The sequence below is a fragment of the Syntrophorhabdaceae bacterium genome (genome assembly GCA_035541755.1).
Lineage (GTDB): Bacteria > Desulfobacterota > Syntrophorhabdia > Syntrophorhabdales > Syntrophorhabdaceae > PNOF01.
In genome coordinates, this window is sequence record DATKMQ010000093.1 from 1 (window position 1) to 56,385 (window position 56,385).

63 protein-coding genes and 1 other RNA gene (1 of these 64 only partly in view) are annotated in these 56,385 nt (G+C 51.3%); 7 read left to right on the forward strand and 57 right to left on the reverse strand.

Translation table 11 applies throughout. The features are described from left to right. Window positions 1–53 precede the first annotated feature (53 nt). The 15 genes from VMT62_08770 to selA all read right to left on the reverse strand — a co-directional run bounded on the left by VMT62_08770 (window position 54) and on the right by selA (window position 11,633). Window positions 54–359: an LPD28 domain-containing protein gene (locus VMT62_08770; GenBank protein HVN96507.1), complete on the reverse strand. Its 306-nt coding sequence runs from the start codon at window positions 357–359 to the stop codon at window positions 54–56. A gap of 10 nt (window positions 360–369) precedes the next feature. Then, entirely contained in the window at window positions 370–531 is a 162-nt protein-coding gene (locus tag VMT62_08775) for a hypothetical protein (protein HVN96508.1), read from the reverse strand. 810 nt (window positions 532–1,341) lie between these two features. Beyond that, window positions 1,342–1,629: a hypothetical protein gene (locus VMT62_08780; protein ID HVN96509.1), complete on the reverse strand. Its 288-nt coding sequence runs from the start codon at window positions 1,627–1,629 to the stop codon at window positions 1,342–1,344. Between the two features lie 11 nt (window positions 1,630–1,640). Further along, window positions 1,641–2,597 carry a hypothetical protein gene (locus VMT62_08785; GenBank protein HVN96510.1) on the reverse strand — a complete coding sequence of 319 codons (957 nt, stop codon included), beginning with the start codon at window positions 2,595–2,597 and terminating at the stop codon, window positions 1,641–1,643. Further along, on the reverse strand, window positions 2,594–2,722 hold the full coding sequence (locus VMT62_08790; protein ID HVN96511.1) for a hypothetical protein: 129 nt from the start codon (window positions 2,720–2,722) through the stop codon (window positions 2,594–2,596). The genes VMT62_08785 and VMT62_08790 overlap by 4 nt, the downstream gene beginning before the upstream one ends. Before the next feature lie 105 nt (window positions 2,723–2,827). Continuing rightward, window positions 2,828–3,040 carry an AlpA family phage regulatory protein gene (locus VMT62_08795; protein HVN96512.1) on the reverse strand — a complete coding sequence of 71 codons (213 nt, stop codon included), beginning with the start codon at window positions 3,038–3,040 and terminating at the stop codon, window positions 2,828–2,830. 55 nt (window positions 3,041–3,095) lie between these two features. Continuing rightward, entirely contained in the window at window positions 3,096–3,251 is a 156-nt protein-coding gene (locus tag VMT62_08800; protein ID HVN96513.1) for a hypothetical protein, read from the reverse strand. A gap of 66 nt (window positions 3,252–3,317) precedes the next feature. Continuing rightward, window positions 3,318–3,881 carry a hypothetical protein gene (locus VMT62_08805; GenBank protein HVN96514.1) on the reverse strand — a complete coding sequence of 188 codons (564 nt, stop codon included), beginning with the start codon at window positions 3,879–3,881 and terminating at the stop codon, window positions 3,318–3,320. A gap of 190 nt (window positions 3,882–4,071) precedes the next feature. Further along, on the reverse strand, window positions 4,072–5,298 hold the full coding sequence (locus VMT62_08810) for an integrase arm-type DNA-binding domain-containing protein (protein HVN96515.1): 1,227 nt from the start codon (window positions 5,296–5,298) through the stop codon (window positions 4,072–4,074). Between the two features lie 176 nt (window positions 5,299–5,474). Next, window positions 5,475–5,828: a transfer-messenger RNA gene (gene ssrA / locus VMT62_08815) on the reverse strand. A 1-nt stretch (window position 5,829) separates the two neighbouring features. Continuing rightward, the gene (gene smpB / locus VMT62_08820; GenBank protein HVN96516.1) at window positions 5,830–6,276 is read right to left on the reverse strand and encodes an SsrA-binding protein SmpB; all 447 of its coding nucleotides are present in this window, start codon (window positions 6,274–6,276) and stop codon (window positions 5,830–5,832) included. 61 nt (window positions 6,277–6,337) lie between these two features. Further along, window positions 6,338–8,464 (reverse strand): ATP-binding protein, encoded by a 2,127-nt coding sequence (locus tag VMT62_08825; protein HVN96517.1) that lies wholly within the window; start codon window positions 8,462–8,464, stop codon window positions 6,338–6,340. A 35-nt stretch (window positions 8,465–8,499) separates the two neighbouring features. After that, window positions 8,500–9,207, reverse strand: coding sequence for a peptidoglycan editing factor PgeF (pgeF, locus tag VMT62_08830; protein HVN96518.1), 708 nt, complete (start codon window positions 9,205–9,207; stop codon window positions 8,500–8,502). Between the two features lies 1 nt (window position 9,208). Beyond that, window positions 9,209–10,246, reverse strand: coding sequence for an RluA family pseudouridine synthase (locus VMT62_08835; GenBank protein ID HVN96519.1), 1,038 nt, complete (start codon window positions 10,244–10,246; stop codon window positions 9,209–9,211). Next, window positions 10,236–11,633 carry an L-seryl-tRNA(Sec) selenium transferase gene (gene selA, locus VMT62_08840; GenBank protein HVN96520.1) on the reverse strand — a complete coding sequence of 466 codons (1,398 nt, stop codon included), beginning with the start codon at window positions 11,631–11,633 and terminating at the stop codon, window positions 10,236–10,238. Before selA ends, VMT62_08835 begins: the two co-directional genes overlap by 11 nt. 138 nt (window positions 11,634–11,771) lie before the next feature. Here selA and VMT62_08845 point away from each other — a divergent pair, with 138 nt between their 5' ends. Continuing rightward, complete coding sequence (locus VMT62_08845; GenBank protein ID HVN96521.1) at window positions 11,772–12,206, forward strand: C-GCAxxG-C-C family protein; 435 nt, start codon at window positions 11,772–11,774, stop codon at window positions 12,204–12,206. A gap of 10 nt (window positions 12,207–12,216) precedes the next feature. Continuing rightward, on the forward strand, window positions 12,217–12,666 hold the full coding sequence (locus tag VMT62_08850) for a DUF3795 domain-containing protein (protein HVN96522.1): 450 nt from the start codon (window positions 12,217–12,219) through the stop codon (window positions 12,664–12,666). A gap of 19 nt (window positions 12,667–12,685) precedes the next feature. On the opposite strand, the gene VMT62_08855 is transcribed toward VMT62_08850, so the two are convergent. The 21 genes from VMT62_08855 to mtaB form a co-directional block, all read right to left on the reverse strand. Continuing rightward, a complete protein-coding gene (locus VMT62_08855) occupies window positions 12,686–13,201 on the reverse strand; it encodes an NYN domain-containing protein (protein ID HVN96523.1) in 516 nt (171 codons plus the stop codon). Between the two features lie 143 nt (window positions 13,202–13,344). Then, complete coding sequence (gene nusB / locus VMT62_08860; GenBank protein ID HVN96524.1) at window positions 13,345–13,779, reverse strand: transcription antitermination factor NusB; 435 nt, start codon at window positions 13,777–13,779, stop codon at window positions 13,345–13,347. Beyond that, the gene (gene ribE, locus VMT62_08865; GenBank protein ID HVN96525.1) at window positions 13,752–14,240 is read right to left on the reverse strand and encodes a 6,7-dimethyl-8-ribityllumazine synthase; all 489 of its coding nucleotides are present in this window, start codon (window positions 14,238–14,240) and stop codon (window positions 13,752–13,754) included. Before ribE ends, nusB begins: the two co-directional genes overlap by 28 nt. A gap of 9 nt (window positions 14,241–14,249) precedes the next feature. Then, on the reverse strand, window positions 14,250–15,455 hold the full coding sequence (locus VMT62_08870) for a bifunctional 3,4-dihydroxy-2-butanone-4-phosphate synthase/GTP cyclohydrolase II (protein ID HVN96526.1): 1,206 nt from the start codon (window positions 15,453–15,455) through the stop codon (window positions 14,250–14,252). A 4-nt stretch (window positions 15,456–15,459) separates the two neighbouring features. Then, window positions 15,460–16,107: a riboflavin synthase gene (locus tag VMT62_08875; GenBank protein ID HVN96527.1), complete on the reverse strand. Its 648-nt coding sequence runs from the start codon at window positions 16,105–16,107 to the stop codon at window positions 15,460–15,462. After that, window positions 16,088–17,191 carry a bifunctional diaminohydroxyphosphoribosylaminopyrimidine deaminase/5-amino-6-(5-phosphoribosylamino)uracil reductase RibD gene (gene ribD, locus VMT62_08880; protein HVN96528.1) on the reverse strand — a complete coding sequence of 368 codons (1,104 nt, stop codon included), beginning with the start codon at window positions 17,189–17,191 and terminating at the stop codon, window positions 16,088–16,090. Before ribD ends, VMT62_08875 begins: the two co-directional genes overlap by 20 nt. Before the next feature lie 87 nt (window positions 17,192–17,278). Beyond that, window positions 17,279–17,746: a transcriptional regulator NrdR gene (gene nrdR / locus VMT62_08885; protein HVN96529.1), complete on the reverse strand. Its 468-nt coding sequence runs from the start codon at window positions 17,744–17,746 to the stop codon at window positions 17,279–17,281. 6 nt (window positions 17,747–17,752) lie between these two features. Then, window positions 17,753–18,301, reverse strand: a complete 549-nt coding sequence (locus VMT62_08890; protein HVN96530.1) for a cytidine/deoxycytidylate deaminase family protein — start codon at window positions 18,299–18,301, stop codon at window positions 17,753–17,755. Continuing rightward, on the reverse strand, window positions 18,298–19,545 hold the full coding sequence (gene glyA / locus VMT62_08895; protein ID HVN96531.1) for a serine hydroxymethyltransferase: 1,248 nt from the start codon (window positions 19,543–19,545) through the stop codon (window positions 18,298–18,300). The genes VMT62_08890 and glyA overlap by 4 nt, the downstream gene beginning before the upstream one ends. Further along, window positions 19,542–19,997 carry a ribose 5-phosphate isomerase B gene (rpiB, locus tag VMT62_08900; protein ID HVN96532.1) on the reverse strand — a complete coding sequence of 152 codons (456 nt, stop codon included), beginning with the start codon at window positions 19,995–19,997 and terminating at the stop codon, window positions 19,542–19,544. Before rpiB ends, glyA begins: the two co-directional genes overlap by 4 nt. Further along, the gene (gene fabF / locus VMT62_08905; protein ID HVN96533.1) at window positions 19,994–21,235 is read right to left on the reverse strand and encodes a beta-ketoacyl-ACP synthase II; all 1,242 of its coding nucleotides are present in this window, start codon (window positions 21,233–21,235) and stop codon (window positions 19,994–19,996) included. Before fabF ends, rpiB begins: the two co-directional genes overlap by 4 nt. 18 nt (window positions 21,236–21,253) lie before the next feature. Beyond that, window positions 21,254–21,496, reverse strand: coding sequence for an acyl carrier protein (locus VMT62_08910; protein HVN96534.1), 243 nt, complete (start codon window positions 21,494–21,496; stop codon window positions 21,254–21,256). Window positions 21,497–21,557: 61 nt separating this feature from the next. Beyond that, on the reverse strand, window positions 21,558–22,283 hold the full coding sequence (gene fabG / locus VMT62_08915; GenBank protein HVN96535.1) for a 3-oxoacyl-[acyl-carrier-protein] reductase: 726 nt from the start codon (window positions 22,281–22,283) through the stop codon (window positions 21,558–21,560). Then, entirely contained in the window at window positions 22,280–23,215 is a 936-nt protein-coding gene (gene fabD / locus VMT62_08920; protein HVN96536.1) for an ACP S-malonyltransferase, read from the reverse strand. Before fabD ends, fabG begins: the two co-directional genes overlap by 4 nt. A gap of 93 nt (window positions 23,216–23,308) precedes the next feature. Then, on the reverse strand, window positions 23,309–24,469 hold the full coding sequence (locus VMT62_08925; protein ID HVN96537.1) for an acyl-CoA dehydrogenase family protein: 1,161 nt from the start codon (window positions 24,467–24,469) through the stop codon (window positions 23,309–23,311). Window positions 24,470–24,472: 3 nt separating this feature from the next. After that, the gene (plsX, locus tag VMT62_08930) at window positions 24,473–25,486 is read right to left on the reverse strand and encodes a phosphate acyltransferase PlsX (GenBank protein ID HVN96538.1); all 1,014 of its coding nucleotides are present in this window, start codon (window positions 25,484–25,486) and stop codon (window positions 24,473–24,475) included. A 4-nt stretch (window positions 25,487–25,490) separates the two neighbouring features. Beyond that, a complete protein-coding gene (rpmF, locus tag VMT62_08935; GenBank protein ID HVN96539.1) occupies window positions 25,491–25,673 on the reverse strand; it encodes a 50S ribosomal protein L32 in 183 nt (60 codons plus the stop codon). A 13-nt stretch (window positions 25,674–25,686) separates the two neighbouring features. Then, on the reverse strand, window positions 25,687–26,202 hold the full coding sequence (locus VMT62_08940) for a DUF177 domain-containing protein (GenBank protein ID HVN96540.1): 516 nt from the start codon (window positions 26,200–26,202) through the stop codon (window positions 25,687–25,689). A gap of 59 nt (window positions 26,203–26,261) precedes the next feature. After that, window positions 26,262–26,534 carry a DUF167 domain-containing protein gene (locus tag VMT62_08945; protein ID HVN96541.1) on the reverse strand — a complete coding sequence of 91 codons (273 nt, stop codon included), beginning with the start codon at window positions 26,532–26,534 and terminating at the stop codon, window positions 26,262–26,264. 19 nt (window positions 26,535–26,553) lie between these two features. Continuing rightward, window positions 26,554–26,853 carry a YggT family protein gene (locus VMT62_08950; protein ID HVN96542.1) on the reverse strand — a complete coding sequence of 100 codons (300 nt, stop codon included), beginning with the start codon at window positions 26,851–26,853 and terminating at the stop codon, window positions 26,554–26,556. 67 nt (window positions 26,854–26,920) lie between these two features. Next, complete coding sequence (mtaB, locus tag VMT62_08955) at window positions 26,921–28,195, reverse strand: tRNA (N(6)-L-threonylcarbamoyladenosine(37)-C(2))-methylthiotransferase MtaB (GenBank protein HVN96543.1); 1,275 nt, start codon at window positions 28,193–28,195, stop codon at window positions 26,921–26,923. A 281-nt stretch (window positions 28,196–28,476) separates the two neighbouring features. Between mtaB and VMT62_08960 the strand changes: the two genes are divergently transcribed. Continuing rightward, complete coding sequence (locus tag VMT62_08960; GenBank protein ID HVN96544.1) at window positions 28,477–30,327, forward strand: PAS domain-containing sensor histidine kinase; 1,851 nt, start codon at window positions 28,477–28,479, stop codon at window positions 30,325–30,327. 80 nt (window positions 30,328–30,407) lie between these two features. On the opposite strand, the gene VMT62_08965 is transcribed toward VMT62_08960, so the two are convergent. The 3 genes from VMT62_08965 to VMT62_08975 form a co-directional block, all read right to left on the reverse strand. Further along, a complete protein-coding gene (locus VMT62_08965) occupies window positions 30,408–30,887 on the reverse strand; it encodes a response regulator (protein ID HVN96545.1) in 480 nt (159 codons plus the stop codon). Window positions 30,888–31,380: 493 nt separating this feature from the next. After that, window positions 31,381–32,829, reverse strand: coding sequence for an ATP-binding protein (locus VMT62_08970; protein HVN96546.1), 1,449 nt, complete (start codon window positions 32,827–32,829; stop codon window positions 31,381–31,383). Continuing rightward, window positions 32,787–34,262, reverse strand: coding sequence for a cache domain-containing protein (locus VMT62_08975; GenBank protein HVN96547.1), 1,476 nt, complete (start codon window positions 34,260–34,262; stop codon window positions 32,787–32,789). The genes VMT62_08970 and VMT62_08975 overlap by 43 nt, the downstream gene beginning before the upstream one ends. A gap of 318 nt (window positions 34,263–34,580) precedes the next feature. On the opposite strand from VMT62_08975, the gene VMT62_08980 reads away from it, so the two are divergent. Beyond that, entirely contained in the window at window positions 34,581–34,913 is a 333-nt protein-coding gene (locus VMT62_08980; protein HVN96548.1) for a cupin domain-containing protein, read from the forward strand. Window positions 34,914–34,932: 19 nt separating this feature from the next. Next, window positions 34,933–35,109: a hypothetical protein gene (locus VMT62_08985; GenBank protein HVN96549.1), complete on the forward strand. Its 177-nt coding sequence runs from the start codon at window positions 34,933–34,935 to the stop codon at window positions 35,107–35,109. Window positions 35,110–35,153: 44 nt separating this feature from the next. Here the strand turns inward: VMT62_08985 and VMT62_08990 are convergent, their stop codons facing one another. The 3 genes from VMT62_08990 to VMT62_09000 all read right to left on the reverse strand — a co-directional run bounded on the left by VMT62_08990 (window position 35,154) and on the right by VMT62_09000 (window position 38,641). Next, complete coding sequence (locus VMT62_08990; GenBank protein ID HVN96550.1) at window positions 35,154–35,576, reverse strand: NIL domain-containing protein; 423 nt, start codon at window positions 35,574–35,576, stop codon at window positions 35,154–35,156. Beyond that, window positions 35,573–36,343, reverse strand: a complete 771-nt coding sequence (locus VMT62_08995; protein ID HVN96551.1) for a UPF0280 family protein — start codon at window positions 36,341–36,343, stop codon at window positions 35,573–35,575. The genes VMT62_08990 and VMT62_08995 overlap by 4 nt, the downstream gene beginning before the upstream one ends. 216 nt (window positions 36,344–36,559) lie before the next feature. Then, entirely contained in the window at window positions 36,560–38,641 is a 2,082-nt protein-coding gene (locus tag VMT62_09000) for a diguanylate cyclase (GenBank protein HVN96552.1), read from the reverse strand. 411 nt (window positions 38,642–39,052) lie between these two features. On the opposite strand from VMT62_09000, the gene VMT62_09005 reads away from it, so the two are divergent. Further along, entirely contained in the window at window positions 39,053–40,696 is a 1,644-nt protein-coding gene (locus VMT62_09005) for a HAMP domain-containing methyl-accepting chemotaxis protein (protein HVN96553.1), read from the forward strand. Here the strand turns inward: VMT62_09005 and VMT62_09010 are convergent. From VMT62_09010 to VMT62_09035, 6 genes are all read right to left on the reverse strand, one after another. Continuing rightward, entirely contained in the window at window positions 40,693–41,382 is a 690-nt protein-coding gene (locus tag VMT62_09010) for an ABC transporter ATP-binding protein (GenBank protein ID HVN96554.1), read from the reverse strand. The genes VMT62_09005 and VMT62_09010 overlap by 4 nt on opposite strands. Further along, window positions 41,370–42,119, reverse strand: coding sequence for an ABC transporter ATP-binding protein (locus VMT62_09015; GenBank protein HVN96555.1), 750 nt, complete (start codon window positions 42,117–42,119; stop codon window positions 41,370–41,372). Before VMT62_09015 ends, VMT62_09010 begins: the two co-directional genes overlap by 13 nt. A 4-nt stretch (window positions 42,120–42,123) precedes the next feature. Then, window positions 42,124–43,080, reverse strand: coding sequence for a branched-chain amino acid ABC transporter permease (locus tag VMT62_09020; GenBank protein ID HVN96556.1), 957 nt, complete (start codon window positions 43,078–43,080; stop codon window positions 42,124–42,126). A 14-nt stretch (window positions 43,081–43,094) separates the two neighbouring features. Beyond that, window positions 43,095–43,994 (reverse strand): branched-chain amino acid ABC transporter permease, encoded by a 900-nt coding sequence (locus tag VMT62_09025; GenBank protein HVN96557.1) that lies wholly within the window; start codon window positions 43,992–43,994, stop codon window positions 43,095–43,097. A 24-nt stretch (window positions 43,995–44,018) separates the two neighbouring features. After that, window positions 44,019–45,251, reverse strand: coding sequence for an ABC transporter substrate-binding protein (locus tag VMT62_09030; GenBank protein ID HVN96558.1), 1,233 nt, complete (start codon window positions 45,249–45,251; stop codon window positions 44,019–44,021). A 98-nt stretch (window positions 45,252–45,349) separates the two neighbouring features. Continuing rightward, window positions 45,350–46,030 carry a GntR family transcriptional regulator gene (locus VMT62_09035; GenBank protein ID HVN96559.1) on the reverse strand — a complete coding sequence of 227 codons (681 nt, stop codon included), beginning with the start codon at window positions 46,028–46,030 and terminating at the stop codon, window positions 45,350–45,352. Between the two features lie 118 nt (window positions 46,031–46,148). Here VMT62_09035 and VMT62_09040 point away from each other — a divergent pair, with 118 nt between their 5' ends. After that, a complete protein-coding gene (locus tag VMT62_09040) occupies window positions 46,149–46,649 on the forward strand; it encodes a MaoC/PaaZ C-terminal domain-containing protein (GenBank protein ID HVN96560.1) in 501 nt (166 codons plus the stop codon). A gap of 110 nt (window positions 46,650–46,759) precedes the next feature. Here VMT62_09040 and VMT62_09045 read toward each other — a convergent pair whose 3' ends face one another. The 9 genes from VMT62_09045 to VMT62_09085 form a co-directional block, all read right to left on the reverse strand. Then, window positions 46,760–47,209 (reverse strand): SRPBCC domain-containing protein, encoded by a 450-nt coding sequence (locus VMT62_09045; protein ID HVN96561.1) that lies wholly within the window; start codon window positions 47,207–47,209, stop codon window positions 46,760–46,762. Between the two features lie 100 nt (window positions 47,210–47,309). After that, entirely contained in the window at window positions 47,310–47,525 is a 216-nt protein-coding gene (locus VMT62_09050; protein HVN96562.1) for a hypothetical protein, read from the reverse strand. A 14-nt stretch (window positions 47,526–47,539) separates the two neighbouring features. After that, the gene (locus VMT62_09055) at window positions 47,540–49,912 is read right to left on the reverse strand and encodes a xanthine dehydrogenase family protein molybdopterin-binding subunit (GenBank protein ID HVN96563.1); all 2,373 of its coding nucleotides are present in this window, start codon (window positions 49,910–49,912) and stop codon (window positions 47,540–47,542) included. Beyond that, on the reverse strand, window positions 49,909–50,394 hold the full coding sequence (locus VMT62_09060) for a (2Fe-2S)-binding protein (protein HVN96564.1): 486 nt from the start codon (window positions 50,392–50,394) through the stop codon (window positions 49,909–49,911). Before VMT62_09060 ends, VMT62_09055 begins: the two co-directional genes overlap by 4 nt. Before the next feature lie 20 nt (window positions 50,395–50,414). Beyond that, a complete protein-coding gene (locus VMT62_09065; GenBank protein ID HVN96565.1) occupies window positions 50,415–51,284 on the reverse strand; it encodes a xanthine dehydrogenase family protein subunit M in 870 nt (289 codons plus the stop codon). A gap of 81 nt (window positions 51,285–51,365) precedes the next feature. Beyond that, window positions 51,366–51,638 carry a hypothetical protein gene (locus VMT62_09070; GenBank protein ID HVN96566.1) on the reverse strand — a complete coding sequence of 91 codons (273 nt, stop codon included), beginning with the start codon at window positions 51,636–51,638 and terminating at the stop codon, window positions 51,366–51,368. Between the two features lie 339 nt (window positions 51,639–51,977). Continuing rightward, the gene (locus VMT62_09075; protein HVN96567.1) at window positions 51,978–53,591 is read right to left on the reverse strand and encodes an FAD-binding oxidoreductase; all 1,614 of its coding nucleotides are present in this window, start codon (window positions 53,589–53,591) and stop codon (window positions 51,978–51,980) included. A gap of 11 nt (window positions 53,592–53,602) precedes the next feature. Next, window positions 53,603–54,922, reverse strand: a complete 1,320-nt coding sequence (locus VMT62_09080; protein ID HVN96568.1) for a (Fe-S)-binding protein — start codon at window positions 54,920–54,922, stop codon at window positions 53,603–53,605. 10 nt (window positions 54,923–54,932) lie between these two features. Beyond that, window positions 54,933–56,385, reverse strand: partial view of an FAD-binding oxidoreductase gene (locus VMT62_09085; GenBank protein HVN96569.1) — the 3' portion only. The gene runs 5 nt beyond the window's last position; the window shows 1,453 of its 1,458 coding nt (coding positions 6–1,458); its start codon lies off the right edge, out of view; the stop codon is at window positions 54,933–54,935.

Consider the following 56,385-nt stretch of genomic DNA (forward strand, 5'->3'; position numbering starts at 1 on the left):
TGATCTCAACGGTCTCACCTTTGGGAAGATCGTAAGCCATGCTGCGAAACGCCTTAAGAACTGCGCCGTTCATCGCTCACCTCCTCATAGACGCTGGCGTCGTCCGGATACCAGAACTCCTTGATGTCAAGGCAGAGGCCAGGGGGGAAGGTGAGCGGTTCCTTAAGGTAGACATAGCCGAAGAAGTTCACGAACACATAGGGCTCCACCGTTGCCGGCTCGCCGTCATCACCGTGCCTGATAGCATAGCGGTGAGGGTAGCCGGGCAAGGCCTCGGGCGCGTGTTCTCGCACATCAGTAAATTTCCCGATAACATCCCGATTGAAAAATGAAACTGTCATTCCGATTGTTTCGTACATTCGATCCTCCTTAGAAAGAAACTTCGATGGTGATTTCTCTTGGCGGCTCCTTGCCAGCAAACAGCTCCTTACGGATGTAGATCGGCCCGAAAGAGGAGTTCTTTCTCGTGTCCGCGTATCTCACCGCGCCCTTCGTTTCCTTGTCGAGCTTATACGTCGTCTTTGCGTTCATGCGATTCACCTCCTTTTCGATTGAGTTTCGGCCTTGAAAGCGGCCTTAGAGATTACGGGAATTAAACCCGCTCTTCCCTTAGTTGGTTGCGTATAATCGTTAATGATATCCATATGTTATAGAATATTATCTTTCAGATGAGATGGTTTGTCAAGTGAAAAATACAATAAAATCATGCACTTATGAGTTATTTTGTCGCCCAGATGGCACGATGTTTGATGCGGCGGTCGTGCCTTATTTATGCTCTATATCGTTATCAGAAGTTTAGTATAGCGTTATGTTGTTTTTGTCATTCGTGACTCGTTGATAATAGATCGTTTCTGCATGACTCAAGGACAGCATTGTTATTTTTCATGAGGGTAAGTGTAAGGGTCATGTCGTAAAAGTGCGTGAGACAGCATTTGTGAGCTCGCTGGCGGCATATTCTCCGGCCGGCGTGGATTTAAGAAGTCCGGCTTTCCGGTGATTGTACAGCGATGATTTTTTTATCCGGTATCCCTGCGAATGCAGGTATTCGAGAGCTTTGAGCAGATTAGGAAAGACGGGTTCAGCCTGCGGGTTGGCGGATAATTCGGCTTCGGCTTGCAGGTCGCGCAGAAGTCTCCAATCGGAGGGACTGCTTGATCCATTCCCTATGCGAACAAGTACGTCGGCTAATATTTTCTTTCGGGCCTGCTTCGCAAGTTCGAGCAGTTGAGTGGGGTCGTTGTCGGGCAACGCTATTGTTTTTTCACAAGCTCCCTCAACACTCCTTCAATCTCCTTTTTTTTCACAAGCATGCAGGTCTTCTCTTTTTATCATCATTTTTTTTCAAAAAGGTCTCGTTTTTTGAGGTTTAACGCCTCGTAAGCATTTCAGCCTGCCGGAAGGACCCACGCTTCCGCTTAACGGATCAGGTTCATTGGCTACTTGGAACTCTAACTCGAACTGAAGATTTTTAAACATCTCACTGTCATATGCGAGGCACACCTGAGCGCCAAGCCTGCACATGAGGAAGATTCTGTGTTCCTGTTTTGCGGGAACGCCTTCGTCGAGAAGAGACGTACAAAGAGCAACGTCATCGAGCCTGACCTTGACATCAACTTGAACGTCTTTCAAACCAGCCTCCTTTACATTGATACAGAGTTGACTATACTCAGAACTGCGCCCCTGACCATACCTTCAGGCTTTGGGCTTGTGTCGCTCACGCTCTCGGTTGGCGGCGATTCGCCTACTAATTCCTGGGTGTCGACTCGCCGTATGCGGCCTTCCTTGTCCTTGTAACATGCAGGTCCCTTCCCGCGTTTAGGCGGTGGGGGATCGTCGGACTTGCCGCGCTCCTTCTTCAGATCAGCCCAGGACAGGATCGTGTAGTAGTGCGACGTACTCTTCCTGTCAAATTCTTCGATGTTTCTGCCACGGGCGATATTGACCTGTTCGATCCAGTAGTCTGTTTTTTCCTGTCCAAATTTCTTGATGAGTTTGAAATACTCCTCGGAGGTGAGGAACACGTTTTCCAGGAACAGTCTTTTTTCAGGCTTTGTCTCAAACGATTCGGACGGGGAGGCGGCCGCGCTTTCCTTTTCTCCCCCCTGTTCCTGTTTCTGTTCCTGTTTCTGTTTCTGTTCCTGTATGCCGATACCCTTTGAGGTGGGTTCCTTAAAGTATTGTCTGAACCGTTTCGCGAACGGTTCCCCTAAACCTTTACAGGTATCTGACATTGATGCATAGAACTCATTCTTCAAATCACAGGACGGCAGCTCATTGAAGATTCCGGCCCACGATTGCACGACATTTGGGTTCGCCGGTGGGTTATGTTTTATGAACCGAGGTATCAGAATAAACATTGCCCTTTCATCGTGCTTCACCATACCGTTCTGAAACAGTTCCGTTAACGCTTCCCGATACCCTTCCAGCGGTATGCGGACTTCTTCCGCTAGACAGGAGACAGACATTTTAAACGCCCCGAACGGAGTTCCGAACGGAGTGGTTAAAAGATGGAGGAAGACAAGCTTTGCGCGTTCACTCAAGAATGAGAATTTGTCGCCGTTCCAGATTTTACAGTTAACATTTCGGTATCGGCTCATGGTTTACACCGTTTTGTTGATACCGCAATATTGCCCCAGGGACTTCCCGGATTGCTTGGTTCCACCACCCATCCTTTTTTGCGCTCCTTCTCTTCTTTTGCCAGCATCGCGTCAATCGGTTCCATAGTTTCACCCTCCATAAGCGTTTTTTTGACTGGCAGCAACCACAATTACCATTCTGTAACCGCAGCCGTCAGCGAGCACAGAGGTACGATAAATATGCCAGAGCTTCACGTGTTTGCTTTTCCTTCAAGCCGGGCGCAGAGGGTATTGATGTCGCTTTCTTTCCATGCGCTCGTCCGGACGCTCAATTTCACCGGCTTAGGATATATCCCCTTCCTGATACCAGCCCACCATGTACTCTTTGACACCGGTATTCTTTCAAGCACCTGCGGTAGGCGCAAAAAGCGGTGTTCGTTGCAACCCTCTTGAGACTCAAGCATTTTCGTTATCCTCCTTAGGAAGAAGTTTCTCCATTTCCGTGTTCGGGACTTCCGTTCATTTGCCTTTGGTCGCCTCATCGATCAAACTGCAGCGATGAATTGCCTGGGGTGTCTTCCTTACACACGACCGGATCGCACGTGCAAAGGCATAATTTGACTTCCTTACGGGCGTCACAATTTCGTCCTCGGGTACCTTCTTCTTTCTATTCATTTTTGTCATCTTCCATAGCATGTATAACCTAACATGTAATGTAATTACCAAAGCTAAAAAAATGCATCAAAAAACGGTCTTCAAATATGTCCACAGCGCTGATACTTCGATAGTATAAGTGCAGTAATCTTGTGGCCGATATTTCTTGGTCTTGTGAAGCACTTTCTTAAATGTTTCGTCGTAGGAAGCTATATGACATGAATAATTATTACGATTATCATATGCAATAAGGAGCAGATCAAACGGGGGTCCCGCCATGATGTGTGATGTTGGATTAAGACCCTCTCCGAACGTTTTCTCTTGGTAATCTGTAATATTATCCTTTGCGTCATCCTTTTGGGCGTGTCCCGTCCTTTGTTTGATTGCATCCAGTATTTCCGTTACGAGTGATTTTGTCGCAATTCCGGCGGGTATCTTTCCCCGCAGAGCTAAACAAATACAGATTTCAAAGATGTTCTGAAAGTCATACAGTCTCGGTGATCCGGCTCCTATCGTTTCCCTCGCAGGCGTAATGAAACGTTTCTCTGCGAGGTCAAGGATCTGTCTTGTGGTTACTCCGTGAAGTTTTTTGACTATTTCTCCGGCGGACCAGAATTTCCATGTAAACCTATCTGATGTTATTGCACTCATTTAGTGTATATTAGAACACTAACTGGGTGATGTCAATATATTTTTTGTTTTCCGATAAAACACTCGTTTCTGGTTTGATTTCGTAAACCTATCGGACAGACCCCTAGGCACGTCTGTTCTGTGCCGTTTAATGCTCCGCCACGAGGTCGAGCGCGTCGCCGGATCGTCTCCCAAGCTTTGTTATGCATGATCATGATTGTTGTTGTGCCTGCTTGTGCATCGGCAATACGCTTGCGCCTTGTTTCAGACCATCCAGGTAGTCGGCCCATACCTGCATCATCCTACGACGCTCTTCAAGATGCGCGGTGCGGTTGTACGCTCGTCCGTTTGGGTCTCTGACAGCATGGGCAAGCTGATGCTCGATAAAGTCGGGCCTGGCTTGCAGCACTTCATCAAGAATGGTTCGGGCCATTGCCCGGAAGCCGTGACCGGTCATAGTGTCCTTATCATATCCCATCCTGCGAAGGGCTGCGTTTATGGCGTTATTTGACATCGGTCTTGCCAATGACCTGCCCGAAGGGAATACATATCTGCCGTCGCCGGTCAATGCGCGTAGTTCCGTCAGTGTCTCTATGGCTTGATGGCATAAGGGCACGATGTGGGCCTGCTTCATCTTCATCTTATGCGCCGGGATGTTCCAGACCGCTTCATCAAGGTCAATCTCTGCCCACTCCGCCTGACGCAGTTCCCCGGGACGCGCAAAGAACATTGGGGCAAGCCTCAAGGCACACTTCACGACAAAATGTCCCTGGTAGCCGTCTATGGCCCTGAGAAGAGGGGCAACCTCTTTCGGGTCCGTAATTGCCGCGTGGTGTCTTTCTCCCGGTTGCGGCAAAGCCCCTTTGAGATCGGCAGCTGGGTTGCGCTCTGCCCTTCCAGTGACAACTGCGTACCGGAAAACCTGCCCGGCAATAGTCTTAACCCTGTGAGCCGACTCCAAAGCGCCCCTGCTTTCTACTCGGCGAAGAGCCGCCAGTAATTCAGGGGCCTTAATCCCTGCAATGGGACGCTTACCCATCCACGGAAACAGGTCCCGTTCCAGGCGGCTCATGATCGTTGACGCGTGGCCAGGCGTGCATGTCAGGGTGAACTTTGTATGCCATTCACGAGCAATCACTTCAAAGGTCTCTACGTCTTCGGTCTGTGCCTGCTTCTGTGCCTTGCGGACAGCACCGGGGTCAATGCCGCATGCAAGTTGTCGCCTGGCTTCGTCCCTTCGCGCCCTTGCCTCCAGAAGAGAAACCCGAGGATACGTTCCGAGGGCAAGCAGTTTTTCTTTTCCGTCGAAACGATACTTGAACCTGAAATATTTTCCGCCCTGTGGAGTGACCAAAAGGAAAAGCCCGTCGCCGTCAAAGAATTTCTTCTGCTTTCTTGATGGCTTGCTGGTGCGGACCTTCGCATCACTTAACGCCATAGGCTTTTTTCCTTAGGGGTATCTGTTTTTGTATGGGGGTATATTTACCTGATTTATACCCCAAATGACCCCGGATTATAATAAAATTTATAGCACACCATCGGACAAATAGCAAACAAAAAACCCGTTATTTCTAACGGGTTTCGCACTCTAGTGAATCATGCCGTATTGCTAAATGGTGGAGGCGGCGGGAATCGAACCCGCGTCCAGAAAAGAAGTCTTCAAAGAGCCTACATGCTTAGTTAGCGTTTTACGTCTCGGACGAAAGAGCACCCACTAACGGGTTCTCTTGAATCCTCAGCCTATAAGTTTTCGCCACGTCGTATAGACATCCGGTGTGGCTATCCCGCTTGCATGACGCCATATCGGACTTGAAGCAGGAGGAAAGTCCGTATGACGTAGCCGCGATTAAGCGGCTAGTGCGTACTCGTGAGAGTCTGCAGTTATTTTTAGTTCCGCTTGGGTACGGGTAAGCAGTAACCCGGCATGCCTCTTTGACCCTTACATCCCTGTCGAAGCCAGTCGCCCCCTTCATCGTATTCTCGACTCCCTTTCCATGAGTCGTCTTTCGTCTTTCTTCTTGATGCTCTCCCGCTTATCGTAGAGCGTCTTTCCTTTTGCCAGAGCAATCTCCATCTTTGCCATGTTCCGGCTGTTAAAATAGAGCGAAAGCGGCACGATCGTATAACCTTTCTCCTTCACCTTCCCCGATAACCTCGCGATCTCCCTCTTGTGCATGAGGAGCTTTCTCGTCCTCTTGGGCTCGTGATTGTAAATGTTCCCGCAGGAATAGGGGCTGATGTTGGCGTTCACGAGAAAGAGTTCGCCGTCTTTGATCCTGGCGTAGCTATCCTTCAGGTTCGCCTTTCCTTCCCGTAAGGCCTTCACTTCCGTGCCGGTGAGGACCAAACCCGTTTCAAACTTCTCCTCGATATGGTACTCGTGAAAGGCCTTTTTATTCGTACAGATCGCCTTCATATATATAATATTATAACACAGGGTAGGCTAAAAAAGAAGGTCTGGTCTGGCCTGTGACGAATCAGGCCTCCATCACAGGCAACTCGATGATGAATTTTGTCCCCCTCGGTACATTGTCCTCCACGTTTATTTTCCCCTGATGTTCAAGGATGATTGCGTGGACAATGGCGAGGCCGAGGCCGGTACCCCCCTCGTCTTTTGTAAAATAGGGGTCGAATATCCTCTCTTTGTCCTCCGGGGCGATGCCCTTGCCCGTGTCGGTGAATTCGATGATGGCCGTTGACCTTTCCTTTTCGTATCTCGTGCGGATTCCGATAGCGCCCTGGTCCCCGTTCAAGGCCTTTACCGAGTTCGTGATAAGGTTGATCAAGGCTCTTTTGAGGCCGTCTCTGTCCATTCTGAAATGGGGTATGGGCTGTCTCTCCACGTGGAAGGCGATGTTTTGATAAAGGTTCTTGTAGAGGTCCACGGTCTCTTCCACAATGGCATTCAGATCTTCCAGGGTCTTGGCCTGCGAGATATGGGTGAGTTTGGTAAGCTCGTTGACAATCCCTTTTATGTCATCAACGGAACGTATGATCACGGAGGTTGCCTCGTCGAGCGCTTCCTTATCCTCCCCCTCGGAATGCGGGACGATCTTGCGTCGTATACGCTCGGCCGAGAGCAGGATAGGTGTGAGCGGGTTCTTGATCTCGTGCGTGAGCTTGCGGGCTACTTCCCTCCACGTGGCAAGCTTCTCAGCCCTCACGATGTGCGTAATATCGTCAAAGGCGACGATGAACCCTTCGATCTTGTTTGACTCATCTTTAAGGGCCGTCAGCGAGGCCCTGATGTAGGTAATATCCTTTTTGATATTCAGGCGCAATTCCTTGGTGGTGCTCGTCTCGCCGGTTGTCTTCACCTCTCTCAAAAAGGACTTGGTGAGCATCCTGAAATCGCTGCCGAAGACCTCCCTCAAGGAGATCCCGTGCCAGCTCTCTTTCTCCGCACCGAGGATATGCTTGGCGGCCCTGTTTAAAAGCACGATGTGGCCGGTTTTGTCCGTGGATATGATGCCCGTGGCCACATTGTCAAGGATGACCTCCATGTACCGTCTTCGCTCTTCGATCTCGTTCTTGGCGATTTGCAGCTCGCTCGCCATGCTGTTGAATGCCTTTACCAGGGTGCTGATTTCATCCTTGCCCCTGTCCTCGAGGTTGATGTCAAACTTGCCCCTCGCGATGATAGCGGCCCCCTCCTTCATCTTCTCGATAGGCACCGTAATCTCGGCTGCCATTTTTATCCCCACCCATATGGAGAGAAAAATGGTGAGCATGGTAATAAGAAAGAGCGGCACGATGAAGCTATATTTCAGAACCTTCTTGATGACCCTTGATTCCTTGAATTCCTTGCTCGCAGCAGCGATTTCCTTGATCCTCTCCGTGCCCTGGACCTTCATGGCATCGCCGATAAAGAGGACGGCTTCAGGGGTCCCGTCCTCATCGAGAATCTGCCGGCCCATGATAATCATTTCACCATCGGACACGGGGATAATTTCCCTCACCTCCTGATCGCGCATGACCGTTTTGACCTTGGCCAAAAGCTGTTTCTCAATACCGTCTACAGGGTTACTTTTTATGATGGCCTTGGTGGTCAGGTCATAGACCGAGAAGTACTCGAGAAAATATATCTTTTCGTTCTTTGCCATGAAATTCTTGAGCGCGCGTTCATTGTCGAGTAGTCCCCTTTTCGTGATCTCGCTGGTGAGCAGCGTGGCGATCTTGCCATAGCGATCAAAAATGTCCTCGTAGTGATACTGTGAGAGGGTAAGCGCGTTCTCCAGGGTATCCTCAATCTTCTGACCGAACCATCGATCCATATTCACGTAGAAGAACCCTGTGGCCAGAATAAACAAGGTGAAGGAAGGCACAATAGAGATAAAAAGCAGGGTTGACGTAAGCCTCTTTTTCAAGCTCGATCCCCATATGCCCCTCTTCTTTTCGATGTAAGACTTGAGAAAAATGCGGGTGATAAGAAAAAAGAGAAACAGGATGAGCAAAAGGTTGATGTTGAGGACCACCACGAGGAACTTGTTCTCGCGCACAGGCAGAAATCTCGCGAAATTCGGGAGCGTCACCTCCAGAAACACAAGGAGACCGAAAACCACGAGAGTGATCGCTGAAAAAGTAATTTCCTTCTTATATTTCATGGCGTCCGTTGATGGGTCTAACGTCTAATTATACCTTATCCGTTGAGAGAAACAAAGTTTATCTGGCGGGTAGTTCGCTCTCCCCTCCTGTAGGAAGCGAACATGTCATCGGCGCAAAAGGTACAGAATCCCGTGTCGTATATACGGTCAACGCCTAACCTTAAGAGGAGCTCCCGGTTGGCCCGGGCGAGATCAAGGTACCAAGAGCCGTCTTTTTTCTTGAAGACGGCATCGCTGAAGCCCTGCTCCCGGTAGGTGCCGTATACCTCCTCGCCCACTTCATAACAACAGGAGCGAATGCAAGGACCGAAAAGAGCGCTGATGCTGTCCGTGTGCGCCCCCAGCTTTGCCATTTTCTCCACGGCCTTTGCCGCGATCTTTGTTGCCGTGCCGCGCCATCCCGCGTGGACAATGGCCGCCATGGGGTAGTCAGGTTCTATAAGGATTATGGCAAGACAATCGGCCGTCTTGATAATGCCCGCTACGCCACGCTCAACAAGGATCAGGCCGTCGCCCTTTAGCGGCCTTTCGCCCTTCTCTATCACGTGCACGGCATCGCCATGTTCCTGATCCATGATCACCGCGTCTTTCATTCCAAAGTGCTTAAGGAATTGATTGTCCGGCTCCGAAAAAAGCTTAGGCACGGGAGAGCGCCGCGTGAAAAACCCGTGCGTTACACCGCGTTCCTGAAGTTCGGGCAGATAGTAATAGCTCCAATCGTTTATCTGTTTGCGTGCAAACACTCTACGTCCTACCTCGCCCTTGCATGAACTCTTCCATGTCGTAAGGCACCGATGCCTCGACCTTTACCGATACGTGCGTGACGGGGTGGGCGAACTCAATCCGGTACGCATGGAGCAGTGGCCTTGACGCCCAGGCTTTCGCCTTCTTTCCGTACATCTCATCACCGACCACGGGGTGCCCTTCATGCGCGAGATGCACCCTGATCTGATGGGTCCTGCCGGTTTTGGGGCATGCCTCGACGTAGCTGCATCCGGCAAGTCTCTCAAGCACCCTGAAGGAGGTCTCGGCGCTCCTGCCGCCTCTCGCGAGCACGGCCATCTTCTTGCGCTCCACGGGGTGGCGCCCTATATTCCCCCGCACAATCCATTCCTCCCTTTTGGGATGTCCCTCGATGATCGCCCGATACGTCTTTTTCACGTCCCGTTCTTTAAAAAGAGCCGAAAGTAATTCCTGCGTTCGCATGTCCTTGGCGACCAGAATCACACCGGTTGTACCTTTGTCCAGCCTGTGTACAATGCCGGGACGAACATTTATAGGACCCGTTTGGGGAGCGGGGGGCGCTAAGTGCCCGACTGCAGAACCAGGCCCGCCCTGGTAAACGATTTGTCCCAACTGACCCTGGCGCACACTTCCTGCCCCCACAACGTTCATGGATGGCCCCTCGCCATTTTCGTGCGAGGTATACCCCAGGTATGAGAGGACTGCGTTGACGAGCGTTCCCGACGCATGACCCAGGGAAGGATGCACAGGCATCTGCGCCGGTTTGTCGATGGCGAGCAGATATTCATCTTCGTAGAGGATATCGAGCGGGATCGCCTCCGGGGCAAGGCTTAAGGGTTCTTCCTCGGGGATTTCGCCTTCTATTTCCATGTGCGGCTTGATTTTCAAAGAAGACTTGACCACGCTGCCTCCCACGCGCACGTGGCCCTGGTCGATCATTTCCTTAACTTTTGTCCGGGTAAGGGAAAGTTTTTCCGAGAGGAAGACGTCGAGCCTCACGCCTGACCGGTCGGAAACGATGTGGAAGCTATCGGGCATCTCTGGCTACGGCTTGAATACCTTTTATGAGCAGGGTTTCGTCCTCTTTGAGGATGGTCCTCATATCGAGGATGAGCGTCTCTTTTTCGATCCTTCCGATAATGGGAACGTCCAGGCTTCTCAATCGCCTCTCCAAATCGGCAGCGGTCATAGCGCGCAATTTAAGCGATATCCCTGAGGAGGGTATGATCACATCAGGGAAGCTCCCTCCCCCCACTTCGGAGCGGACTTCCACGGCGGAGATGTCTATATTGTCGCATCTCTTTTTCAGCTCGCCCGCCAGGCGTCTCGCCCGTCTTTTGAGCACGCTCGGGTCTTCCTCAATCATCTTAAGGGTGGGTATCTGTTCTTTGGCCGTCTTCATATCGAGGTAAAGGAGAAGGGTGCTTTCAAGCCCTGCGAGGGTAAACTTATCGGGCCGGAATGCCCTGGTCATGGGGTTTTTCTTCATGCTGTCAACACATGTTTTTTCGCCCACGATAATGCCCGCCTGGGTGCCGCCCAAAAGTTTATCCCCGCTGAAGGAGACAACATCAAACCCTTTCGCGACCTCCCGGATGATGAGCGGTTCGTCGAGAACGCCAGGCACTTTCACGTTATGCAGCAAACCGCTCCCCGCGTCATAAAATACGGGAATGTTATATTTCTTTCCTAAAGCCGTCAGTTCCTCGGAGCTCGCCTCATGCGCAAAGCCGCGGATGCGGTAATTACTCGTGTGCGCCTTCATGATGACGCCTGTATTTTCGTTTATTGCCCGCTCGTAATCGGCAATGTATGTCCTGTTCGTGGTGCCCACTTCCTTCAGGATCACGCCGCTTTTCCTCATCACATCGGGTATCCTGAAGGAACCGCCGATCTCAATGAGTTCTCCTCTGGAAATAAGAACCTCTTTGCCTTCCGCAAGGGTATTGAGGACTAAGAATACCGCTGCCGCGTTGTTATTCACCACAAGGGCGGCCTCGCCCCCACAGAGCCTTTTGAGAATTGCAACGCAGTGCTCGTAGCGATCACCACGCTCGCCGGTTCTCGTATCATATTCGAGGTTCGAGTAATGCGACGCCGTCTCTACAATGGCGTCAATGGCCTTCTTTGCGAGAACAGAGCGCCCGAGGTTTGTGTGGATGATAATCCCGGTTCCGTTGATCACGCGCTTGAGTCCGGCGGTGGTGAGTATAACGGTCCTCTTTCGCGTCTCTTCAATGATCACGTCGGTTTTTGGTATTAAATGTGCCTTTCCGTCGCGGATCTCGCCCCTCAGTTCATCGAGATACTCCCGTAGGGCGTTTTTCGCCACCTCTTCAGGGTGGTTTCGCACAAGTATCGCCCAGTTCTTGTTCGCCAGGATTTCGTCGACCTTGGGTATCTTTCTCAACAGTTCTTTTGACATGCCGTACAACCCCCGGAGTTTAATTTGTACCACACAACATGCCCTTTATCAACCGCAGACCATTCCTGTTGAATAATCGGCCTATCTATGCAAAGATTGTATTCCACAGAGAAAATTAACTCAAGGGGTATAGATGATATGAATAAAGTAGAACGCGCTCGTCTCACATTCGACAGCGGCTTTAATTGCGCCCAGTCGGTGCTCCACGCGTTTTGCCATGAATTCGGGCTCGATGAGGCACAGGCGTTCAAGATTGCCTGCGCCTTCGGGGGCGGCATGGACAAGATGGCAAAGACATGCGGGGCCGTGACGGGCTCTTTCATGGTCATAAGCCTTAAATACGGCAAAACGCGAAGCGACGACAAACAGGCCAAAGAAACGACAAACAGCTTCGTAAAAAGGTTTGCCGACCTCTTCGTGAGCGAGCACGGCTCTATCGAGTGCCGGGAACTTCTCGGCTGCGACATCAGCACGTCTCAAGGGTTCTCTTTTGCTCAACAAAAAGGTCTCTTCAAAACCTCCTGTCCTAACTATGTGGAGAGCGCGGTGAAGATACTCGAAAAACTATTATGAGGTGCGCGGTATGGAATACGATGGCGTACTCAAGCTTCTCGCCCCCTGTGGCCTCAACTGCAGCAAGTGTATGGCATTTGCGGACGGCGATATCAAGAAACATGCGGAAAAACTCAAAGAACTTCTTGGCTCCTTTGATGTGTACGCGGAACGCTTCTCGGGCTTTTCGCCCGTTTTCAATAATTATCCACAATTCAAGGAGCTGCTTGAGCATTTTGCCCAAGCCGGCTGCCGGAGCTGTCGTACGGGTGCTTGCGGATTCTATTCCAATTGCGGTGTGGCTGCCTGCTTCCGTGATAAGGGTGTTGATTTCTGTTTTCAGTGCGGTGAATTTCCCTGCGACAGGACAAACTTCGATACCCATCTCAGAGAACGCTGGATTAATATGAATACCCGCATGAAAGAAATCGGCGTCGAAAAATATTACGAAGAGATAAAAGACAAGGCGCGATACAGCTAACGCGTGAATCGCACCGTGCTTATAGTTTGTCGATGGTCTTTACGACCTTGCGAAGTTTCTTGGGGAGCTTGCGCGGGTTTCCTTTTTTCTTTCCCTGATACGACGCTTCATATTCGTCCTCGTCCTTGGCTTGACCAGGCGACACTACAGTCTGTGCCATCATCTCGGAAAGTTTCACCGGCGTCAGAAACGGGATGCCTTTCGCCTTCGCCTCGTCGATAATTGCACGATCCGAGGTGACAACCACCATGCCCGAGCGCTTCTGCCTTATCCACCCGATGATCACATCATCGGCCGTCTCATTCTGACCCGAATAGATGACATCAACCCCCCGGTAACTTTCCCTCTGTCGCGACAGGGAAAAGCTCTTGTACGCGTCGAAAACTACGGTGATGTGCGCGCCCCTTTCCTTCTTGTATCGGGAAAGTTTTTCAAGCAATCCGCGACGGAGCGTCTCGAGGCTCGAGTCCCCGTGCACGCCGCCCGCGGCTCTTCTGTTGATGAAGTTATATCCGTCGATCACGAGATGGGTCACAAAGAACTCCGCGCTTATCCGTTAAGGCCAATCATACTGAGGCACACCTCATACGCTTGCCGACTTGATTTGCAGGGCCGTTTAAGTCAGTCAAGCTCGCGTATGCGCCTGAAACATGCGCCATACAATCGCAACCGGTTCTTTTATCCGTCTTGACCGCCGGCCTTTTTTTCCATCTTGTAAAAATCTTTCAAAACCCGGTCGAGAACACCGTTTATGAATTCACGGGAATCCTCGCTGCCGTATTTCTTGCCGATCTCGATCGCTTCATCGATGGCCACTTTAGGAGGAACGTCCTCGGAGAAAAGCATCTCATATATGCCGAGCCGTAGGATGTTGATGTCCACATACGTAATCCGGTCAAGTCTCCAGTGGTCGCAGGCGCTTTTGATGTGGCTGTCGATGAGATCTTTTTCCCGCTCTATCCCGGCGAGGAGTTTTTTTGAATAGTCTATGACATCCTGCTGGTAGGGGAATAATTCGCAATATTTTGCCAGTGCACGTTCAGCGTCTTGGCTGTTCGTTTCTATCTGGTAGAGTATCCTCAGTGCTAATTCTCTCGCTTTCCTTCGCCGCACAAACTATTTTCCTTTATGAGGTTCACCATTTCCACGGCAGAGATGGCCGCGTCGAAACCTTTGTTGCCCGATTTGGTCCCCGCCCGCTCTATAGCCTGTTCAATATTGTCGCTCGTTATGATTCCGAAAGAGATGGGCTTCTCGACCTCGAGGGACGCCTGGGCGATGCCCTTGGATACCTCCGAGGCAACGTAGTGGAAATGGGGTGTGGCGCCTTTAATCACCGTGCCGAGACAGATGATGGCGTCGATCTCTTTTTTCTTGGCCAAAAGTTTCGCCACAAGGGGTATCTCGAAGGCGCCTGGTACTTTATACACTGCAATCTGTTTTTCGTCGGCCCCATGTCTTTTCAAGGCATCAAGGGCACCTTCAAGAAGTCTGTCGGTGATGAAGCTGTTGAACCTGCTTACCACGATTCCAAACCTGAAACCCTTTGCATTGAGCTTGCCCTCTCGTATCATATTCGCTCCTTATATATTATTGAGAATATGGCCAAGTTTTTCCTGTTTGGTCCTGAGGTAGGCGACGTTATCTTTTGTCGGCTCCATTTCGATGGGCACCCTTTCGGTCACCGTAATGCCATATCCTTCAAGACCTTTTATCTTTTTCGGATTATTCGTAAGCAGCCTCATCTTTTTCAGGCCGATATCGGCAAGTATCTGCGCGCCGATGCCGTAGTCACGAAGGTCCGGCGAGAACCCGAGCGCCAGGTTCGCCTCCACCGTATCGTGGCCGTGGTCCTGGAGGCAGTACGCCTTGAGCTTATTGAGAAGCCCTATGCCACGTCCCTCCTGCCTCATGTAGAGAAAAACGCCCTTCTTCTCCCGTTCGATCATCTTCATGGCCGTGTGGAGCTGTTCGCCGCAGTCGCACCGCATGGAGCTCAAAACGTCCCCGGTAAAACACTCTGAATGGACGCGCACCAGCACCTCATCGTCGGGTGTGATATCCCCCTTGACGAGCGCCATATGCATTTCTTTGTCCACATCGTTTTCGTATCCGATAAGGGTAAACTCGCCGCCGTAACGCGTGGGAATCCTGGTTTCCACCACCCGTCTCACGAGCTTTTCGTTCTTCATCTTGTACTTGATCAGGTCTGCGATGGTCACGATCTTGAGGCCATGCTTCTCAGCGAACACCTCCAAATCGGGAAGTCGCGCCATGGTTCCATCTTCGTTCATGATCTCGCAGATTACCCCGGCGGATTTAAGCCCGGCCAGGCGTGCAAGATCGACCGACGCCTCGGTGTGGCCCACGCGAAAAAGAACCCCTCCCTTTCTCGCCATGAGAGGAAAGATGTGGCCCGGCCGTGAGATATCTTCTGCTGTAGACCCTTCATCGATGGCCACCTCTATTGTCCGTGCCCTGTCGGGCGCTGAAATACCGGTAGTCACACCGTGCTTCGCTTCGATGGAGACGGTGAATGCCGTATTGTATGGCGAGGTATTATCTTCCACCATAAGGGGAAGATCGAGTTGCCGGACCCGCTCTTCGGTGAGCGACAAGCAGATAAGGCCGCAGGCGTAGCGTGCCATGAAAGTAATCACCTGGGCGGTCGCTTTCTCCGCTGCGATCATCACGTCGCCTTCATTTTCTCTGTCCTCGTCATCGATAATGATGACCATTTTGCCTTCCCGGATATCGTGAAGCACATCCTCGATACTCGAAATCGCCATCTTTCTATTCTCCTTGTATAAATCCGTGTCGGTAGAGAAAATCCCTATCGATACCTTTGTCTTTGTCCTTCATCAGAAAACTCTCCACGTATTTGCCGATAATATCCGTTTCAATATTGACTACATCCCGCAGGTTCTTTTCGCCTATTGTCGTTCGAGAAATCGTGTACGGAATTATGTTAACTGTAAATGTATTATCACGTTGTTCGTTGACTGTCAAGCTTATTCCGTCAATGGCCACAGAGCCCTTTTTCACGATATAACGGGCGAGCCCGCTTGCGAGATCGATGACAAGTCGCGTCGAATCGCCCGATCCCCCGAGCTCGAGGATCGTGCCTGTCCCGTCCACATGCCCCGTCACGAGGTGACCGCCGAAACGGCTCTCCGCGCTCATGGCCCGCTCAAGGTTCACCCGCTCGCCGACCCTTTTCTCTTTCAGCGTCGTCAACGTGAGGGTCTCAAGGGAAGCGTCGGCCGAGAAGATACCGCTACCCGTCTTTACGACCGTGAGACAGACGCCATCTACCGCTATGCTATCGCCTTCCCGGATTGTTGCCGCCTGAAGGGCCGTCTTGACGGTGAGTTGGGACCGGCCGCTCATCCTGTGGATATTGGAAATGACGCCTATATCTTCAATGATTCCTGTGAACATATCCTTCTATACAGATATCGTCTTTAAAGCGCTTGAGCGTCACAATGTCTATCCGGTAAGCATCCTTGAGAAAATCGATACCTTTGCCGCCGACGAGATTGAATGAGGCCTTACCGCCGATCATAATGGGGGCATAGAACAGAACGATCTTGTCGATGAGCCCTTCCTTGAGAAGGGAGCTGTTCACCTCTCCGCCCCCCTCAACGAGGACACTGACAATACCTCTTTTATACAATTCGTCGCAAATTTGAGCGAGCGATACCCTTCCATTTTCGTCTCTATGCACCCTGATGACGTCGATGCCCATGGATTTCAGCTTCGCCTCTTTATCGGGGCGTGCATCATCGCCGGTAAAGATCCACGTTGCGTACTTCTCTGAGGTTTTGACCATGTCACAGGCGAGTGGTATGCGGAGCTTTGAATCGAGGACGATCCTCACGGGGATTTTTTTAGGCCGGGTCATCTTTGGAATGAGAAGCGGGTTATCAGCGATGACCGTATTGATGCCGACCATAATCCCGTCCGATACGGAGCGCAGGCTGTCGGCGTGCTTTCTTGATTCTTCATTGGAAATCCATTTGGAGTCGCACGTCTTGGTAGCGAGCTTTCCGTCAAGGGAAACGGCCCCCTTCATCGTAAAGAAAGGTCTCTTGCGTTCCATTGAAACGATGAATGCCTCGTTGAGTCTCTTCGCCTCTTCCTCAAGCATGCCAACCTTTACTTCCATGCCCGCCTTTCGAAGCGTCTGCACGCCTCTTCCGTTCACCTGAGGATTCGGGTCAAGCATTCCGACGACGACCTTTTTGATACCCGCCTGAATGACAGCGTCCGTACAGGGCGGTGTCTTTCCCTGATGCACGCAGGGTTCAAGATTCACATAGAGCGTCGCACCCTTTGCCTCTTCTTTGGCATCATGGATAGCCGCCACCTCAGCATGGTGGCCACCCGATTTCTTGTGGTATCCCGTCCCGATGACTTTTCCGCCCTTTACCAGGACGGCGCCGACCATGGGGTTCGGGGATGTGGTACCAAGCCCTTTCCGGGCGAGCTTAAGAGCCATATGCATATACTGCTCATCTTTCACGTGAGATACCTCTTCAATTACTACAAGGCGCTTATGACCGGTGGGAATTTATTGAACACTTCGTAATGAGGCCCACCGCACCGCTCATCACTCTTCCTCCTCCTTTTTCAGAAGAAGGTCTTTCAATTCGCTCATGAATTCGTTGATATCTCTGAATTGCCGGTAGACAGAGGCGAAACGCACATACGCCACTTCATCAAGCTTGCGCAACTCCTCCATGACCATCGCTCCGATTTCAGAAGCCTTGATTTCCCGTTCGCCCTTTTCGAGAAGATTGTATTCGATCCGCGATACGATCTTTTCCAGGGCGGTCACACTGATAGGTCTTTTTTCACAGGCCTTCTTTAACCCATTCAGAATCTTTGTTCGGTCAAAGACTTCCCGCCTGTCATCTTTCTTGATAACGAGCGGAAGTCCCTCTTCGATCCTTTCCGCCGTTGAGAACCGCTTGCCGCACTTTAGGCACTCTCTCCTGCGCCTGATGGTATCCATCTCTTTGCTCAGTCTCGAATCGAGGACCTTGCTCTCCAAATCATCGCAGTAGGGACATTTCATGCCGTATCAAACACCTTTGTTCGCTCTTGGTTGCCGTTTAACCCCGGGCCTTTTGGACTTTGCCTTCTTTAGCCTGGAGGCGGGCGTGACATTTTCAGCACTGTTCAAGACAACCTTCTGAAGGACGATCGTTGATTCATCGATGAGCTTCATTGAAAGATCGTCGGGATAGCCATCAACGTAGAAGACCTTTTTGATCCCGGCATTGATGAGCATCTTGATACAGATTGAACAGGGCAGGTGGGTACAATAGAGGTCCGCCCCGTTTATTGACACCCCGTGGAATGCAGCCTGGATGATCGCATTCTGCTCGGCGTGTAACCCCCTGCACAACTCGTGTCGCTCCCCGGGGGCAATCTTCATTTGCTCACGAAGGCACGAAAGGTCCATGCAGTGCGTAAGCCCTGACGGCGCTCCGTTATAGCCGGTTGCAAGGATCCTCTTGCCTTTCACGATGAGGGCTCCCACGTTTCGTCTCAAACACGTTGATCTTTGAGCAACAATGCGGGCGATCCCCATGAAGTAGGAATCCCAATCAGGCCGGCCATTCTTCATATATCATAGATCCGGGAATAAAAAGGAAACTTCTTGCACAATGCCTTTACCGCGTCTTTTGTGTTCATCCGCAGCTCTATATTATGAATGTCCTTTAAGACCGTGTCGATAAATTCGCAAACGGTTTCCATCTCTTTTTCCTTCATACCGCGAGTCGTAACCGCCGGGGTCCCGATACGTATGCCGCTCGTCGTATTCGGGCTCTTTGTGTCAAAGGGGATGAGATTCTTGTTTATCATGATCCCGCTTTCTTCAAGGGATTCCTGCGCCTCTTTGCCAGTCACGTTCTTCGGTGTGAGATCCACAAGGAAGAGATGGTTATCCGTGCCTCCGGAGACGATCCGGTAGCCGCGGCCTTCCATGCATTTTGCCAGGTACTGAGCGTTCCTAATGATCTGCCGCTGGTATTCTTTGAATTCATTCGTCATCGCCTCTTTGAGTGCGACCGCCTTTGCCGCGATCACGTGCATAAGGGGGCCGCCCTGGATCCCCGGGAATATGGCTGAATCGATCTTCTTGGCGAATTCCTTGGTACAGAGGATGAGTCCGCCGCGGGGTCCTCTGAGCGTCTTGTGCGTTGTCGTCGTTACAAAATGGGCGTGAGGAACCGGGTTTGGATGAAGACCTGCGGCCACAAGGCCGGCGATGTGGGCCATGTCAACGAGAAGATACGCCCCGACCTCATCGGCGATCTCACGGAACTTCTCAAAGTCGATAATCTTTGAATAGGCGCTCGCCCCTGCGATCAAGAGTTTCGGTCTTTCCTTGAGCGCGATGCGCCTTATCTCGTCGTAATCAAGCATCTCATCTTTGGCCGATACCTGGTACGAAACGGACCGGTACCATTTCCCGGAAAAACTCGGAGCAGCACCGTGGGTCAAGTGGCCCCCGTGGGCGATGTCCATGCCGAGGACCGTATCTCCCCTGTCGAGCACGGCAAAGAACACGGCCATATTTGCGGATGAGCCCGAGTGGGGCTGTACGTTCGCGTGGTCCGCCCCGAACAGGATCTTCGCCCGCTCCATGGCGATGCTCTCGATTTCGTCCAAATACCTGCAGCCGCTATAATAGCGTTTCGAGGGATACCCTTCGGCGTACTTGTTCGTGAGAACGCAGCCCTGGGCTGCCAGAACATCTGCGTCTACGTAATTTTCAGAGGCTATAAGGATGAGGCTGTATTCCTCCCTCATGAGCTCCTGCTTTACAAGTTCAAATACTTTTTTGTCGTTTCCTTCGAGTTTCATGGCTTACCCATATGTGAGTTTTCCCAGGCTTCAATCTTTTCAATTCTTGCCTGATGCCTGCCGCCTTCAAAAGGAGTATCGAGCCAGGCCTTGACTATCTCTTCAGCAAGACCGCTCCCCGTCACCCTGCCGCCAAGCACGAGAATATTTGCGTCGAGATGGCGCCTGCTCTGGATCGCCGTATAGAGATCGAAAACAAGGGCGGCCCTCACGCCTTTCACCTTGTTGGCAACCACACTCATGCCGATGCCGGTCCCACAGACGAGAATCCCCTTGTCCGCCTCTTTTCGCGAAACTAACTCAGCCACTTTGAATCCGAAATCGGGATAATCCACGGAGGTTTCTCCGCTCGCGCCCACATCGGTCACGGTCTCTTGCCGCTGCAAAAGAACCTTCTTCACCTGTTCCTTGAGCTCAAAACCGGCATGGTCGGACCCGATGACAATCCTCATTGCGTAAATCTCCGAAAAATCAAAACACCATTGGTGCCGCCAAAACCAAAGGAATTGGAGAGCACGCAATCGATATGCTGTTTGCGCGCCTTGTTCGGCACATAATCCAGGTCGCAATCCGGATCAGGGGTCTCATAATTGATCGTCGGCGGACAGATATTGTCGCGCATGGCGAGCAGGCTGAAAATGGCTTCCACGGCCCCTGCGGCCCCGAGAAGATGACCAACCATGGACTTCGTAGAACTCACCGGTATTTTGTGTGCCCTGTCCTTGAATACCGCTTTTATTGCGATGGTCTCCGTATGGTCGTTGAGATCTGTGGAGGTCCCGTGAGCGTTAATATAGTCTACATCGTCAGGCGATAAGCCGCCGTCTTTAAGCGCCATATTCATGCACCGTATGAAGCCTTCGCCGTCGGGACAGGGAGCGGTAATATGATAGGCGTCACCGTTGTATCCGTAACCGACAAGTTCCGCATATATCTTTGCACCCCGTCTTTTCGCATGTTCGAGTTCTTCGAGGATCACAACACCCGCGCCCTCGGCAACAACAAAGCCGTCCCTGTTCTTATCGAAGGGACGCGATGCCCGCTCGGGTGCGTCATTTCTTGTGGAGAGCGCCTTCATGGCGTTGAATCCGCCTACCGTCAGCGGTGTGAGATTCGCTTCCGTGCCGCCCGCCACCATAACGTCCGCGTCACCATACTGGATGGCCCGTGCCGCATCGCCTATAGAATGGGCGCCCGTTGCGCAAGCCGTGACAATACTCAGGTTCGGCCCTTTCATGCCGTACTGGATCGCGATATGGCCCGGCGCTTCGTTTGCAATGAGCATGGGGATGAAGAACGGTGAAATCCTGCTCGGTCCCCTCTCGAGCAGAATACTATGATATTTCTCCAGTGTAGGGAGCCCTCCGAGTCCCGTGCCCACGATAACACCCACACGGTCGGCCTGCTCTCCCGCCATATCAAGCCTGGAATCTTCTACCGCTATCTTTGTGGCGGCAAGCGCGTACTGGATGAACAGATCGATCCTCTTTATCTCTTTGGGAGACATATAGTCTTCGGGGTTGAATCCTTTGACTTCACCGGCAAATTTTGTTTGGTGGGCAGCCGCGTCGAAACGGGTAATCGGGCCGATACCCGATTCGCCGTTTACAACCTTTTGCCATACACTATCTATACCGACGCCGAGCGGAGTGACAAGCCCGACACCTGTTACAACTACCCTTCGTTTCAAAACATCCACCTCATACGTTTATTTACCGGCAAGACGGTCCTCAATATATTTTATCGCATCCCCGACAGTGGCCATCTTCTCCGCGTCTTCATCGGGAATCTCGATGCCGTATTCATCTTCGAGCGCCATAATAAGTTCCACGATATCAAGAGAATCTGCCCCAAGGTCATCAATAAACTTTGCTTCCGGAAATACTTCCGATTCGCTAACCCCGAGTTGATCCACAATCATCTTTTTTACTTTTTCCATTACTGCTGACATTAAGCCACCTCCTGTTTTATTAAAAAATGCTGTCTCTGCACTTGCAATTACTTTTACATTGCTACATATGTAAACCCCCGTTAACGCTGATCACCTCCCCTGTTATATAATTTCCGTATGCTGAAAGAAGAAAGTATACCACATAAGCGACATCTTTTGCCTCGCCCAGTCTTTTGAGCGGAATCGCGTTAAACATTTCCTCTCTTGTTTTCTCGTCGAGCGCATCCGTCATCTTGGTCCGTATAAATCCCGGGGCGACTGCATTTACCCGTATGTTTCTCTCGGCGTATTCCTTTGCCACGCTTTTAGTAAAACCGATAATACCGGCCTTGCTCGCCGCGTAATTTGCCTGCCCCGCGTTGCCCATGATCCCGACGACGGATGAGATATTCACGATAGCCCCCCCGGTTTTCAGCATGTACCTTACCACACCCTTGGTGCACTGAAACACGCCTTTGAGGTTGATATCAAGCACTTTATCCCAGTCTTCTTCTTTCATTCTGAGAAGCAGGTTGTCCCGCGTGATGCCCGCATTGTTTACGAGGTTATCGATTTTCCCGAAATCTTTGGCGGTCTGGTCAATGGCCCCTTTTACCATGGCGGCATCGGCCACATCCACATGGTAGAATTCGCATTTTTTCCCCATGGCACGGATCTCTGTCACAATCTCGCTCGCTTCTATCACATCGAATATGGCTATATGACTTCCTTTTTCCGCGAGAAATTGTGCAATCGTCCGACCGATTCCCTGGGCCCCGCCTGTTATAATAGTGACCGCGTCAATCATACGAGTAACCCTTTCACCGTTTCAACATCTGCCAGTGATTCCACGCTCGCACAGGGAATCTGGGGAGCGATTCTCTTTACCAGATTTGTGAGTACCTTCTGGGGGCCCACCTCGACGAAGAGTTCTACGCCTTCGCCTATCATTCTCTTAACGGACGCCTCCCACAAGACCGGGGAGAACATCTGCCGGTATAACTTGTCCGGTACGCTATCTTTCTCACTTCCCGGTGTTGCGTCCACGTTGAAAACGACCGGCGTCGTCATATCAGCGCGGGGAATCTGCGTAAGTTCGATCATGAGCTTTTCTGCCGCGGCTTTCATGAGCGGGCTATGAAAAGGTCCCGACACATTGAGAAAGACCGCTTTCCGGTAAGCCCCTTTAAGCTTTTCTACCGCCTCTTTCAACGCCTGAGCATCCCCCGACAGCACCACCTGCTCGGCGGAATTGAGGTTCGCCGGCGTAGCCACGTAATCGTCGTGCGATATCTCTTGCAGGATAACTTCAACTTTCGTCATATCAGGACCGATAAGCGCCACCATGCCCCCCTTGCCCTTGGGACAGGCCTCTTCCATGAAAAGGCCTCTTTTCCGCGTGATGACAAGCGCGTCTTCAAGCGTGAAAAAACCGCTCGCAAGCAGGGCCGTATATTCTCCCAGGCTGTGACCGGCAACGAAAGACGGGGTGATGCCGGTTTCTCTTTTTAGCACCTGCCAGACCGTGTAGCACACGAGCAAAAGCGACGGCTGTGTATTGTAGGTCTGTCTCAGCTCTTCCTCTGGCGCCTTGAAACAAAGGTCGGTCATTGAAAAACCGAGCGCCGCGTCTGCGGCGGCATAGTATCCCTTCACAAAATCAAAACTGTCGTAAAGCGATTTACCCATGCCCACATATTGCGAGCCCTGTCCCGGGAAAATAATACCAACCTTCTTCATCTATGTCCTTTTGTTCTTGGCTTCTAATCTCAGACCAGAAAGAATCGTTTCTCTTTTATACGATTTCATTTCTCGTCTGTGAAATCTGAAACGCTATTTCTTCCGAGTGGCCGCGCTTTTGATCAGCTCAAGGCCGATAATATTCCTCTGGATCTGGTTCGTACCTTCATAAATCTGAAGTATCTTGGCGTCACGCATCATCTTTTCTATGGGGTACTCTTTCATATACCCGTATCCACCAAAAATCTGCAATGCGTCAACAGTCACCTTCATGGCCACATCACTGGGGAAAACCTTACTCATTGCGGATACTTTTGAGAAGTCCTTGGGGTTGCTGTCGATGTACCGCGCCACTGCGTACACGAGGGCGCGCGCCGCCTCAACCTGTATTGCCATATCGGCGAGCATATGCTGAACCGCCTGAAAACTGATGATCTTTCTGTCAAATTGTTCTCTTTCCTTTGCGTACTGTATTGCCGCCTCAAGCGCGCCATGAGCCACACCAACGCCCTGGGCGCCGATGCCGGGCCGGGTCCTGTCGAAGGTCCTCATGGTGAGGATAAACCCCATGCCTTCCCTACCTATAACATTTTCCTTCGGAACTTTGCAATCCTGAAACACGAGCTCCCGTGTCGCGGATGCCCTGATGCCAAGCTTGTTCTCCTTTTTGCCGAAGCTAAAACCTTCCATGCCTTTTTCCAGAATAAAGGCAGTGGCCCCTCTTCCACCCTTTGACCTGTCGGTCATGGCGATGACCGTGTAGATCTCCGCCTCACCACCGTTCGTTATCCATTGTTTGGTGCCGTTCAGGATATACTCATCTCCCACCTTCTTCGCTTCCGTTCTGATACTCTGGGCGTCGCTTCCGGCATTTGCCTCAGTAAGCCCGAAGGCCGCGAGCTTTTTGCCGCTCGCTATCTGGGAAAGATACTTCTTTTTCTGCTCCTCGGATGCGCCGAGCAGTATGGGATATGCGCCGAGAAGAGACGCCGCATAGCTCACCGAAACGCCGAGGCATGCCTTGCTCAATTCTTCCACGACGATACAGTTCTCGAACGATCCTCCGCCCATGCCGCCGTAAGCTTCGGGAATACTGACCCCGAAAAGGCCCGTCTCTGCACAATTCTTCATTATCGCCCAGGGGAATTGGCCAGTTTCATCAAGCTCCGCCCGTACCGGTACGATCTTCTCTTCGGCAATCCTTCGCGCTATTTTTTGAATGCTTTTCTGATCTTCAGTTAGAAAATAATCCATCTCCTATTTCTCCTTTGCCTTATCAAGTGATTGGTTGCCCAGCATTATCTCCTGGATAGACTCGTTTACGTTCTTTTCAGCAAACCGCTTCGCGAGCAGTATGGCATTACGCATGGCCCTCTCATTCGATTTTCCGTGGCAGATGATGCAGACACCGTCAACCCCGAGAAGGGCGGCGCCGCCCGTTTCCGCGTAATCCGACATCTTTTTGAGCGTCCCAAAGATATCCCTCAAGAGATAATAGCCGACTCTATATTTCAAACTCTTTACCACATGCTTCTTGAAAAAATTGAGGAAGAGCTCTGCTATGCCTTCGCTCACTTTGAGCGCTATATTCCCCACGAAACCATCCGTCACGATAACATCGACTTTTCCGTTGGCTATATCGCCGCCTTCCACGTAGCCGATGTAGTGTATGCCGGTGAGGTTCTTGAGCAACGCATGGGATTCGCGCGTGAGCTCGTTGCCCTTTGTCTCCTCCTCGCCGTTACTGAGCACGCCCACCCTGGGGGCCTGAATCCCCTGTACCACACGGGCGAAGGCCTCACCCATAAGAGCAAACTGGACGAAATGGGTCGGCTTACAGTCCACCGTGCCCCCGCCGTCGATGAGAATCGACAGTCTTTCTTTTATCGTGGGGTGAAGAACGGCGATAGCGGGTCGATCAACGCCTGCGATTCTGCCGAGCGTAAATGTGGCAAAAGCCATGGTAGCGCCTGAATTTCCAGCCGAGACCACGGCCTGGACGTCGCCGTTCTTGTGGAGCGCAAAGGCCTTGTTGATCGATGAGTCTTTCTTCTTTCGTAACACCGTGGAGGGCGATTCATCCATCTCTACAAAGACCGGCGTGTGGACGATATGTAGGCCTTTTGAAGTATGGATGAAGGGTTTCATCAGGGTTTCGTCGCCCACGAGGACGACTTCGGCAATCCCCTGGCTCGCTATGGCCTGAGCCCCCTGCACAATGGCTCGCGGGGCAAAGTCCCCTCCCATTCCGTCTACTGCAATTCGTATCACGCCCTTATTCTTCCTCTACGTCGAGATACTTCTTCCCATCGTACATGCCGCACTTGGGACAGACAACGTGCGGCGGTTTGGGTTCTTTGCAGTTGGGACATAGCACAACGCTCACAGGTTTTGCCTTGTAGTGAGTGCGTCTCTTGTCACGCCTTGTTTTTGAGGTTTTCCGTTTCGGAACAGCCATTGTTTACTCCTTATTAGTTTAGGAATGATTTTAGTTTTTCTCCGAGGAGGGTATCGGTTTTCTCGCTGCAACTGCAGGTTTCTAAGTTCCTGTTCTTTCCGCAAACGCCGCAAAGCCCCTGGCAATCTTCCTTGCAAACGGGTCTTACAGGCATGTTGAGGAGCACTTCGTCATAGACAAAAGGGTCGATGTCGATCTCGTCGCCGTCGTAGTAATATACATCCATGTCTTCGCCTTTGAGCTCAAACTCCGACGCCTCTGACGCCTCACTTCTCGGTGAAAGGCGTATATCCATATTTACCGTGAGAGACTGGGAGAATTCCTCCAGGCATCTCCCGCAGGTAAAGAGCGCCTCGACAACAATGGGACCCTCAAGTGTCACGAGATTATCGAACTTCCTCACCGTCAATTCGTAGGTCACCGGTGAGGCCACATGAAACTCGCTATTCTCTACGCTCATGAACTGAGAAGCCTCCATGCTGCCCCTTACCACCAAAGAATCATCTATTTCAGACAATTTGACTATCATAAGGCAGCCTTTTTTCGAGTCTGATAATATATGAGTTTAACATTGGATTGTCAAGGAAATTAACCTGTTGTAACTTTTACCTTTTCACGTAAGATTGCGCTAAATGTGGCGTAATCGAGAGCTAGAGCTATGACTTTTCTTCTGTCTTTTTCACCCTGGACGATCTGGATTTCCGATTTTCTTACGTTGAAACATTCCGCGAGGTATTCGATGAGCTCCTCGTTGGCCCGGCCGTCTCTCGGAAGCGACGTGAGCTTCACCTTGAGCTCGGGCCCGTCCGCGATTATCTCCCTCTTTCGCGCGTTCGTAATTACCTTTATGCTGATCTTCATGGGGAAATAACAAGGGGTATCAATGCATCCTTATTGCCATATCCGCGAGGCTCTTCACCAGAAACCTCTGGAAGAAAATGATGCAGAGCATAAGGATGAAGGGAGCGATATCCACCATGCCGACCCGTGTGGGAATTATCCTTGAAATCCGATAGGTTACCGGGTCGACAAGCCTGTTGAGCGTCCTCACAATGGGGTTATAAGGGTCGGGTCGAACCCATGAGAGCAAAACGCGCACAACGATCACCAGGAGGTAAATGTCGAGGAGCGTATCCAGGATGCTTGCAATCGCAGAAAAAAGATTCCCAACAATAAACAATCACACCTCCTCATGAAACATCATCGCATACCATGCCTTCCAGTGAGCCTAAAAGCAAATTCGCTTATCAGCCGGGGCCTGCCCTAGCCCGAAGCAGGCCGTCCTCCACGCCTTCTATTGTAACCTGAAGAAGACAATTTTCAAGTTTTTTCTCATAAGGGAGATAGAGTGGAAGATAATTATCCGTGTATCCCCGCATATATTTCCCTTTATATACCTTGCCTTCCGCTATGATCTGCACATCTGTCCCGATGAAGAGGCGGTAAAAGGCCTGTCTTTTCACCTGGTCAAGGCTTCTCAATTGGCCCACCCTTCGTTTTTTTTGCGCCTCCGGGACTTTCTCGTCCATCGCCCAGGCTCTGGTGCCGATCCGTGCCGAAAAGGGGAAAACATGGAGATAGTAAATTGGGGCGGACTCAACAAATGTTATGGTTTCCCTATATCGGTCTTCATCTTCGCCGGGGAAACCTGCGATCACGTCGAGGCCAATGCCGATACGAGGCATCTTCGCCGTGAGCCTCTTAATGAGGTCTTTCACGAAGGCGCTGGTATAACGTCTGCCCATGCGCTTCAGAATTTCATCAGAGCCGCTCTGGAGGGGAATATGGAGGCTCTTCATCACCTTGTCCGATCCCGCCATGATATCGACAAACTCATCATCGATGAACAGGGGGTCCACAGAGCTCATCCTGATCCGCGCAGGGGTCTCGCTTTCAATGAGGGCATTCAAGAGCCCCTTTAAGTCCATGTTTGTCTCATGATCACGGTATGCCGAAATTTCAATGCCGGTGAGCACTATCTCGTTGACGCCACCCTGCTTGAGGGCCTTCGCGATTTTAATAACCTCGTCAGCAGGCCTGCTTCTCGGGTTGCCTCGCGCGTAAGGCACCACGCAGTAGCTGCAGAAATTATCGCAGCCGTCCTGAATCTTCAAAAAAAAGCGCGTCTTGCCTTGAGGCAGGCTACCAATACGCGCGCTCTCAAGAGAAAATAGGTCGCGATCCGACCGGATCGGGCCGGCCTTCCCTAAGAGATCGGCAATACGAAACTTCTCCTCGTGGCCCAGCACGAGATCGGCGCCGAAAGCCCGCTCAGGGTAAACCTGGCCGTGGCAACCGGCGAGGATGATCAGCGCACTCCCGTTCTCTCTGCGGGCCCGGTTGATGAAACGCCTGATATCGCGTTCAGCGCCACCGGTTAACGTGCAGGCATTGACCACGATGAGATCGGCCCCCTTCAAGTCACTTTTTGTGAAACCGGCTTGAGTTAGCCCATCAGAGGCTACCAGGGAATCCCACTGGTTTGCCTTGCAACCCGTGGTATGGATAAAGTATTTCTTCACAACGCATTGGTATAGCAGATTTGGCAACAAAAGGAAAATTGGGGCAATGGGTCAGTTTCAGGTCAAACTGACACACTGCGAAAATCGGCGCGATTAGCGGGGGGATTGACGTTGCGCCTCACGCTCCGACGAATGACTTACACGCAAAATGCCGGCCGGACCAAAACGGCTAATCAAATCTCATTTGCTTTCCCATCCTGATGAGTGGTAATTCAATGGACCATACAATAATCAGCAATCAGGGAAGATATATGCGGAAAAATGTCATATAATACAGGAAGATGCCAGCCGGGGATTACCCGGTGGGCAAGAACCGGCAAAAGGAAATGTCCGCTACCCATATGACGAACGTAAAAGAAGAAGTTCGCGCTATGCCAAAATCTCAAGCCAAGTTGGAAGAACTCATCACCGTTCTCAGGCAAAGCGAAGCCAAATTACAGAATATCGTGGGTAATGCCATTGAAGGGATATTTCAAACCGATCGTGAGGGGCGCTTGACGCACGCCAACCCTTCCTTCGCCCGCATACACGGGTATGATTCCCCTGCCGAGATCAAGGACGCGATTTTTGCCAAAGACCTCTTTGTTGATCCATCGGACCATGCGAGACTCATACAGGTTCTTCGTGAGCGGGGCTCGGTTCAGAGCTTTGAGGCCCGATTGAAGATGAAGAACGGGAACATACACTGGGTCTCTATGAATATCATGGTCTTTCGTGATGAAAGGGGCAAGGCCCTCCGGTATGAAGGCACAATGCTCGATATAACAGAACGCAAGCGCGCCGAAGAAGCCCTCACGGAAAGCGAAGAGAGATACAGGATCGCTATCGAGAATTCGAACGATGGTATCTCAATTCTTGAGGCAGATATATGCCAATACGCAAACAAACAGTATATGAGAATGTTTGGATTTGACCACCCCGAGGAGATCATCGGCAAATCGATAAAGCCTACCATCCATCCTGAGGACGTCGCGATGGTAACCGACATCCTAGAAAGGCGGCAGCGTGCAGAGCCTGTTCCATCAAGATACGAATTCAGGGGTATCACAAAGAAAGGGGATATGCTGTATGTCGAAGTGTCGGCGGCGAGCATCACGTTTCGTGGAAAACTCTTTGATCTTATTTACTTCAGAGACGTGACCGAAAGAAGACGCGCCGAAGAATCACTTAAGAAATCCCATAGGGAACTGGAGCGGCTGAACAAGGCAAAGGATAAGGCGGTACACCACATTTCCCACGAACTCAAAACGCCCCTCGCGGTCATCCAGGGGGTGATCGGTATCTTGCGCCGAAAATTCCAGGAAGCGTCACCGCCCGCGCTCACCGAGACCCTGGATACCCTGGAAAGAAATACGGAACGCCTTCTCGAGATATCCCGGGAAACCGATGAAATCTTCAGAGTCTCGCAGGAGGTTGAGGTAGGAATGGCCGTCAACGACCTTGATCGCCTTCTGGAAAAAATAGAGGACCTGTCCCACGTCCCTGAGGCGATACGGACGAGCTGGGAGCAACTCAAGGAATGGACGGTTAGCCACCTTGGCGCCGGTTTCCAGCAGGCGGAGCCGACAGATCTCTATACATCAGTTGAACTTGTGCTAGAAAAGATGAGTGAGGCCTCGCTTAATCGCCATCTCCAGTTGAGTATACACGGACACAAGGGATTTTTTGTTCATGTGGACCCCTCGATTCTCGGCTCCGTCGCCTGGTGCCTCATCAAGAATGCCATAGAGAATACCCCCGACCGAGGGTCCATTGAAGTGACGGTGGGGCGGGATGAGAGCGGAATCTTCCTCAAGGTGGCAGACCGGGGCATAGGTATCACCGAGGAAAATCAAGGCTCGCTTCTCGATGGTCTCTTTCATACGGAAGAAACCGACCTCTACTCAACCAAGAAGCCTTTCGCATTCGGGGCGGGCGGAAAGGGGCTGGAGCTTCTTCGAATCAGGCATTATGCAGAGCGCTACCACTTCAATATCTCGTTTGAAAGCAAAAGGTGTATATACATACCTACCGATAGAGATATCTGTCCGGGCGACATTACCCTGTGCAGCTACTGCAGGAGTGCCAATGACTGTAAGGATTCCGGGGGGACAACCTTTACCGTGACATTCCCGCAGGCAGATGCGGCGTAATGAATTAGGGGCGCAAGACAGACGCCTGAAGACGCGGGCTTATGGAGGGATACCCCACAAGCCCGGCACATTAAGGCCTGTTAATACCAGTATGCGATATTTGTTTTGGTTTTCCAGTCTTTTTCCCAACGCGCATTCAAGTATGCTTCCAATTTGTCCATAAGACGCTTCCAGCCGGTCTTGTAGTCATTCGTCAAAACGTCTTCGAGGAAAGGAACTAATTCGCCAATCTTATCTTTTGGGATATAGGCCATGGCGCCCATATCGTGAGATTTGGCAAGGGCTTCAGGATTTAAGGCATGACCTGTGAGCATGGCGACCCTGAATTTGCGTTTGACGGCAATCTCGAGAAGATCAAACCCCCTGACACCCATAATGTCGAGTATGACGACATCGTAGCTGTTTGCGTCAAGAAGTTGAGCTCCCTTCTCGTAATTGGCGGCTTTGTCGATGGTGCAATTAGGACAGGATAGCAAAATCCCTTCCTCGACCACCGCGAGAATGTCCGGTTCATCATCAACTATTAGGATCCTTTTACCGTTTAAAATCGACTCTGCCATTGTACATACCTCCCTTTGTGCTGTTTATCGTTCCGTTGCTTTCTACATCACAGAGCTCATAACTGAAATCTGTACCCTCATTGCAAACTGACGATACGTAAATATAACACGCAGGCAGACGACAGTCAAGACAATAATTCATAATAATGAACAAATGCTCTGCTATACTCAAATAATATTATGAATTTTAGCCTATATACGTATTCTCCATCGTGAACATATGTATTGTTTCGGGCGAGTTAAGCGGTGCCCACTGTTCGAGAAGAGTGAAGAGACGGCTCATGGGATTCAGAGATACGGCCTATTGAGCCCTAATCTCATAAGCCGGTCCCGTAAGGTAAAGAGGCGCTCCTCACACCATGCGCTCGTAAGGCATGACCTCATTTGAAACGGCTTCTCAAGGTTCCGTTATGCAAGACAGGGCGCGGTTAAGACGAGGAACAATGAAAGGAGGTGGGGTTGGATCACGAGGCCTAAGCTTCGCGGGCCTGGCTTAGCGGTCGAGCATGGTGCGGATTTTTGCAAGAACCTCATCGACTTTCAGGGGCTTGGCGATAAAATCAAATTCACCATCGACGATCCCCTTGTCAAGGACCACATCCTTAGTGTATCCGCTGGTGAAAAGGACTTTGACGTGGGGGTTCGTCTCATGCATCTGTTCGTAGACCTCCCGTCCGTTCTTTTTCGGCATCACCGAATCGATGATAATGAGATCGATATTCCGGTGTTGTTTGAATTTGTCTATGGCATCCTCTCCATCCCTTGCCTCGATGGTCCCGTAGCCATACTCGCGAAGCACCTGCTCAATGAAGTGCCTCACCTCCTCGTCGTCCTCAGCGATAAGGATTGTCTCGTTTCCCTGCATAATAACGGGGAGCGCCGAATCCTCACCCTCGTTCGGCCTTAACATCGCTTTGGGGAGATAGATGCGGAAGGTTGTGCCCTCATCCGGTTCGCTGTGCACCGTAATATATCCGCTGTGCTGCTTTACAATGCCGTAGACCGTAGCGAGACCAAGGCCCGTACCTTTACCTACCTCTTTGGTGGTAAAAAAGGGATCGAAGATGTGTTCTTTGGTTTTTCGGTCTATACCCGTGCCCGTGTCTGAGACTATGATCGATACGAAGCTACCCGGCTCACCGAACCCGTGAGTCCGGATGAAATCCTCGTCCATGTAGATAACCTCCGTCTCTATGACGAGCGTTCCACCCTGGGGCATGGCGTCCCTGGCATTGGTTACGAGATTAAAGAAAATCTGATCCATCTGGGATTTATCGGCCAGGACCACCGCATTATCGTCCGTGAGAGACGTGCGCAACTCGATATCCTCGGTCAGGAGTCTTCTCAGTAATTTTTCCGTTGTACGTATGGTACCGTTGATATCAATAGGTCGGGGAGTTATGGGTTGCTGTCTGCTGAATGTTAGGAGACTCTGGGTGAGATCGGCAGCCTTCCGGGAAGCGGCGAGGATCTGTTCCACGTATGCCTTAAGCGGACTATCTTCACCTATCTTCATTTGAGCAAGGGTTGCATATCCTATCAGACTCGTGAGTATGTTGTTGAAATCATGGGCGATGCCTCCTGCGAGGGTGCCAATAGCCTCCATTTTTTGCGACTGACGAAGTTGGGATTCGAGGTGTTTCCGCTCTGAGATGTCACGGTGGATGCCCCTGTAGCCTGAAAACCTTCCAGAACTATCGAAAATGGGCACGCCGCCCGTCTCAAGCACCACCTTTTTCCCGTCTTTGGAAATATTAGTATTTTCCAACCCTGCAAAAGCATTGCGGAACTTGACAGCATTGTTGAAAATAGCGGCTATACGTCTTGCCTCGTCGCGTTCCATAAAATCAGAAGGCGTTTTACTGATCACCTCTTCGGGCTCGTATCCAAGAATGTCTTTCACCTTTGGGCTGGAGTATGTGTATACGCCGTTCTCGTCCACCTCCCACACCCGTCGCTCGTTGTCTCCACAAGCGAACGGAAGCGTTTCTCACTTTCGCGCAGAGCTTCTTCTGCGCGCTTGCGCTCGCCGATGTCACGCCACACCGTGTAAGGGATATTCTTTCCTTGAACGGGGACCGCCGTCAGGGAAACTTCCGCCCAGGATTGTTGGCCGTTTGGAGCGCGGTGTACCCACTCGAAACGATGGGCGCCCGATTTCAAGGCAGTTGCGATCATCTCCTGCGCTTTGTCGGTTGATAGACGGCCGTCGGGCTGCCTTTCCGGAGAGAGGTGAGCGGGGGTCAATCCGATAAGATGCTCCTTATCTGAAGACCCAAGAAACCTCACAGCCGCTTCATTATAGTCGATGAACCTGCCCTCGTGCAGTAACAATATCGGATCAGCCGATTTTTCAAAAAGAAGTCTGAATTTCTCCTCGCTTTCTCGGAGCGTTTCTTCGGTATGCCGCCGTTTTTCTTCTTCCCGCACTACAAACCACGCTTTCACGCCGTAATACGAAATCAGGATGCAGCCCAGCAGGAAAATGCCGCCGACCAAAATGAGTCTGTTCCTGAAACCCGCAAGGGATGAGAGGACCTCGGTCTCGGGCGAGGTAACCACAATCGACCAGAATGTGCGACCTATACTGACAGGCATGAATACGGCATGCATTCTTACAGCATCTGTTTTTTGCCCGCCAACGTTATCACAGGTGTAGACCGCCGCACCCTGGCGTTTTTCGAGCATATTGTCGGCCATGGCAAGGATTGAGGGGCAATCTTTGGCATTCTGAAATACCGAATTTTCCACGTGGCCGGGGATGGGACAGAACAGTTCTGTACCATCCCGACTTATTACCCAGGCGTATCCTGCCCTGCCGGTCTTTATAACTTCTAAGTATTTCTTTGCGAGCGCTTCAAAATTAAATGTCGCAGCCAGCGTCCCCTGGAAGGTCCCGCCCTTCCATACGGGCACATGCAGGGCGATGGTCTTATAACCTCGCGCGCTCATGAACACATCGCTCGTAACCGGTTGGTGAGTTTGTATGATTTCACGTACATGCTTGAGCGATGAAACGTCTTTGCCGATTATGCTCCGATCGTACGGCGCCGAGTAGATAATCCTGCCTCTTGCATCCAATCTCGTGAAAGACCTGATAAGCCCTGTGTTGTGTCTGTAAAGGCTTTCCAGGTACCCTCTGCCCGTCCTGTCGATATTCTTGATAGCATCCATCTCGGAGAATGTGCTGAGGTCTCTTGTCCAGTCCGCGAAGAAATCTTCGACCCCCCGGGCAGCCTGTTTAGCCTGGAGCATCTGCTCGGCATTGAGGCTCTCGATGGCTTCACGTCTGGCTTCGTAATAGAGTGATAGGAAGAGAAACACGCAGACAAGCACAAACAAGGCAAAGAAAAATAGTACCCGCCTCTTTCTCATATCGATTCTCTCCCCATATACGGGCATCCCTTCGACGGACGCAGGGCTTTTCTGTTCCCCTGTTCTTTCCAATCACCGACAGGACAATAATCATCTTCCGGACGGTTCATGACAGGGACAGGCGCATTAAAAAAAATCCGACATCACACTATCATACTTCTTATCGGCAGGAATGCACAAGATATTAGGGGATACTTCGCATGCGCCGTCTCATCATGCATGCCTTGCGGCATTTTGGATTTGACTTAAGTCAACGACAACGTCTCTAGCCTGTTTTATAAATGGTATAATTGGTGATATGATGTGAAGGAGGAGACTATGGCGGAGAACAACAATACAGCTATTACGGCTCAGGTGCAGGCCTTGGGAGACCTGGTCGCATACCAGGAACATTCGGTGGTCAGCAGGGAGATCATCCATAAATCTTCGGGGACCATGACGGTTTTCGCCTTCGACAAGGGTGAGGGTCTAAGCGAACACACGGCCCCTTTTGATGCGGCGGTTTATCTCATTGAAGGAGAGGCAGAGGTCTTTATTGACAGCCATCCTTACGTAGTCAAAAGCGGGCAAATGATCATTTTGCCTGCCGGTAGGCCGCACGCGCTCAAAGCGCTCACCCCCTTCAAGATGCTGCTCGTAATGATAAGATAAGAATACAAGGAGGGACGCTATGGATAAAGAGGCGCTCACGAAAAAACTCAAGGCCCGCGCAAAGGAAGGAAGAATAGCATGCAAACAGGCGCTCAAAATCGCGGAAGAGGAAGGTATATCTTCCAGGGAAGTGGGCGCTCTTTTAAACGAGCTCAAGATAAAGGTGAGAGGCTGTCAGCTGGGTTGCTTTCCCTGATCAATGGCGATGTGAACGCCTGATAAGGAGAATCGTCAGGCCTATCACAGGCCGTTCTGGTCGAAGAACACGCTCATGGCCTTTACCGGACAGACCTTCACGCAGAGCTCACAGGCTACACATTTCTTGTAGTCGAATTCCACTTTCATGCTCTCTCTGTCGGCAATGTGAAGGGCAAGGGGAGCACAAACACCGGTGCAGACACCGCAGTGGACACATCTTTTCTCGTCTCTGCGTATGTCCTGTTCTATGGGTTCTATATCGATACTCAGGTCTTGCAGGTACTTGATGCCTTGCTTGTAGTTCTGTTCAGTGCCTTCTATCTCCATGACCATCATGGACTCGGCCCTGGGCGAGATGGTGGCCCTGAGGATGTTAAACACCAGGTTATAGTCTTTCACCAGTTTATACACAATGGGTTTGTCGATAGTCCTTCTCTTGAAACGTAAGATAATCCTTTTTTTCATGACGACCTCTTTCCCTCACGCCACTTACTTGTGGCTTTCGGCCCTTGCAGTCTGACTATATCAATATCTCCCCATACGCCCAGGTGTTCTCCGAGAATAATGAGTATGCCGATGACCCCGGGGAACTTTTGTCCCTTTTCTATGGCGGCGGCTATATCATCCTTCTTTTTTACACCATTACCCAGGCAAGTTGCAAGCCCGTCTGCGAAGAGTGCCGAGTCCGCCACAATACAGACCGCGTCTGCGTTGCCCAGGCTCAATGATGGGCCGACCGTTGCAGAAGACGTGCAAATCCCGTAAGTCGAACTTCTCGCCTTGAGCCTGATGCCGAGCTTTTCACTAAAAGGAGACTTTTTGGCGTAGACCTGGATGATCCTTTCCACGTCGGTTTTCATGCTGATATCGCCCCCGTTTTCGATGATAAACGCGTCGGAAAGGAAGGCGATATCACTGCCGACAAACTCGGCCACAGCCCCAGCCACCGTTGCCATAGGGCCCACACCGAGCGCAGATGAGGCTTCAAGCATTTGCCCTACAATGCGGGGCGCCATCGGATCACCGGACAGGGGCGATAAGCTATCACGAAATGCCGGTTTTATGCGGATATATTCCTCAAGCTGATGCCGGTAAAAGAATACTCTTTCCTTTATGTGGGCGCTCAAATCCGTTCTCGTGCAGCAGAACAGGTCTGTTTCTTTGTGCCGCACTTCATAGCAGATGAGATCCTTGGGTCTCATCAATGCCCGATAGTATCGTTTCTCGTACATGGTTACTTTAGGTGTACGCGACTGGAAGTTCACCTGCTATCAATGAGTCTCGGGCAGGCGTCCTGTACCAACAAGGTTCAAAAGAAACCGGCAGGCTTACCTCGCGAATCGCTAAGAACATATTTATTGGTAAATATATCAGGCCGCTAACAAGGTGTCAACGAATTGGAACCAGGCTTAACCGGTGACGCGAGGGCGGGCTTTCCGCGCTTTCGTTCAGGCTTTCTTTACGCTGTCCGTCATCTCATCACTGTAGAAACTATATTTGTTTCTGCCTATGCCCTTGGAATAATACATGGCAATGTCGGCGTGCTTGACCAGTGCCTCGGGGTCCTTTCCGTCCTGGGGAAATATGGCCACACCGACGCTCGTCGTGACGGAGAGCTCTTGAGAGTCCAGCTTAAAAGGCTGCTGAAATACTTCGATGATCTTTTGGGCAACGATACCCGCATCGTATTCTCGTGCCATCTCGGGCAGTATCACGACAAACTCGTCCCCGCCCATTCTCGCCACAGTGTCACTCTTTCTCAATGTCCTGGTCAGCCGTCCCGCTACCGCTTTCAACAGGAGGTCACCTACCTTATGTCCCAGTACGTCGTTCACCTGTTTGAATTTGTCGAGATCGAGCATCATGACGGCTATCGCCTTTCCGTGCCGCTGAGCATTTGCCGTGGCCATAGCCAGACGGTCGTCGAAGAGCACCCTGTTGGGAAGTCCTGTCAACGCGTCGTGATATGCCATGTGTCGTATGGTCTCTTCGGCTTTCTTCGTGGCCGTAATATCCCGGATAATGCCCTGATATCCGATCGTCTGCCTGTTCTCGTTCTGCTTTGTCATGACGGTAACGAGGCAATCCATGACTTCTCCGCCACGCTTCTTCAGTTTCACCTCATAATCTTTTGTGAAACCCTTTTCTTTCATCACCTTTTTGAAGGCTTCCAGGTCTTCGGGTGATAAGTAGGCGTCTTTCGCATTGACCCTTAGGAGCTCCTCCCTCGCGTATCCAAACAGGTCGAGAAATGACTGATTCATATCTACAAATGATCCGTCCTTTCTCGTAATGTAGATGGCGTCCCGTGAGTCATCAAACAGAGATCGGTACCTCTCTTCGCTGTCTCTCAATGCCTGTTCCCATCTCTTGCGGATTGTCACGTCGCGTACAATCGCCTGAATCAGGATCTCCACGCCTAACTCGATCTTATTCAAGCTCACGTCGGCGTCAAACAGGGTCCCGTTACCCGAGCGGAATCTCCATTCAAAAAATTGCGGTTTGCCGGCGAGCGCCGTGTCGGTCTTCTCAATGATTTTTTCCTTTGAGTCCCTGCCGTCCGGCTGGCACTCCGGAGAGAATTCATAGATGGAACTGCCTATTATGGCTTCTCGGGCGCACTTAAACAACCGCAGCGTTTCGGAATTGCAATCAAAGAAATTTCCATCTTTCATGAGAAAGATGGAATCATTGGCGTATTCAAAGAGGGTTCTGTACCGTGTTGCGCTTTCTCGCAATTCCTCCTCGGCCTTCCTCTGGACAAAAGCGCCTGCGAAGAACTCACCCACCATCCTGAAAAGGAAGATCATATCGTCCGGCCAGGTCTTCTTGGCGGCAACGCTGTCCAGACCAAAGAACCCGATTAATTCAAACCCATGCACAATTGGTATGCAGATGATCGACTGGATGCCCTCACGCTCCCACTCTTTCTTCTCTTTCTCCGCTTCAGGCGGCAGCTCTGAGACATCCGGCACCTGCACGATCTCAAGGTTACGAATCCTCTCAAACAACCAAGGGAAGTCGTCCGTCGGCAGGTGCTGCAACTCCTCCGCGTATGGTGTCACGCCATGATGGCACCACTCGTGGGTATTGCTCACCTTTGTTCCGTTCGCGTCAAACAGAAAGACGTATGTCCTCCCCGCATCGGAGAATTGCCCGACAATACTGAGAACGTCTTTAATCCCGCCGTCAATTTCGTCAGAGGGAAGATACATGAAGTTGGTTGACAGGTTGAAGATAAGATGGAGCAGCCTCTCCTTTTTTTCAAGCGCACTTTCCAATTCGAGACGTCTATCAATCTCCTTTTGAGCGCACTCCTCGTGAGGCCCACCATCAGCGGAAAACGGGGGGTCTGCCTTTGCGAGAGCCTCTTCGCCGGCGATACGCTCCAGCTCCACAAGGCGCCGACGCATGGCCTCTATTTCCTCGAGGACTTTGCGCTTGGTCTTTTCTTGTCTTCCGGTCTCGTGCGCTCCCTCTTTGGAACCGAAGTGTGGTTTGATCACTTTAAAGGTTTTGTCTGTACCCATCTATGCCGTTACCTATGAATATTGGGCGGAAAGGCCTATGCCTTACGCCCTGTTTCTCGATGTCGGCCGCAACACGAGGTGTCTTCATTCCGTTTGCGGCGTCAAGTATCTCTCGGCCAGCGTGATGGCCTTAAGTCGCGCATATCGGGCCACTCCCCATGGTTCAGCCGGTACACACATTATGCCCGTGCTTAAGTAGGTTATCGGCATAAGGAGGCGATAATTAAATATCAAGTTGCATATGTGCCGGCTAATTTGGCCTCTTAAGCGTGCCCATACGAAAAGCGCCGGGGTCTTGAAACCATAATGAGGCGGGAGACTGTTTAAGAAAAACTTTTATTTTTCGATAAATTGTTTTAGAATGGGCTGATAAATTGAATATTGATCTGATTCCCAGGGAGGTACGTGAGAATGGATGCAGCAAAGCTCACCATCAAGGCGCGTCTGGCATGGGGTTTGGGATTAATAATCGTTTGCATGGCGGCACTGATACTTATAGGCGTATGGAGCTTAAAAAGTATCGACAATAAGCTCGAACAAATTCTTGCGACAAACAACTTAAAAATCTTTCTTGCTCACGAAATACGGGATACGACAACTTCCATTGACATGAGCGTCGTAACCACCGTTCTTTCCGCCGATGAGGCCACTACAAAAGAACAACGCCAGAAGATAGAGGCCTCTCGGGCAACACTTAACGGCGCCATGGAAAAACTTGAAAAACTGGAAAATACGAAGAAGGGCAAAGACCTCATTGCCAAGATTAAGGAGAACTATGGCATAGCCCAGTCCACGAATGACAGGGTGATAGATTCGGTTGCCTCGGGCAACTCCTTAGTCGGCGGCTCGCAAAGTCTTCAAGTGATGACGCTCGTCACAGCAAGTCTCCAACTATCCGAAATGCTCGGCGCAGCCTGCAAGGACCTGGCGAACTACCAGGAAGAGCAGAGCGCTGTTGGGGGCAAAGAGGCAAAGAGAACTTACAGAATCGCTTTTATCTCCCTTGTGGGGTTCGGAGTGGTTGTGCTCGCGTTCAGCGTCCTTCTTGCCTTGTGGCTCACGGCAAGCATCACAAACCCGTTGAGTCAGGGGGTCTTTGTGGCGAACAGGATAGCCGAAGGCGATTTGACGGCTACGATAGAGAATATCGGCAGGGATGAAACGGGTCAGCTTCTCGGGGCACTCAAGGATATGGTGACAAAACTCCAGGTCATCATCGGCCAGGTGAAGAGCGCCGCCGAGAATATGGCATCGGCAAGCCACGAGCTCAATGCAAGTTCGGAACTCATGCTAAAAGGAGCGTCAGAACAAGCGGAGAGGGCTTCCCAGGTGGCTACCGCTTCGGAAGAGATGTCGCAAACCGTCCTCGATATTGCGAAAAATACGTCGAGTATAGAAACCTCAGCGACCGATACGGCCAAACTCGCAAAGGATGGGGAAGCGGTCGTAGACCGGTCAGTTGAGAAGGTAAAATCCATAGCACACACCATCGACCAGTCAGCCCAGTTAATAAAATCGCTCGGTGACCGCTCCAATCAGATAGGTCAAATAGTCAACGTGATCAATGAAATTGCCGATCAGACAAACCTTCTGGCGCTGAACGCCGCTATCGAAGCGGCACGCGCCGGTGACGCGGGTCGGGGATTTGCCGTGGTCGCTGATGAAGTGAAGAAGCTTGCCGAAAGGACCGGCAATTCCACCTCTGAAATAGGCGGAATGGTAAAATCCATACAGGGCGAGGTTCATCAGGTCGTCCTGTCCATGGAAAACATAACAAGGGAAGTGAAATCCGGTGTGGACTTGTCCGCTCAAGCCGGAGACGTTCTCAGAAACATCGTGAGTAGCGTGAACACGTTACACGTCATGGTGCAGCAGATAGCTTCAGCGACCGAAGAAATGGCGTCCACCTCGGAAGAGATCAACAAGGATATAGAGATGATTTCATCGCTATCCACGGAGACATCGGGCAGCTCGGGGCAGATCGCAAAAGCGTCGAGCGAATTGTCCATCCTGTCGGTGAATTTGAAAGATATGGTGAAAGGGTTTAAGGTCTAAACCATCAGGTATTTCTTCTTCACTTCTTCGTTGGCGTTGAGCTCGCTCACGGTCCCCTCAAACCTGATAGCACCCTCGTCGATAACATAGACCCTGTCGATCAGCTTCAGGGCTGACCGCACATTTTGCTCCGACAGGAGAATGCTTATGCCCTGGTCCTTCAGTTTCAGGATTTGCTGCTCAAGGTCTCTCACGATAAGGGGCGCCAGGCCTTCCGTGGGTTCGTCGAGTAAGAGAAGCTCCGGACTTGTCATGAGCGCCCGGGCGATGGTGAGCATCTGTTGTTCTCCTCCGCTCAAGTTTCCCGCTCTTCTCGTTTGCATATGGGCGAGTGCCGGAAATAGGTCGTAGATCCGTTCTTTATTCCAATCATCGTTTCTCTTAAAGGCAATTTCCAGATTGTCATCCACGCTGAGACCGGCAAAAACCCTGCGATCGTCAGGCACGTACCCTATACCTTCCCGCACGAGGAGGTACGGCTTGCTTCCCGTTATCTCCCGCTCGTTAAAGGTAATGGCGCCCTTTTTGGGAGGGGTAAGTCCCATGATGCTTCTCATAGTCGTACTCTTGCCCGCCCCGTTTCTACCCAACAGGCCTACGATTTCACCTTTGGAAACCGTAAGTGATATGTCAAATAATATATGACTCAGGCCGTAATACGTGTGGATTCCTTTTACATTAAGCATACGTCACTCCCGCCAAGATACGCGTCCTGTACCGCCTGATTACACCTGACTTCCTCGCAGGACCCCTGAATAATAGTGGTCCCCCGAACCATAACCATTATTCTGTTCGAAATAGAAAATACAAGCTCCATATCATGTTCACAGAAAAGAATCGTGAGACCCATGTTTTCCGAAAGGCGTTTGATAAGCTCTATGCAGCGTACCGTCTCTTCCGGGGCCATACCGGCGGTCGGCTCATCGAGAATCAGGAATTCGGGATTGCCCCCAAGGGCCATCGCGATTTCAAGCACCTTGCGATCGCCATGAGAGAGCGCCCCGCTCACGTCAGCCCGTTTGCCCGCGAGGCCTACACTCTCCAGGATACGGTCGGTCTCATCTATAACGAGTTTTTTTGAAGGTGTAAAAAGATTCCAGGTCTTGCCCTCCCTCGACAATACCGAAACCTGGACGTTTTCAAAAACGGAGAGCTTTTGAAATACATTCACCACCTGAAACGAACGGGTCATTCCCTTTCTACAGATGATATACGGTGGAAGTCCTGTTATCTCTTCGTTTTTGAAGAGCACGCTCCCGGAGTCCGGTTTTAGTATGCCGGTAATAAGGTTAAAAAGTGTGGTCTTGCCCGCGCCATTCGGACCGATGACGGCCACGATTTCTCCCTTCTTCACATCAAGGTTGGCCGCGTTAACAGCTCTGAACCCCCCGAACGATTTGGATAACGAGTTTATTTGTAGCACGCGCTCACCTCTTTGCCGGTTGTTTATCGAGTTTTCCCGCGAACTTTCCCATGACATAACCGAGGATGCCGCTGGGAAGAAAAAAGATCACGGCCATGAGAATAATGCCCAAGATGAGCGACCAATATTCGGTATAGGAACTGACAAAAGTTCTGATCGATATGATAAGCGCCGCACCCACCATCGGCCCCATGAACGTGAGCCATCCGCCAAGCAGGCACATGATCACGACTTCCATGGAAAGCGCCCAGAACATCATGCCGGGGAATACCGAGCTGTCAACGACAACGAAGAGAACGCCTGCAACGCCGGCAAAAAAGCCGCATATAATGAGTGCGGCAAGCTGGTGGCGCCTCACATTGACCCCTATCATTTCGCTCCTCACCGGATTATCCCTGATACCCTGCAGCGCAATCCCGAAGGGGGCCTTTAAGATCTTGTAGATGACGAACATAGAAGCGGCGACCACGAGAAAAGTGAAGTAGTACGCCCCTGTGGAGGAGCTGATGAGGTCCGGCACAGGTATGCCGTGAATCCCGTCTTCACCCCCCGTGAACGAGCGCCATCGGTATATGACGGCCCATGCAAGGGAGCCTAAAGCAATCTGGAGCATACCGAAGTAAAGTTTGGAAAGACGAACACAGATTAGCCCCATAACGAGGCTCAAGATGGCTGCTACCACCGGCCCTGCTACAAAGCCGATCCATGGCGATATGCCCGTCTTGGTGAGCACAACGGCCGCGCCATAGGCCCCTATGCCATAGAAGACACAGTGGTGAAGCTGATAGATACCGCCAAAACCCAGGGCAAAATTATTGCTCGTGGCAAGAAGGCCGAAGAGCATAATAAGCGAAACCGTATAGACCAGGAACCGGGGGAGCCCAAGGGGCAAAAGCAAAAGAATGATGATCCCCGCATATCCCAACATGCGACCTTTGCCTTCTCGAATGGCCTGTCCCATAACCTGCTCCTCCGCTACCACGTTGATTTGAGAAGACCCGTCGGTCTAATCAGCAATACCACCACCACGGCGATATAGGGAAAAACGATACCGAATTGCGGCCATATGAGGATACCCAGGGATTGGGTCAGGCCGAAGATCAGCGCACCCATGAGTGCCCCCCAGATATTGCCCAATCCACCGATAATAACGATGAGAAACCCCTCCATGATGAGGGTAGAATCCATGCCAAGGGTAACGCCGACGGTCGGGGCAATCAGCGCGCCGCCCAAGCCCGCCAAAAAACATCCGATCACAAAGACCGCAGCGAATACCCAACTCACGTTTATTCCAACCGCTCCGACCATCTCCCTGTCAACGGCGGCTGCCTGCGATATCTTGCCAACCTTGGTCTTGTTGACAAGAAACCAGATCCCGACCGCCACAATAGGGCCTACGACAAGAAGAAAGACATTATATAGAGGAAAGGGCAGTCCTCCGAACACGGAGACGAACCCCTTCAATGCCTGGGGCACCGGCACCGTTTTGAAGTCGGCGCCCCAGACCATTTTTACTAGATCCCCAAAAACCAAGGAGACAGAAAAGGTAAACAGAATGAGCATGAGGTGCTCTCTCTCGTAGAGAAACTGGAAGAGGCCTCGTTCTACGGCAAGGCTCAGCAAGGCGACCCCCAGGGGGGCGCCGATAAGAGCCGCTATAAAGCCCGTGTATCCGCCACCCACGACATTTGTGATCGTGTAAGCCATAAAGGCCCCGATCATGTAAAGGGATCCGTGGAATACGTTCGGTATACGGAGCACGCCCAGTATGAGGCTTAAACCCGAAGAGACGATGAAGAGAATAACCGTACGACTGAGCCCCACCATAATCTGGGTCAGCACGCTTGCCGGGATAAACGAATAAATAAAATCCAAGGCCCTTCCCTCCTTGTGGTGCTTCTACTTGGCTTTCGCCCTCAACTGCTCGATCTCTTCACAGGACGGATACCCCTGTCCCGGCGGCACGGTCATAATGTCAGTACCGATGAGAAAATCTTTATACTCGGGCACTTTCTTGGTCATTCCGTAGTACACGGGAAGCATGAGCTGGTGATCACACTTTCTCATCTGGAGCTTTCCGATGGCGCTTGTATCCAGGGTCATGCCTTCCAGGGCGTTGATAAACTTTTCCTTATCTATGGCGCCTGCTTTCTCGTATGCCTTTGAAATGAACTGGGCTGCAGTGTACCCGTAGAAGGACGGCATAGTAGGCACCCTGTTATACTGCTTCTGATATTTGGCCACAAAGGCTTTATTTTCAGGGGTCTGCGGGTAATAGAACATATAGCTTGCCGTTCCCGCTACGTTCTCAGGTCCTTCAAGACCCAGTGAGGTAAGAACCGCAAATTCAATGGCTGTGTGCTGATAGATGGGTACCTTGTCGATGAGCCCGGTGGCTTTAGCCGCTTTCTGAAAACCGATAACGCTGGCTCCGCTGTTACCCATGATAATGTAGTCCGGCTTGGCAGCCATAATCTGGGTGATGTAAGGAACAAAATCTGTCTCGCCGACTTTCCACCATGTTTCACCGAGAAGCTGTGCTTTCGGGTTAAGCTTTTTTACCGTGTTCCAGGTTGATTCGCAGATGGCATGGCCGTACTCCATATCGTCGCCGGCTATCCAGTATTTGGTGTAAGGCTTTTTGGCCAACACCGCCCCTGCAGCTCTGCCGGCCATGGCCGTATTCTCTGAAAAGGCAAATACATAGCGGTGGCCCTTCTCACCGGTGATCTTCTCACTCTTCGCATAGGTGACGAGGAAGGGAAGTTTTTCTCTCTTGGCGAAATCCGATATGGCAAGGGCGGACGCGCTACTGATGGTTCCCATCAGAAGGTCAACGTTCTCCTTCATCACGAGTTCCTTGGCCATAGCAAGCGCCACATCGGGCTGAAATTTCTCATCCCTCGTTACAATCTCAATCTTTTTACCGAGGACTCCCCCTTTTGCATTAATCTCATTCACACCCAGCCTGAATCCGTCGCGCATGTCGATCCCGAAGATGGCAGCCGGCCCGGAATAACTATCTACGATGCCTACTTTGATAGTCTTGCCTGCCGCATGGGAGGCCGGACAGACGAAAAAAAGGCCAAGGAAACCGATAAGACATAATGACAGCAGAAAATACCTTTTCATATGCTACCTCCTTGATTTTTTTGATACTACTGCTTGCCCCTATCATTCATTGAAACCACGCACAGTATAACTCCGCTTAATGCCAAACCTCCTGTTCTTCACGCACAAAGGTGTACCGCCTTGTCCGGATCATAGCTGAGCAAATCTTCCTGGGCTTCCTGCAAATGCCGCTCCAGAGCGGCTACAGCGGCTTCCGGATCGGACCTTTCGATCGCCTGAAGGATGCGTTTATGACCTTTCATGGATCTCACCGCGTTGTTTATCATATAGATACTCTGTCGTCTGAATCTTAACATGTGCCATCTCAACATGGGCGCCATCTCAAGCAGACGATCGCTCCCGCTCAGCCTGGCACTGGCCTCATGAAACTGGCCGTCCAGTTCCGCATAAGCCCGAAGGTTCTCTTTTAAGATTTCCTTCTCCTGTTTCAGTACGTTCTTTTTTAACTCTTCCGCAAGTTTCTTCTGCGACCTTTCGATGGCCCACCTAAGCGCCAATCCCTCGATGGCCATACGTATCTTACAGATCTCCTCCATCTCGCGTTCCTTCATGCGGGCAACCACATATCCCACCCTGGGAATCGCCTTGATAAGCCTCTCCCGTTCAAGGTTGTGGAGCGCTTCCCTGACGGGTGTTCTTGATATGCCTATCTCCCTGGCAAGTGTGGTTTCGATAAGACGTTCATCCGCCTCTATCTCTCCGTTCAAAATCTTTTCGCGGAGGTGGTCGAGCACCTTCTTTCTCAGGGTGCCATTATCTTCAACGGTAAATTTTTTCAAGATTGTATACTGTACTTCAGCTATTTTTGCTCTGTCAACAAAATTTGTAAAAAACTCTCTGTCTCTGAAATCTTAAGATCTTCCTCGCATTTCCCAGGTTTGACAGAGGGGAACGCGTGTGATAGCATTGGGCATCAACGCCAAAGAGGTGGCGATGCGAATGAGAGGACGTGGCAAGACCTTCGATGATCTCAATGTTGGCGATGAGGTCATCACCATGGGTAGAACAGTCACAGAGGCCGACGTGGTCAATTTCGCCGGCATCTCCGGAGATTATCATCCCGAGCACACACATGAGGAATACGCGAGCAAGAGTCCGCTCGGCGGCCGGGTGGCCCACGGCATTCTCATCTCGGCGATGGCTTCCGGCATGGTCAATCAGACTGGCATAACGGAAGGGACGACCATCGCACTCCTCGAGATGAGAGAACGGTTTCTCAAGGCTGTCAGGTTCGGCGACACGATTCGGGCGGTATTCAGGATCGTAAACAAGAAGGAAACTAAAAAGCCGGACAGGGGGATTATCACGGCCAGTTTACAGGTGCTCAATCAAAGGGATGAGGCCGTTCTCGAGGCCGAGGTCGTAATCATGCTTTATAGAAGGGGTTATCCCCAATAGGCGCGGCTCTCCCCACGGAAATCAACAACGAGAACGAAATAGTAAGAAACAAAAAGGGAAGGTCCCCGGAATCGAGAAACCCTCCCTCACAATACAATACCGGTCTAAATTTACGCCATTGCTTTGAGTTTTTCCTGCAGGTTCTTCGTGGTCTCGGCCTCGATCTGTTTCGTCTTCTGTTTCATAATCCTGTCGCCGAACATGGCAAGTTTGCCTACGATGCTCACATCGACGGTATAGACGATCTCAACCTCGTCGCCGACCTGATTGAGCCTCACGTCCATCTTCATATTGAAACGACCGAGTTTCGTCATGTCTTCGCCGTCGCCTTCGTACTTCATAAACTTCGGTTTTTCCGTTTCCACAAGGTGCATGGTGTACTTCATCTTCACGCCGAAGACGCCTACCTTCTGTTTCATCACTCCGGTATAGGTCTTGTCATCAATGATCGTGGGCGGCTCAGCGCCTGGCAGACAACCCATGATGCTCTCCGGTTTCATGACGAAATCGTACAGCTTGTCAATAGGGGCTTTTACCTTTACACTACCTTCAAGAATCATAGAAACCTCCTAGAATAGCCCTCACTTTATAGATCGGGCTTCATGCGGATACCTCCGGTCTTGCCGACCGGAGGTCTTCCGTATTCTTCTTCAAAGATGATTACAGTTTACTCTGCGCCTTCTCTACGAGTTTGGCAACAGTTTCGTAGCTCGCATTTCCGGGGCTCGTGGCCTGCTGAACCAATAGGTCTGCGTATGATTCGCCCTCTGACTCCACCCACGCTCTATGAGGTTTATCGCCAGTCCCGAATATATGCCGCGCTACCTGCAGACTGAAATTCCACTGTTTTTTACACACAGGACATTTAAAGGCCATTGTACTCTCCTCCCTTATTTTCCTTTTTTAGCACCTTTTGCTGCTTTGTCTTTCTCTTCCTTTTCCTTTAAGGCCTGGACTATCATATGCGGCCTGACCGGGCATTCTTTCATCTGAATGCCGAGGGCATGGAATATGGCGTTGCCGATTGCCGCAGCCGTCGGGTTCGTGAGGCCTTCACCCGCTTCTTTTGCTCCGTACGGTCCCTCGGGCTCGTACGTATCAATCTCAGCGATGGGCGTCTCAGGCATCTCGGTTGCCCTGATCATCTTATAGTCAACCAGGTTCGGGTTCATAAGTTTGCCGTCTTCATAAGGCATATACTCGAGGTATCCATATCCTGCTGCCATGGAGAATGCACCTTCGAGCTGACCGATAAGACCGAGGTGGTTAATCGGCGTACCGCAGTCGTGAGCGGTAAGGCTGTCAATGAGATCTATATGGCCTGTCTCTTTGTCGATCTCAACCTCTACCGCCTGCATCATGTAGCTGTAGGCCGGGGAAATCATACCTTTTCTGTGAGGAGTATAGAAACCTCTGCCGATAATTCTCTGGCCATCTTTGCCGCGGGTCGCTATTTTACACAGCTCTTCCCATGGCATACCTCTTTCCGGACGCGCCACGATATGTACCCAGCGGTCCTTGATGTCGAGGTCGTAGACGATATTGAGTCCCATCTTCGCGTAGGCAAATTCAAGGATCTGCCTCTTTGCGTCTTCGCAGGCCCTCTTAGTGGCATTACCGGTCATCAGGGTCTGGCGGGAGCCCCAGGCGCCCAGGTCTGCAGGGCAGTGATCCGTATCGCCGGAGTGTACCGTGATATCCTCGACTTTTACTCCGAGGGTCTCAGCCGCAATGATTGCCATGGTCGTGTTGGAACCCTGTCCGATTTCAGTAGCTCCTATGTGGAGAATGACGGTTCCGTCCTGATTGATGGTGACGACCGCCGAAGAGAATGAGTAGGGGGTATCGAACCAGTTAAAGATACCGCCGGACATAAAGCCCGCCGCCGAGTATCCGATGGCCCTGTTTGCAGGCAGTTTGCCCTTGGCTTTGATCCATTCTTTGGTCTTGGTAAGCGCTTCATCAAGACCGCAACTTGCGATGTAGGCTTGGCCGGGAACTTCGTAGCCCGCATAGTGGCCATTCTTGCGTCTCATCTCGATAGGATCAAGACCCAGGTCGGTGGCCATCCATTCGAGCTGCTGCTCGGAGCACCACATCGCCTGAGGAGCGCCAAAACCTCGCATGGAGGTAGATGGCAGGGTGTTGGTGTAGACGCGGTAACCGTCATATCGGTATGCCGGCCATACGTAAGGGAAAGAGTGGAAGAAGCCGGTCAGATAAAGAGCTGTTGCTCCCATGCCGGTATACGCGCCGCCGTTACTCACGACCCTCGCTTCACGGGCACAGAAGGTGCCGTCTTTCTTTATACCTGTTCTGACCCAATAGTGCATGGGGGTACGGCGTTTCGTGGCAATAAAGTCTTCTTCTCTTGTATAGACTATTTTCACAGGCCTGAACAGCTTCATCGTAAGGATCGCGGTACAGAAAATCGCACCATCAAGCTCGAACTTTCCGCCGAAGCCGCCGCCCACGTATTTGGCGATGACGCGGATATCGCCCTCTCTGATACCGAGGACGCCTGCCATGAGTGCCTGCATATAATAAGCCGACTGGTTTGAATGATAAATGGTAAGTTTGCCTTCAGGGGTGTAGCTCGATACGGCCGCGCGGGTTTCCATGCACATGTGGGCCTGGCCACCACAGAAGAAGTTATCCTCTCTAATGTAGTCCGCTTCCTCAAAACCGCTTTCGACATCGCCCCATTCGATATGACGCGTCACGTTGATATTTCTTTCCACGCCCTCATGGATCGTGGGAGCATCTTTTTTCATCGCTTCCATGGGCTCAAAAACGCCGGGGAGCACCTCGTAGTCAACCTCGATAAGATCGAGTGCCGCCTCCGCGATCTCCTCTGTAGCGGCCGCAACTGCGGCAACAGGCTCGCCGATATAGCGTACCTTTTCCACCGGCAGTATCTGCTCATCGCAGAGTTCCTGATAACGCCGCCAGATACCCTGTTTGATACCGAGCGTGTCTTTGCCCGTTACAACAGCCTTGACGCCGTGGAGCGCTAAAGCTTTGCTTGCATCTATGTTCTTTATTCTTGCATGGGCATGCGGGCTGCGCAGGATTTTACCGTAGAGCATACCGGGTAGCTTCGTGTCAAAGCTGTAGGTCGCCCGGCCTGTAACCTTCGCAACGCCGTCTATATTGTGAACGTGTGTATTGAGGACAGTCAGCTTTTCTTTGGCGAGACCAAAGGTGGTCATCTCCTGTCCTTTTTTGGCTGTGGCCTCTTGTGCTTTCTTTGTCGTTGTCATACTGACCCCTCCTTATATTCACCTCTTGCCACTGCTTCGACAGCCCGTACGATACTGTTGTATCCTGTGCAACGGCATATATTTCCTTCGATACTCTCTTTTATCTGATCCTTTGTCGGCTTTTTGTTTTCCTTGAGAAGTCCTGATGTCGCCATCAGCATACCCGATGTGCAGAAGCCGCACTGATAAGAACCGTTATCCAGAAATGCCTTTTGGATCGGGGCAAGCTTACCGTTTACTTCGAGCCCTTCGGAGGTGGTGATCTTCATTCCATCGCACTGTACGGCAAGGACGGAACATGATTTGACCGCCATATCGTTTACAAGCACCGTGCAGGCGCCGCAAGAAACCGTTTCACAACCCCTCTTTGTTCCAGTGAGGCCAACATGGTCCCTTATTGCCTCAACGAGAAGGGTTTTGGGGTTTACATATATTTCATACGCTTGTTCGTTAACTATCAATGTTATAAGTCTCTTTTCCATTTCTCAAACCTCCTTCACCCTTATTTGGAAGCCTGTTCCCAGGCTTTTTTTGCCATGCGCTTCGTGAGAACTTTGACGAGGTGGCGTCTATATTCTTCAGATGCATGAATATCGGACACCGGATCCGCATCGGCAGCCGCGGCTTCTCCGGCCTGGGCAAACAGTGCGTCACTCAACTTCTTGCCTACGAGCACCTTCTCCGCGCTTTTGGCCCTGATCGGTGTGACGCCGGCATTACCGAGGACAACCCTCGCATCTTTGCAGGCGCCGCTCGCATCGGCAACCACGGACACAGCCACGCCAACAACTCCCATATCGTTTCGCAGGAGGTTGAATTTCGTATATGCCACACCGCTTTTGGCGGGCATAGGGGGAACCTGGATTTCAACGATCATCTCGTCATGTTCCATAACCGTTTCGAAAATGTCGGTGTAGAAATCTTCGAGCGGGACAAGCCTTTCACCCTTTGCCGAAGCAATTTTGACCTGTGCATTAAGCGTGGTGAGGACCGGAGCAGGATCTCCTGCCGCATCACCGTGGGCAAGGTTGCCGCCGATCGTGCCCCAGTTACGGGTCTGTGTGGAAGCGAGTCTGTCTTCCATCTCTACAAGAACAGGATAATGCTTTTTGATCACATCCGATTTCTCGATCATCCTGTGCGTCGTGGTGGCGCCCATCTTGAGGCCTTCTTTCGCGTCATACTTGATGTAGCTCAACTCATTGAGCCCTTTGATGTCGATCAAGTAGTCCGTGACTAATAGCCCTTGCCGCATCGGAATCAGCAATGACTGACCGCCGCAGACGATCTTGCATTCATCTACATGGTCCGCGAGCATGGCCAGGGCTTCTTTGACGGAGCCGGGTTTTAGGTACGTAAAATCGTGTATCATGCGTCTCTCCTTTCGTTAAATTTTCCGAATTCCTTATCTAGTAACTTATAGCATCATACGATACAATTGCCAGGACTCAAACTACCGCACACCGAATTTCTCGAATTCCTCCGTTTCTATCATATCTTCCACATCGGTAATCACGTTGCGACTGGACAGAACCTCGGAAGGAACATCGACGGTGAAATTTCGAACGCCATAAACCGTTTTTTCTTTGCCAGCTTTACCGCCCTCGCCTACCAGACATCCGCGATACTCCTTTTTGAAACACAAATAGTAGTGACTTCCCCTGTATACGGCGCAGTCTCTGCAGATCCGGTTTGAAAAAGGACACGTCATTGCTACTTTTGCCATGTACCATCACCTCTCATAACGCATTTTTCACGACAAAAATCAAGGACATTTTCCATGCTGCCTCATCTCTTTGCCGTGGGAGTTATTTGCCAGAGCTACCTTTTTCCGCTGTCCTGAAACACCTCTGAAGTTTCAATGGCTTATGTTCATTATTACGAATCATGCAACCCTTGCTTCCTTTTTATACTATAGTTTATATTCCTTATCAAGTTTTTTTTGAAGCATACCGCCTTTTATTGTTCAGTATAGAGAACATTATATTCTCCGGTTGGACTCTGGATCATGACGCATGTGCCGGGAATTTTTTCCCGGCACATGCGTGAACTCGTGCAGATTATCTTACTTCCACTCAGGCATAGGGAGTTTCTTGGGGGCCTTCCAATCCTTCATGGATTTCATCCAGGGTGCTCGATCCACGAACTCGTCATGGGCAAGCGGAACCGGCGGATGGCAAACCCACAGCGGGTCAAATTCATCTTTCACCTTGAGAAGCCATTCGTGGTAGTTCGGTCCGTATTTGGGGCCCGTGAGGTAGAGGGGTTGATGCGGGCCAAGAAGCGATGTATAGAACCGCTCTTTGATGTTCATCTTGGAGGTTTCAACATAGAACTGGTCTACGCCCGTTGTATCCTCATCCTGATCCCAGTACACGAGGAATTCCGAATATCCCTGATGGCCGAGCTCAAAGCTCTGGAACCAGCCCGGATCACCGTAATCGGGCATGAGAGGAGGCGTATAATTTCTTTTGGTCTTGGCATAGGATTCGCCATGTACCGTGGCCTGTGAGAGCGATTCGATGATGTAATCAACGGAGACATAAGAACCGCACATGAGCCACATACCCGCGGAGTCAGCATTCTTGATCCACGACTCGTCGAGCGGTCTTGTTGCCCTGGGTTTGGCGCCCAATTCTGCCATAATGTCGTTTAACACATTTTCATCGTACTGCATCTGTTCTTCCGAGGTATAACCGATAAGGAGCACGCGCACGATAAAGAAGTTCTTGATCGTGTTCTCGTCTTCTTTGCCCCAGAGTTCCCAGAACTCTTCTTTGGACTCCGCCTTATTGATCGCCCTCCAGAAAAGGGGCACCTTTGTGATGGCGCCCGCTACCTCGGCCTTTCCGACCTCAAACATGGCCTTTACCTGGGCCGCTTTACTCGGCACCTGGTAGTTGATCCATTTGACCCGGTTCGTGGGGAGTTGCAGTCCCGTGTTCGGTGAAATGCCGGTGGGTACGAGCGGCTCGGGCTGGAAGGGAAGGGTCTTGATTGCCATTTTCGTTACAATTCCGAGGCAGCCACGCAGTCCCGTAAACCCGCGAAGAAGTCCTCTCAGGTCAGGACCGGGACCGTCTCCCCAGAAGGGATCGCTGCCGTCGGCCAAAGAACCCATCTTCACGAGTTCTCCGTCAGGCAAAACAAGCTCGGTGCCGAGGATACGTCTGTGGGGCAGACCGATTCTGTGGCTCAACGGTGACCACCCATCGCCGATCAGGTTTGCGATCGCCGATGCCTGCGCCCCGCCGCCGCCGATGACTACGTAGGCGCCTTTGTTGAGTGCTTCCTGCTGGATCGGGGAATAAATAACGCCGGGGCCGACGACGATGTAGAAGTGTTTTTCGTCGATCTCGAAGTCATTCATCCGCTTCATGTCGATGAGCAATTCGTTCTCCACATGGCAATGGGAACGGGGTCCGTAAAAGCCGGTTGCATAGGGCACGTACGGAACTTTATACCGGTTGCATATCTTTACGATCTTTTGCACGTCCTCGGTCGTCCTGGGCAGTATCACTGCGCCCGGGATTTTGGTCATGACCTTCTCATATCCGAGACCGCTTTCATACCCGCCCGGTCCGGACCTGTATCCTTCGCAGACAGCAGGATCATCGGAGAGATACCTGGCGCCAACGACCGATTCTAATGCGTTGTATGCTGCTTTCTGTATACTCATATCATGCCTCCTTATTTATCCACTGAAGCAAGGATAAGCTCTGCTATATCCATTACTTTTACATTCTCGGCGTTCTCTTTTGCCGCCTGGCTGAAATTGCTCTTGCACCAGGGGCATGCGGACACGAGAACCTCAGCGCTCACTTCCTTGACCTCTTCCATTCGGTGCTCGGCAGAAAACTTCGCCAGTTCCGGAAAGGCCTCTTTTGTTCCTCTTCCGGCGCCGCAGCAGAAAGCGTTCTCTCTGGTCCTCGGCATCTCGACAAACTTGGCGCCCGGGATGGCGTTGAATATATTTCTCGCCTCCAGATACAGGCCGGATTTGCCGCGCCTTCTCTTGAGTGTAGGGCTCACGCAGCCCATCCAGCCCCGCTCGCCTTTCCATGGCGTCCAGGGGTCGCAGAGCCTGCTCACGCCGCATGAATCATGATACGTGAAGCGGAAATCCACGGGTTTTTTCAACTTCAGGCTACCCTGTTTTATCGCCTCATCGGCGAACTCGATGAGATGGATCACTTTGAAGGGAAGATCATCCGTGGCAATCTCAAGCAGCTTCGGGTAATCGACCTTGAGCATGCGGTAGCACTCTGCGCAGCTCGTAATGACCGTTTTCGCCCCGGTCTTCTTGATCGCTTCAATGTTGCGTTTGGCAAGCGTTCTTGCTTCATCTATCATGCCCACGGAATAGATCGTGTTACCACAGCACCATTCGTCCTTCATAAGCTGGAAGCGCGCGCCCGATGCGTTGAGTATCTTGGCCGTGGCACGGGCTATGTCGGGATTCACGTAGGAAGCCGAGCAACCGGGAAAGTAGAGCAGATCAGCCTTGTCGGTAACCTTGATGTCTTTGGTAAGCCATTTGTGCCTGTTTTCGTGGGCTGATCCGAACTGGTTGTGCTTGGTGGCAATATTCTTGGCCACTTTCTTGTGCACGGGCATGGGACCCGCTCCATCCTTTACCGCCTTCACCCTCAGCGCCTCGAGGGTAAGCCCAATTTCCAGGTCAAGGTTGCGCTTGCATCCCACATCGCAGGCGCCGCAGAGCGGATCGGCGTAGATGATCTCGAGGAGCTTATCGGTCCACTCAAGCTTTTCTTCATTGATGGCGAGGCCAATTCTCATTTTTCCAAAGGCGCCATACGAATCAAAATCGTTCCAGGTATTGCTCGGGCATCTCGTTGAAAATTTGACGCCGGGCATATAGGTGTGTTCTACCCAGTAGCACCCCTTGCATTTAATACAGTGGTCCATATCGTAAACAAAATTGTCCAATTTTGTCACGTCCAGGCTTACTTTCTTTTTTGGTGTATCATAGCGATCTTTTTTCTGCATCGTATCCTCCTTAGAAACACAGATTGCCGGGGTTCATAATATTCTTGGGGTCAAAGACCTTCTTTACGCGCTTGAGTGCCATGGTGTAACCGGCGGCTCTATCGAATATTATGGGTGCCAGCTCTCCGTACGGTCTTGTGAAAAATGCACCTTCGTTCATCATAGCCAACGCCGCCTCATGGTACATCCCCGCCACCAGGGCTCGCTCCGCTTCGTCTTTGGGATCATAGAAGAAGCTAAACTCAACCTGGCAAGCCCGGTTGTGTTCTATGGGCTGGATGTGGCTTCCTACATCGCTCATGGGATAGCCGTACTTGGCGGCCACAAACTCCATGATTTCGATGTACATCGGCGCCTGTACCGGTTTGGTGATAAAGAAGAGATTCTGGAATCCGCCTTTGAGCCGGTTCTTCCAGTAAGGGGCGTTCGTGGGCCACGGCTTTCTCAGCATGGGCAAAAGTTTTCTCCCAAGACCGGGGAAACCGGGAAGGTTGTCTCCAAGGGGCAGTTTTGGGAATTCGTTTTTCAACACCTGCTTTAGAAAGTTTTCTTCGTACGCTATCTTTTCCTCAGGTCTTCTCAAAAGACCACTTATGACGAGAACGAGTGACCAGGGGGGAAGTTCTGCACGGAGCCGCTCGAAATCCGAGGACATGTCGTCCGCGGCGAGCAGGGCAAGGTCTACGTTGTTGAGTAAGAGGCATTCCTGGCCTATCCTCCTGGGAAGAATCCTGTAAAGAAAATCGATGGCGTAGGGCAGATCGTATACCGGGGCAAAGAATATCTTGTCCGTCCTCGGGGTGTACTCTGCCTTCAAACTTATCCATGTGACAACGCCCATGGTCCCCTGGGCACCCTGCACGAATCGGTAGAAGTCAAGCCCCGGTCCGGACGGATTTGCGCCCCTTGACTTGGATTCGGGGAAACCGTTTACGCTCGCTGAGCCGCACCGGAAGACTTCGCCGGTGGGCCAGACGACCTCCAATGATTGCGTGGGTTCGCCGTAATCATAGACCGTATTTATGGGCACTTCCCTTTCGAGAGAGTCGGTCAGCACGGAGCGCTCACCATGAGGTAAAAGCGGCATGATAACTCTCATGCCCTTCTTCTCCAGCGCGCTCGTCAGCTGCTTCCAGGTAACCCCTGCTTCAAACCGCACCAAGCGGTTTTCCGTGTCGATCTCAAGGATCTTGTTCATCCTTTTGAGATCGACCACCACTCCGCCCTGCTTGGGTATGGAGCATCCGTAGAAGTGCGCCCTTGAACTGACGGGAACAACAGGGATGTTCTCCTGGTTGCACCATGTCACGATCTTTCCCACCTCCTGCGAGGTAGCCGGAAAGACCACGGCGTCAGGCATCCCGGGAGGAAGAAGACTCTGGTCCCGCGAATATTTCTCGCGATCCCCGATGCTGTCGCTCACGTACTCTTTACCAACAATCTTTGCAAGCTCATTTTTTATT

Excerpts from the sequence above, each read along its gene's own strand:
- rpiB (HVN96532.1), bottom strand. The coding sequence starts at position 19,997 with ATGAGGATTGTCATCGGGTCCGACCATGCCGGTTTTGAGCTCAAGGAA.
- VMT62_09020 (HVN96556.1), bottom strand. The coding sequence starts at position 43,080 with ATGGGACAGGCCATTCGAGAAGGCAAAGGTCGCATGTTGGGATATGCG.
- VMT62_08785 (HVN96510.1), bottom strand. The coding sequence starts at position 2,597 with ATGAGCCGATACCGAAATGTTAACTGTAAAATCTGGAACGGCGACAAA.
- VMT62_08960 (HVN96544.1), top strand. The coding sequence starts at position 28,477 with ATGCCAGCCGGGGATTACCCGGTGGGCAAGAACCGGCAAAAGGAAATG.
- VMT62_08940 (HVN96540.1), bottom strand. The coding sequence starts at position 26,202 with ATGATAGTCAAATTGTCTGAAATAGATGATTCTTTGGTGGTAAGGGGC.
- ribE (HVN96525.1), bottom strand. The coding sequence starts at position 14,240 with ATGATACGAGAGGGCAAGCTCAATGCAAAGGGTTTCAGGTTTGGAATC.
- VMT62_09080 (HVN96568.1), bottom strand. The coding sequence starts at position 54,922 with ATGCAGAAAAAAGATCGCTATGATACACCAAAAAAGAAAGTAAGCCTG.
- VMT62_08910 (HVN96534.1), bottom strand. The coding sequence starts at position 21,496 with ATGTCAGCAGTAATGGAAAAAGTAAAAAAGATGATTGTGGATCAACTC.
- VMT62_09010 (HVN96554.1), bottom strand. The coding sequence starts at position 41,382 with ATGCTTAATGTAAAAGGAATCCACACGTATTACGGCCTGAGTCATATA.
- VMT62_08825 (HVN96517.1), bottom strand. The coding sequence starts at position 8,464 with ATGAAATATAAGAAGGAAATTACTTTTTCAGCGATCACTCTCGTGGTT.
- fabG (HVN96535.1), bottom strand. The coding sequence starts at position 22,283 with ATGATTGACGCGGTCACTATTATAACAGGCGGGGCCCAGGGAATCGGT.
- VMT62_09000 (HVN96552.1), bottom strand. The coding sequence starts at position 38,641 with ATGGGTACAGACAAAACCTTTAAAGTGATCAAACCACACTTCGGTTCC.
- VMT62_08965 (HVN96545.1), bottom strand. The coding sequence starts at position 30,887 with ATGGCAGAGTCGATTTTAAACGGTAAAAGGATCCTAATAGTTGATGAT.
- VMT62_08790 (HVN96511.1), bottom strand. The coding sequence starts at position 2,722 with ATGGAACCGATTGACGCGATGCTGGCAAAAGAAGAGAAGGAGCGCAAA.
- glyA (HVN96531.1), bottom strand. The coding sequence starts at position 19,545 with ATGAAACTCGAAGGAAACGACAAAAAAGTATTTGAACTTGTAAAGCAG.
- selA (HVN96520.1), bottom strand. The coding sequence starts at position 11,633 with ATGTCAAAAGAACTGTTGAGAAAGATACCCAAGGTCGACGAAATCCTG.
- VMT62_08990 (HVN96550.1), bottom strand. The coding sequence starts at position 35,576 with ATGAAAAAAAGGATTATCTTACGTTTCAAGAGAAGGACTATCGACAAA.
- VMT62_08835 (HVN96519.1), bottom strand. The coding sequence starts at position 10,246 with ATGCCCGATAGCTTCCACATCGTTTCCGACCGGTCAGGCGTGAGGCTC.
- VMT62_08875 (HVN96527.1), bottom strand. The coding sequence starts at position 16,107 with ATGTTCACAGGAATCATTGAAGATATAGGCGTCATTTCCAATATCCAC.
- VMT62_09060 (HVN96564.1), bottom strand. The coding sequence starts at position 50,394 with ATGGAAAAGAGACTTATAACATTGATAGTTAACGAACAAGCGTATGAA.
- VMT62_08795 (HVN96512.1), bottom strand. The coding sequence starts at position 3,040 with ATGCTTGAGTCTCAAGAGGGTTGCAACGAACACCGCTTTTTGCGCCTA.
- VMT62_08810 (HVN96515.1), bottom strand. The coding sequence starts at position 5,298 with ATGGCGTTAAGTGATGCGAAGGTCCGCACCAGCAAGCCATCAAGAAAG.
- VMT62_08925 (HVN96537.1), bottom strand. The coding sequence starts at position 24,469 with ATGGATTATTTTCTAACTGAAGATCAGAAAAGCATTCAAAAAATAGCG.
- VMT62_08945 (HVN96541.1), bottom strand. The coding sequence starts at position 26,534 with ATGAAGATCAGCATAAAGGTAATTACGAACGCGCGAAAGAGGGAGATA.
- nrdR (HVN96529.1), bottom strand. The coding sequence starts at position 17,746 with ATGAAATGTCCCTACTGCGATGATTTGGAGAGCAAGGTCCTCGATTCG.
- VMT62_08980 (HVN96548.1), top strand. The coding sequence starts at position 34,581 with ATGGCGGAGAACAACAATACAGCTATTACGGCTCAGGTGCAGGCCTTG.
- VMT62_08850 (HVN96522.1), top strand. The coding sequence starts at position 12,217 with ATGGAATACGATGGCGTACTCAAGCTTCTCGCCCCCTGTGGCCTCAAC.
- VMT62_09065 (HVN96565.1), bottom strand. The coding sequence starts at position 51,284 with ATGATACACGATTTTACGTACCTAAAACCCGGCTCCGTCAAAGAAGCC.
- VMT62_09075 (HVN96567.1), bottom strand. The coding sequence starts at position 53,591 with ATGAGTATACAGAAAGCAGCATACAACGCATTAGAATCGGTCGTTGGC.
- VMT62_08775 (HVN96508.1), bottom strand. The coding sequence starts at position 531 with ATGAACGCAAAGACGACGTATAAGCTCGACAAGGAAACGAAGGGCGCG.
- VMT62_09070 (HVN96566.1), bottom strand. The coding sequence starts at position 51,638 with ATGGCAAAAGTAGCAATGACGTGTCCTTTTTCAAACCGGATCTGCAGA.
- VMT62_08800 (HVN96513.1), bottom strand. The coding sequence starts at position 3,251 with ATGAATAGAAAGAAGAAGGTACCCGAGGACGAAATTGTGACGCCCGTA.
- VMT62_09055 (HVN96563.1), bottom strand. The coding sequence starts at position 49,912 with ATGACAACGACAAAGAAAGCACAAGAGGCCACAGCCAAAAAAGGACAG.
- smpB (HVN96516.1), bottom strand. The coding sequence starts at position 6,276 with ATGAAGGCGATCTGTACGAATAAAAAGGCCTTTCACGAGTACCATATC.
- rpmF (HVN96539.1), bottom strand. The coding sequence starts at position 25,673 with ATGGCTGTTCCGAAACGGAAAACCTCAAAAACAAGGCGTGACAAGAGA.
- VMT62_08985 (HVN96549.1), top strand. The coding sequence starts at position 34,933 with ATGGATAAAGAGGCGCTCACGAAAAAACTCAAGGCCCGCGCAAAGGAA.
- VMT62_08975 (HVN96547.1), bottom strand. The coding sequence starts at position 34,262 with ATGAGAAAGAGGCGGGTACTATTTTTCTTTGCCTTGTTTGTGCTTGTC.
- VMT62_09045 (HVN96561.1), bottom strand. The coding sequence starts at position 47,209 with ATGATTCTTGAAGGTAGTGTAAAGGTAAAAGCCCCTATTGACAAGCTG.
- VMT62_09005 (HVN96553.1), top strand. The coding sequence starts at position 39,053 with ATGGATGCAGCAAAGCTCACCATCAAGGCGCGTCTGGCATGGGGTTTG.
- VMT62_08805 (HVN96514.1), bottom strand. The coding sequence starts at position 3,881 with ATGAGTGCAATAACATCAGATAGGTTTACATGGAAATTCTGGTCCGCC.
- VMT62_08770 (HVN96507.1), bottom strand. The coding sequence starts at position 359 with ATGTACGAAACAATCGGAATGACAGTTTCATTTTTCAATCGGGATGTT.
- VMT62_09030 (HVN96558.1), bottom strand. The coding sequence starts at position 45,251 with ATGAAAAGGTATTTTCTGCTGTCATTATGTCTTATCGGTTTCCTTGGC.
- fabD (HVN96536.1), bottom strand. The coding sequence starts at position 23,215 with ATGAAGAAGGTTGGTATTATTTTCCCGGGACAGGGCTCGCAATATGTG.
- VMT62_08890 (HVN96530.1), bottom strand. The coding sequence starts at position 18,301 with ATGAAGAATGGCCGGCCTGATTGGGATTCCTACTTCATGGGGATCGCC.
- VMT62_08845 (HVN96521.1), top strand. The coding sequence starts at position 11,772 with ATGAATAAAGTAGAACGCGCTCGTCTCACATTCGACAGCGGCTTTAAT.
- VMT62_08870 (HVN96526.1), bottom strand. The coding sequence starts at position 15,455 with ATGGCGATTTCGAGTATCGAGGATGTGCTTCACGATATCCGGGAAGGC.
- VMT62_09050 (HVN96562.1), bottom strand. The coding sequence starts at position 47,525 with ATGGCCTTTAAATGTCCTGTGTGTAAAAAACAGTGGAATTTCAGTCTG.
- VMT62_08995 (HVN96551.1), bottom strand. The coding sequence starts at position 36,343 with ATGTACGAGAAACGATACTATCGGGCATTGATGAGACCCAAGGATCTC.